The sequence below is a fragment of the Bacillus sp. D48C genome, from assembly GCF_053345735.1.
Genome location: NZ_JBKFAQ010000003.1, coordinates 1 through 49,407 on the forward strand (window position 1 = coordinate 1; position 49,407 = coordinate 49,407).

Annotated in this window: 45 protein-coding genes and 4 tRNA genes; 39 read left to right on the forward strand and 10 right to left on the reverse strand. The window is 35.2% G+C overall.

Annotated features, from left to right (window positions below; genetic code table 11):
• Positions 1–254: 254 nt before the first annotated feature.
• From gyrA to dnaA, 6 genes are all read right to left on the reverse strand, one after another.
• The gene (gyrA, locus tag ACLBXA_RS08915) at positions 255–2,726 is read right to left on the reverse strand and encodes a DNA gyrase subunit A (RefSeq protein ID WP_001282868.1); all 2,472 of its coding nucleotides are present in this window, start codon (positions 2,724–2,726) and stop codon (positions 255–257) included.
• An 88-nt stretch (positions 2,727–2,814) separates the two neighbouring features.
• Complete coding sequence (gyrB, locus tag ACLBXA_RS08920) at positions 2,815–4,737, reverse strand: DNA topoisomerase (ATP-hydrolyzing) subunit B (protein ID WP_000435979.1); 1,923 nt, start codon at positions 4,735–4,737, stop codon at positions 2,815–2,817.
• 39 nt (positions 4,738–4,776) lie between these two features.
• Positions 4,777–5,904, reverse strand: a complete 1,128-nt coding sequence (recF, locus tag ACLBXA_RS08925) for a DNA replication/repair protein RecF (protein WP_000470754.1) — start codon at positions 5,902–5,904, stop codon at positions 4,777–4,779.
• 12 nt (positions 5,905–5,916) lie between these two features.
• Positions 5,917–6,129, reverse strand: coding sequence for a S4 domain-containing protein YaaA (yaaA, locus tag ACLBXA_RS08930; RefSeq protein WP_000680510.1), 213 nt, complete (start codon positions 6,127–6,129; stop codon positions 5,917–5,919).
• A gap of 127 nt (positions 6,130–6,256) precedes the next feature.
• Positions 6,257–7,402, reverse strand: coding sequence for a DNA polymerase III subunit beta (gene dnaN / locus ACLBXA_RS08935; protein ID WP_001212884.1), 1,146 nt, complete (start codon positions 7,400–7,402; stop codon positions 6,257–6,259).
• Between the two features lie 178 nt (positions 7,403–7,580).
• Positions 7,581–8,921, reverse strand: coding sequence for a chromosomal replication initiator protein DnaA (dnaA, locus tag ACLBXA_RS08940; protein ID WP_000428018.1), 1,341 nt, complete (start codon positions 8,919–8,921; stop codon positions 7,581–7,583).
• Positions 8,922–9,485: 564 nt separating this feature from the next.
• Between dnaA and rpmH the strand changes: the two genes are divergently transcribed.
• From rpmH to spo0J, 10 genes are all read left to right on the forward strand, one after another.
• The gene (gene rpmH, locus ACLBXA_RS08945) at positions 9,486–9,620 is read left to right on the forward strand and encodes a 50S ribosomal protein L34 (protein WP_000831901.1); all 135 of its coding nucleotides are present in this window, start codon (positions 9,486–9,488) and stop codon (positions 9,618–9,620) included.
• Positions 9,621–9,696: 76 nt separating this feature from the next.
• On the forward strand, positions 9,697–10,044 hold the full coding sequence (gene rnpA / locus ACLBXA_RS08950; protein ID WP_000726621.1) for a ribonuclease P protein component: 348 nt from the start codon (positions 9,697–9,699) through the stop codon (positions 10,042–10,044).
• A gap of 52 nt (positions 10,045–10,096) precedes the next feature.
• Positions 10,097–10,864, forward strand: a complete 768-nt coding sequence (gene spoIIIJ / locus ACLBXA_RS08955; RefSeq protein ID WP_000727741.1) for a YidC family membrane integrase SpoIIIJ — start codon at positions 10,097–10,099, stop codon at positions 10,862–10,864.
• Entirely contained in the window at positions 10,861–11,478 is a 618-nt protein-coding gene (gene jag / locus ACLBXA_RS08960) for an RNA-binding cell elongation regulator Jag/EloR (protein ID WP_447617175.1), read from the forward strand. The genes spoIIIJ and jag overlap by 4 nt, the downstream gene beginning before the upstream one ends.
• A gap of 226 nt (positions 11,479–11,704) precedes the next feature.
• Positions 11,705–13,081, forward strand: coding sequence for a tRNA uridine-5-carboxymethylaminomethyl(34) synthesis GTPase MnmE (mnmE, locus tag ACLBXA_RS08965; RefSeq protein WP_000393760.1), 1,377 nt, complete (start codon positions 11,705–11,707; stop codon positions 13,079–13,081).
• A gap of 46 nt (positions 13,082–13,127) precedes the next feature.
• Positions 13,128–15,017, forward strand: coding sequence for a tRNA uridine-5-carboxymethylaminomethyl(34) synthesis enzyme MnmG (gene mnmG, locus ACLBXA_RS08970; protein WP_000541045.1), 1,890 nt, complete (start codon positions 13,128–13,130; stop codon positions 15,015–15,017).
• A 21-nt stretch (positions 15,018–15,038) separates the two neighbouring features.
• The gene (gene rsmG / locus ACLBXA_RS08975; protein WP_001019628.1) at positions 15,039–15,758 is read left to right on the forward strand and encodes a 16S rRNA (guanine(527)-N(7))-methyltransferase RsmG; all 720 of its coding nucleotides are present in this window, start codon (positions 15,039–15,041) and stop codon (positions 15,756–15,758) included.
• Between the two features lie 105 nt (positions 15,759–15,863).
• Positions 15,864–16,736 carry a nucleoid occlusion protein gene (noc, locus tag ACLBXA_RS08980; protein WP_000799016.1) on the forward strand — a complete coding sequence of 291 codons (873 nt, stop codon included), beginning with the start codon at positions 15,864–15,866 and terminating at the stop codon, positions 16,734–16,736.
• Between the two features lie 190 nt (positions 16,737–16,926).
• Complete coding sequence (gene soj / locus ACLBXA_RS08985; protein ID WP_000516114.1) at positions 16,927–17,688, forward strand: sporulation initiation inhibitor protein Soj; 762 nt, start codon at positions 16,927–16,929, stop codon at positions 17,686–17,688.
• Positions 17,681–18,532, forward strand: a complete 852-nt coding sequence (spo0J, locus tag ACLBXA_RS08990; RefSeq protein WP_001051833.1) for a stage 0 sporulation protein Spo0J — start codon at positions 17,681–17,683, stop codon at positions 18,530–18,532. Before soj ends, spo0J begins: the two co-directional genes overlap by 8 nt.
• Positions 18,533–18,552: 20 nt before the next feature.
• On the opposite strand, the gene yyaC is transcribed toward spo0J, so the two are convergent.
• On the reverse strand, positions 18,553–19,149 hold the full coding sequence (yyaC, locus tag ACLBXA_RS08995) for a spore protease YyaC (protein WP_001020711.1): 597 nt from the start codon (positions 19,147–19,149) through the stop codon (positions 18,553–18,555).
• A 259-nt stretch (positions 19,150–19,408) separates the two neighbouring features.
• Here yyaC and ACLBXA_RS09000 point away from each other — a divergent pair, with 259 nt between their 5' ends.
• The 26 genes from ACLBXA_RS09000 to ACLBXA_RS09125 all read left to right on the forward strand — a co-directional run bounded on the left by ACLBXA_RS09000 (position 19,409) and on the right by ACLBXA_RS09125 (position 42,588).
• Positions 19,409–20,290, forward strand: coding sequence for a mechanosensitive ion channel family protein (locus ACLBXA_RS09000; protein WP_000365111.1), 882 nt, complete (start codon positions 19,409–19,411; stop codon positions 20,288–20,290).
• A 23-nt stretch (positions 20,291–20,313) separates the two neighbouring features.
• Positions 20,314–20,511 (forward strand): DUF951 domain-containing protein, encoded by a 198-nt coding sequence (locus tag ACLBXA_RS09005; RefSeq protein WP_000435486.1) that lies wholly within the window; start codon positions 20,314–20,316, stop codon positions 20,509–20,511.
• 115 nt (positions 20,512–20,626) lie between these two features.
• On the forward strand, positions 20,627–21,727 hold the full coding sequence (gene ychF / locus ACLBXA_RS09010) for a redox-regulated ATPase YchF (protein ID WP_000524658.1): 1,101 nt from the start codon (positions 20,627–20,629) through the stop codon (positions 21,725–21,727).
• A 191-nt stretch (positions 21,728–21,918) separates the two neighbouring features.
• Complete coding sequence (rpsF, locus tag ACLBXA_RS09015) at positions 21,919–22,209, forward strand: 30S ribosomal protein S6 (RefSeq protein ID WP_001233781.1); 291 nt, start codon at positions 21,919–21,921, stop codon at positions 22,207–22,209.
• A gap of 26 nt (positions 22,210–22,235) precedes the next feature.
• Complete coding sequence (gene ssb, locus ACLBXA_RS09020) at positions 22,236–22,757, forward strand: single-stranded DNA-binding protein (RefSeq protein WP_000981963.1); 522 nt, start codon at positions 22,236–22,238, stop codon at positions 22,755–22,757.
• 45 nt (positions 22,758–22,802) lie between these two features.
• Complete coding sequence (rpsR, locus tag ACLBXA_RS09025; protein WP_000918873.1) at positions 22,803–23,036, forward strand: 30S ribosomal protein S18; 234 nt, start codon at positions 22,803–22,805, stop codon at positions 23,034–23,036.
• A 79-nt stretch (positions 23,037–23,115) separates the two neighbouring features.
• On the forward strand, positions 23,116–24,051 hold the full coding sequence (locus ACLBXA_RS09030; RefSeq protein ID WP_000814842.1) for a YybS family protein: 936 nt from the start codon (positions 23,116–23,118) through the stop codon (positions 24,049–24,051).
• Between the two features lie 78 nt (positions 24,052–24,129).
• Positions 24,130–26,103 carry a DHH family phosphoesterase gene (locus ACLBXA_RS09035; RefSeq protein WP_001113785.1) on the forward strand — a complete coding sequence of 658 codons (1,974 nt, stop codon included), beginning with the start codon at positions 24,130–24,132 and terminating at the stop codon, positions 26,101–26,103.
• A complete protein-coding gene (gene rplI / locus ACLBXA_RS09040; RefSeq protein ID WP_000864237.1) occupies positions 26,100–26,546 on the forward strand; it encodes a 50S ribosomal protein L9 in 447 nt (148 codons plus the stop codon). Before ACLBXA_RS09035 ends, rplI begins: the two co-directional genes overlap by 4 nt.
• Positions 26,547–26,573: 27 nt before the next feature.
• Positions 26,574–27,923: a replicative DNA helicase gene (gene dnaB / locus ACLBXA_RS09045; protein ID WP_001286147.1), complete on the forward strand. Its 1,350-nt coding sequence runs from the start codon at positions 26,574–26,576 to the stop codon at positions 27,921–27,923.
• 215 nt (positions 27,924–28,138) lie between these two features.
• Positions 28,139–29,428, forward strand: a complete 1,290-nt coding sequence (locus ACLBXA_RS09050; RefSeq protein WP_000100230.1) for an adenylosuccinate synthase — start codon at positions 28,139–28,141, stop codon at positions 29,426–29,428.
• 140 nt (positions 29,429–29,568) lie between these two features.
• Positions 29,569–29,644 (forward strand) — tRNA-Lys (locus ACLBXA_RS09055).
• Positions 29,645–29,657: 13 nt separating this feature from the next.
• Positions 29,658–29,729, forward strand: a tRNA-Glu gene (locus tag ACLBXA_RS09060).
• Between the two features lie 21 nt (positions 29,730–29,750).
• A tRNA-Asp gene (locus tag ACLBXA_RS09065) sits at positions 29,751–29,826 on the forward strand.
• Positions 29,827–29,867: 41 nt separating this feature from the next.
• A tRNA-Phe gene (locus ACLBXA_RS09070) sits at positions 29,868–29,940 on the forward strand.
• Positions 29,941–30,221: 281 nt separating this feature from the next.
• Positions 30,222–30,929: a cell wall metabolism DNA-binding response regulator WalR gene (gene walR, locus ACLBXA_RS09075; RefSeq protein WP_000971869.1), complete on the forward strand. Its 708-nt coding sequence runs from the start codon at positions 30,222–30,224 to the stop codon at positions 30,927–30,929.
• 3 nt (positions 30,930–30,932) lie between these two features.
• On the forward strand, positions 30,933–32,774 hold the full coding sequence (gene walK, locus ACLBXA_RS09080; protein ID WP_000755366.1) for a cell wall metabolism sensor histidine kinase WalK: 1,842 nt from the start codon (positions 30,933–30,935) through the stop codon (positions 32,772–32,774).
• Positions 32,771–34,087, forward strand: coding sequence for a YycH family regulatory protein (locus ACLBXA_RS09085; RefSeq protein ID WP_000061567.1), 1,317 nt, complete (start codon positions 32,771–32,773; stop codon positions 34,085–34,087). Before walK ends, ACLBXA_RS09085 begins: the two co-directional genes overlap by 4 nt.
• A complete protein-coding gene (locus ACLBXA_RS09090) occupies positions 34,068–34,910 on the forward strand; it encodes a two-component system regulatory protein YycI (protein WP_098900131.1) in 843 nt (280 codons plus the stop codon). The genes ACLBXA_RS09085 and ACLBXA_RS09090 overlap by 20 nt, the downstream gene beginning before the upstream one ends.
• A complete protein-coding gene (locus ACLBXA_RS09095) occupies positions 34,894–35,688 on the forward strand; it encodes an MBL fold metallo-hydrolase (RefSeq protein ID WP_000522837.1) in 795 nt (264 codons plus the stop codon). The genes ACLBXA_RS09090 and ACLBXA_RS09095 overlap by 17 nt, the downstream gene beginning before the upstream one ends.
• Before the next feature lie 63 nt (positions 35,689–35,751).
• Positions 35,752–36,927, forward strand: coding sequence for a S1C family serine protease (locus ACLBXA_RS09100; protein WP_000008032.1), 1,176 nt, complete (start codon positions 35,752–35,754; stop codon positions 36,925–36,927).
• A 53-nt stretch (positions 36,928–36,980) separates the two neighbouring features.
• The gene (locus ACLBXA_RS09105; RefSeq protein ID WP_001052827.1) at positions 36,981–37,166 is read left to right on the forward strand and encodes a CxxH/CxxC protein; all 186 of its coding nucleotides are present in this window, start codon (positions 36,981–36,983) and stop codon (positions 37,164–37,166) included.
• 59 nt (positions 37,167–37,225) lie between these two features.
• Positions 37,226–37,705, forward strand: a complete 480-nt coding sequence (gene rlmH / locus ACLBXA_RS09110) for a 23S rRNA (pseudouridine(1915)-N(3))-methyltransferase RlmH (RefSeq protein ID WP_001027003.1) — start codon at positions 37,226–37,228, stop codon at positions 37,703–37,705.
• Positions 37,706–37,784: 79 nt separating this feature from the next.
• Entirely contained in the window at positions 37,785–39,803 is a 2,019-nt protein-coding gene (locus ACLBXA_RS09115; RefSeq protein ID WP_000253121.1) for a GAF domain-containing sensor histidine kinase, read from the forward strand.
• Positions 39,804–40,077: 274 nt separating this feature from the next.
• Positions 40,078–41,550: a WD40/YVTN/BNR-like repeat-containing protein gene (locus ACLBXA_RS09120; RefSeq protein WP_000280571.1), complete on the forward strand. Its 1,473-nt coding sequence runs from the start codon at positions 40,078–40,080 to the stop codon at positions 41,548–41,550.
• A 159-nt stretch (positions 41,551–41,709) separates the two neighbouring features.
• Positions 41,710–42,588, forward strand: coding sequence for a radical SAM/SPASM domain-containing protein (locus tag ACLBXA_RS09125; protein ID WP_000713633.1), 879 nt, complete (start codon positions 41,710–41,712; stop codon positions 42,586–42,588).
• A gap of 37 nt (positions 42,589–42,625) precedes the next feature.
• Here ACLBXA_RS09125 and pepF read toward each other — a convergent pair whose 3' ends face one another.
• Both pepF and guaC read right to left on the reverse strand, forming a co-directional pair.
• Positions 42,626–44,443 (reverse strand): oligoendopeptidase F, encoded by a 1,818-nt coding sequence (gene pepF / locus ACLBXA_RS09130; RefSeq protein ID WP_000800233.1) that lies wholly within the window; start codon positions 44,441–44,443, stop codon positions 42,626–42,628.
• Positions 44,444–44,579: 136 nt separating this feature from the next.
• Positions 44,580–45,563: a GMP reductase gene (gene guaC / locus ACLBXA_RS09135; RefSeq protein WP_000432438.1), complete on the reverse strand. Its 984-nt coding sequence runs from the start codon at positions 45,561–45,563 to the stop codon at positions 44,580–44,582.
• A gap of 478 nt (positions 45,564–46,041) precedes the next feature.
• On the opposite strand from guaC, the gene ACLBXA_RS09140 reads away from it, so the two are divergent.
• Entirely contained in the window at positions 46,042–47,487 is a 1,446-nt protein-coding gene (locus ACLBXA_RS09140; protein ID WP_000039346.1) for a DEAD/DEAH box helicase, read from the forward strand.
• A 40-nt stretch (positions 47,488–47,527) separates the two neighbouring features.
• On the opposite strand, the gene ACLBXA_RS09145 is transcribed toward ACLBXA_RS09140, so the two are convergent.
• A complete protein-coding gene (locus tag ACLBXA_RS09145) occupies positions 47,528–48,088 on the reverse strand; it encodes a DUF1836 domain-containing protein (RefSeq protein ID WP_000427875.1) in 561 nt (186 codons plus the stop codon).
• Positions 48,089–48,252: 164 nt separating this feature from the next.
• Here ACLBXA_RS09145 and trhA point away from each other — a divergent pair, with 164 nt between their 5' ends.
• Complete coding sequence (gene trhA / locus ACLBXA_RS09150) at positions 48,253–48,900, forward strand: PAQR family membrane homeostasis protein TrhA (RefSeq protein WP_001099726.1); 648 nt, start codon at positions 48,253–48,255, stop codon at positions 48,898–48,900.
• 186 nt (positions 48,901–49,086) lie between these two features.
• A partial coding sequence (locus tag ACLBXA_RS09155) for an SDR family NAD(P)-dependent oxidoreductase (protein WP_447617176.1) occupies positions 49,087–49,407 on the forward strand: 321 nt, incomplete at its 3' end.

A 49,407-nucleotide genomic window follows, 5' to 3' on the forward strand; every position in this document is an offset into this window, starting at 1 on the left:
TCTCCAATAAAGTTAGTTTGTCTAGCATCTAAAAATAAAAATTGACGTTTCACGTTGTTTGTTTCGTTTAGTTTTCAAAGTTCAATATCGCGTTTCGGCGACTTTTATAATATATCATAGTATATTATTTTCGTCAACAAGTTTTTCAAGATAATTTGTATCTCTCATTTGCTGACTCTGCCTATTATATAGATTTTGCTATCACTATGCAAGTATTATTATAAAAAAATAAGAGGGGGGGAAAATCCACCCTCTTATTCTTCAGAAGAAACCTCTTCATTAGATTCTTCTTCTTCATCTTTCTGTGCTTTTGCTACTGTCGCTACCTCTTGCTCATCCTCTAAACGAATTAGACGAACACCTTGTGTATTACGTCCCATTTGAGAGATTTGATCAACCGGCATACGAATAATAACGCCTGCGGCTGTAATTAGCATGATGTCTTCTTCACCTGTTACAGACTTAACCGCTACTAACTTACCGTTTTTATCTGTAATGTTACAAGTTTTAAGACCTTTACCACCACGGCTTTGTAGTCGATACTCTTCAACTGGAGTACGCTTACCATACCCGTTTTTCGTTACAATTAAGACATTCGTATCTTCTTCAACAATTTCCATACCTACTACTTGGTCCTCTTCGCCTAATGTAATAGCTTTTACACCAGCTGCATTACGGCCCATAGAACGTACATCTTGTTCATTGAAGCGAATTAACATACCGTTGCTTGTCCCTACGATAATATCTTTATCGCCAGATGTTAAACGTACAGAAATCACTTCATCTTCTTCACGAAGCGAAATTGCAATTAAACCGTTCGTACGTATATTTGCAAATGATGAAAGTGGCGTTCTCTTAGAAATACCTTGTTTCGTTGTAAAGAATAAGAACTGGTCGTCACCAAATTCACGAATTGGAATAATGGCATTGATCCACTCACCCTTATCTACCCCTAATAGGTTAATAATTGGTAGCCCTTTTGCAGTACGACTATACTCTGGGATTTCATATCCTTTCGTACGGTATACTTTACCCTTGTTTGTAAAGAATAAAATATGATCATGAGTAGACGTTGTTAATAAGTGTTCAACAAAGTCATCATCATTCGTACCCATTCCTTGTACACCACGTCCCCCACGGTTCTGTGTTTTGTACGTAGAAGCTGGTAACCTCTTAATATAACCGTTATGAGTTAACGTAATTGCAATATTTTGCTCAGGAATTAAATCTTCATCTTCAATAAATTCCATACCGCCAATTGTAATTTCTGTTCGTCTCTTATCATTGAAACGCTCTTTTACTTCTGTTAATTCTTCACGAATAATCTCAAGAACTTTCTCTTCATCTGCTAAAATCGCTTTTAATTCAGCAATTAAATTCATTAAATCTTGATATTCTTGCTCGATTTTTTCACGTTCTAATCCAGTTAATCGTTGCAGACGCATATCTAAAATCGCTTGCGCTTGTTTCTCACTTAAACCGAAACGTTCCATTAAGCCTTGCTTTGCAATATCAGCCGTTTTTGAACTACGAATTAACGTAATAACTTCATCAAGATGATCTAAAGCAATTCGTAATCCTTCTAAAATATGAGCACGTGCCTCTGCTTTTTCTAATTCATACGCAGTACGTCTACGGATTACTACCTTCTGGTGCTCCAAATAATGATATAAGTTTTGTTTTAAATTTAGTACTTGAGGCTCTCCATTTACAAGAGACAACATATTAATACCGAAACTTGTCTGAAGTGCTGTATGTTTATATAGATTGTTTAATAGTACGTTTGCATTGGCGTCACGACGTACTTCCATGACAATACGCATACCATTTCGGTCTGATTCATCACGTAAATCTGTAATACCTTCAATTTTCTTATCGCGAACTAATTCTGCGATTTTTTCAATTAATCGTGCCTTATTAACTTGATAAGGTAGTTCCGTTACGATAATAGATTGTTTACCATTTGATTTCTCTTCAATTTCAACTTTGGCACGAAGCATAATAGAACCGCGCCCTGTTTCATAAGCTCTACGGATGCCACTTCGACCTAAGATTAAACCTGATGTCGGGAAGTCTGGTCCAGGAATATATTCCATTAACTCCGCTATAGTAATATCCGGGTTATGACTTAATGCCAACACACCATCAATTACTTCGCCAAGTTGATGCGGCGGAATATTTGTTGCCATACCAACTGCAATACCTGTCGTACCGTTTACTAATAAATTAGGAAAACGCGCTGGTAATACAATCGGCTCTCTTTCCGAACCATCGTAGTTATCTTGATAATCAATTGTATTTTTTGAAATATCACGTATTAATTCCATAGAAATCTTAGACATTCTTGCCTCTGTATAACGCATTGCCGCTGCTGAATCTCCATCTACAGAACCGAAGTTACCATGCCCATCTACAAGCATATAACGTTGACTGAAATCTTGCGCCATACGTACCATTGTTTCATAAACGGCTGAATCACCATGAGGGTGATACTTCCCGATTACTTCACCGACAATACGTGCTGATTTCTTATACGCTTTATCAGCTGTAATTCCTAAATCATTCATCGCATATAAAACCCTACGATGCACAGGTTTTAATCCATCACGAACATCTGGTAATGCACGAGATACGATAACACTCATTGCGTAATCTAAAAATGAGGTACGCATTTCATGACTAATATTAATTTCTCGAATTCGTGCTTGTTGTTGATTGTCTGACATCAACGAGCACCTCCTCTTACGTTTCCGTTATACATACATTGATTTATATGTAGAAGACAGGAATACTTAGATTCCTGTCATTACTCATTTAAATATCAAGGTTTTTCACGTATTTTGCATTCTCTTGGATAAAGTTACGACGTGGTTCCACTTTATCACCCATTAAAATTTCAAATGTTTCATCTGCTTCTATTGCATCTTGAAGAGAAACTTGAAGTAACGAACGTACTTCTGGATCCATTGTCGTCTCCCATAGCTGAGTTGGATTCATCTCTCCAAGACCTTTATAACGTTGAATTCCTGGTTTCGGCTGGGCTGGTAACTCAGCTAATATTTTTTCAAGTTCTTTATCATTATAAGCATATTGAATTTTTTTACCTTGTTGCACCTTAAACAACGGTGGCTGTGCGATATATATATATCCACACTCAATTATTTGACGCATATAACGATAGAAGAACGTTAATAATAGGGTACGAATATGCGCACCATCAACATCGGCATCGGTCATAATAATAACTTTATGATAGCGTGCTTTTTCGATATCGAAGTCCCCACCAATATTTGTACCAATCGCCGTAATAATTGTACGAACTTCATCATTTGATAAAATCTTATCTAAGCGTGCCTTTTCAACATTAATAATTTTACCCTTCAGCGGTAAAATTGCTTGAAAATGACGATCGCGTCCTTGTTTTGCAGATCCACCCGCAGAGTCACCCTCTACGATATAAATTTCACTAATTGCTGGATCTTTAGAAGAACAATCTGCCAATTTCCCTGGTAAACTTGAAACTTCTAAAGCACTCTTTCGGCGAGTTAGCTCACGAGCTTTTTTAGCTGCTACACGCGCACGTGCTGCCATCGTTCCTTTATCTACAATCTTACGTGCAACATTGGGATTTTCCAGTAAGAATTTTTCAAAAGCCTCAGAGAATACTGACTCCGTAATCGTCCTCGCTTCACTATTTCCAAGTTTCGTCTTCGTTTGCCCTTCAAATTGTGGATTTGGATGTTTAATTGACACAATTGCTGTTAAACCTTCACGAACATCTTCACCAGTCAAATTACTATCCGCATCTTTTAAAATGTTATTTTTACGACCATAATCGTTAATCACACGTGTTAAGGCAGTTTTAAATCCTACCTCATGTGTACCACCTTCATACGTATGAATATTATTTGTAAATGAGTAAATATGATTTGTATATCCTTCGTTATATTGAAGCGCAACTTCAACTTGAATACCATCTTTTGAACCTTCTACATATACAGGCTCTTCATGAATTGGTTGTTTTGAACGATTTAAATGTTCAACATATGATTTAATTCCACCTTCATAGTGGAACTCTTTCTTTTGCTTATGTTCACGTTTATCTTCAATTGTTAATTTAATATTACGATTTAAAAACGCCAACTCACGCATACGAGTCGCTAGCGTATCGAATTCATATTCTGTCGTCTCTTTAAAAATTTCTGGATCCGGTTTAAAGCGAGTTATTGTTCCAGTCTTATCTGTATCACCGATGACTTTTAAATCTGCAACCGGAATACCTCTTTCGTATTTTTGGTAATGGATTTTACCATCACGATGTACAAATACTTCTAATTCTGTTGATAAGGCATTTACAACAGATGCACCAACACCGTGCAAACCACCAGAAACTTTGTAACCGCCACCGCCAAATTTACCACCAGCGTGGAGGACAGTCATAATAACCTCTACTGCAGGACGTCCCATTTTTTCTTGTATACCAACTGGAATACCACGTCCATTATCCGTTACAAGAATACTATTATCTTCTTCGATACTAACGTTAATTTCATCACAATATCCTGCTAACGCTTCATCGATACTATTATCGACAATCTCCCATACAAGGTGGTGAAGTCCCTTTCCACTCGTAGATCCAATATACATACCCGGACGTTTCCGAACTGCCTCTAGTCCTTCAAGTACCTGTATCTGACTTTCATCATATGCATTTTCTTGCATTTGTTTTTGTTCCATTGACACAAAGATCACCTACTTTTCCATTTAAACAGGGGTTTATGCCCTATCTATTTCACAATCTACCGTGCCGTTCGTTACATGAATTGTTTTCGCATCTTTTAATGTTTCGTGTTCAATTCCGTCGACACTCGTCGTTGTAACAAATGTTTGCACCTTTCCTTGAATTGTATTTAACAGATGTGATTGACGATAATCGTCTAATTCTGATAAAACATCATCCAGCAAAAGGATTGGATATTCTTTAACCTCTGAATAAATTAATTCAATTTCAGCTAATTTTAGGGATAGTGCGGTCGTTCGTTGTTGCCCTTGCGAACCAAAGACTTGAACATTTTTACTATTAACGAAGAATTGTAAATCATCACGATGAGGACCAATTAAAGTCGTACCACGGAAAATTTCACGTTGTTTCACAGATTGAAAACTTTCATAGTATACTTCTTTTATTTTCGACAAATCCATTGATTCTGATACATCTACACTTGGTTTATAGACAATTTCTAACTCTTCTAATCCACGGCTTATACCGCGATGAATTGGAGCTGCCCATTCCTGTAGCAAATGCAAAAATTCAAAACGTTTTTGCAGTATTTTCGCACCATGCTCAATTAGTTGAAGTGTAAATACATCCAACATCGTTTCCTCATTCTTACTATTCCCTTGCATTTTTTTCAACAAGTGATTTCGTTGCGTGAGCACCTTTTGATATTGACTTAATTCATACAAATATATAGGAGCTATTTGTCCTAATTCCATATCTAAAAAGCGTCTTCTTACTTGAGGGCTTCCTTTTACAAGATTTAAATCTTCTGGGGCAAACATGACAACGTTCATCACGCCAATATATTGACTTAACTTTTGTTGTTCAAGTTGATTTAATTTTGCCTTTTTACCTTTTTTCGAAATATTTAATTCCAAAGACAAAGAACTGTTTCTTTTTTGTAATTTCCCTTTTATTTGACCAAACTCTTCATCCCAGCGGATAAGTTCGCGATCATTAGAGGTTCTATGAGATTTCGCCATCGCTAAAACATAAATAGCTTCCATCAAGTTTGTTTTCCCTTGTGCATTTTCGCCGATAATTACATTTACCTTATCTTCAAAGGAAAGCTCTAATTTTTCATAATTGCGATAGTTTTTTAATTGTATTTCTGAAATAAACAAAGGGCTCCCCCTTTATGCCTGAACTTGGAAAGTTCCGCTTCCTGGAATTTCAATAACATCATTCGCATATAGTTTGCGACCTCTTCTATTTTCAAGTTCGTTGTTCACGTACACTTCATATTCTTGTAAAAACCATTTTACAGCGCCACCTGTATCAATTACATCAGCTAACTTTAAAAATTGTCCTAGTGTAATATACTCTGTTGAAATTTTAATATGTTTCATAAAATCGCTCACTTTCTGAAAGTGTTCATTCTTTCATTGTACTAAATAAACTAACATTAGGAAAGTAATACCCAAAAATCAAATAAGGGCCACTAGCATCTTTAAACTAGCAACCCTTATTCCTTACCTAGTAAGTACGAACCGGTAAAATTAATTGAATAATTGAATCATCATTTACTGTACGAATTAAGAACGGTCTCATCGCCCCAGTAAAGCTAACTTTAATCTCTGTACTATCTAGAGCTTTCAATGCATCCATCATATATTTTGCACTAAAAGATATTTTTAACTCTTCTCCATCTACTTTTTCACATTGTACTTCTTCGACAACTTTTCCAATTTCTGGTGAATTCGAGGAAATCTCTAGCATTTCTTGCTCTAAAGTTGATAATTTGACAACGTTATTGCGGCCATCTCTCGCTAATAGTGAAGCACGATCAATTGCTTGTAGGAATTCTTTTGTATTTACAAAAATATCCGTTTTACTCTCTGCTGGAATTAAACGTGTCGTATCTGGATAATTTCCTTCTAACAATCTTGAGAAGAATAATAAATGCTTTGTACGGAATAATACTTGATACTCAGTTATTACAATATCTACCATCTCTTCAGACTCATCCAGAATTTTACTTAATTCGTTTAAGCTCTTACCTGGAATAACAACATTAGCTTGAAATTCATCTGCAATATTATGTCCTTCGATTTTCGCTTTTCGAAGTGCCAGTCTATGACTATCTGTTGCAATACAAGTTAACTCGCTGTTATATACCTTCCAGTTTACACCTGTCAAGATTGGTCTTGTTTCAGAAGTAGAAACTGCAAATACAGTTTGTCTAATCATATGCTTAAGTAAATCTGTTGGTATCTTAAATACATGATGTTCTTCAATCTGTGGTAATAACGGATATTCTGCAGAATCTAAACCATTTAAGTTAAACTCTGATTTTCCAGATTTTATTTTTGTCATAAAATGATTTTCCACAGAAATTTCGACAGTATCCTTAGGTAGTTTTTTTACAATCTCACTAAAATATTTTGCTTGTAAAACAATGCTTCCTGATTGAGCTATTTCTACGATTTCTTTTCCATCTTCTTCGACTGGAATAAACGATTCAATAGAAATATCAGCATCGCTTCCTGTTAATGTAACCCCTTCTTCAGTAGCTACAACTTTAATTCCCGTAAGGATGGGGATTGTTGTACGAGAAGAAACTGCCTTCATTACATCTTGTACACCTCTTACAAGATAGTCTTTTTGTATTGTAAAACGCATAAAGAAAAACCTCCGGTAAGTATAAGATTTTATTTAATTAATAAAGATAAAAAATAGTAGTAATAGTAATAGGGCTTGTGGATATGTGGATAACCCCTTTGAAGGATGTAAAAACAGTCTATCTACATGTGGATAGACTGTGCGTAAAACAAGGTAAGTTATTCACACTATTCAGCTACTACTTTAAAATACCATTAATTTCTTCAACTTGCTTTTGTAATTGCGTATCGGTTTTTAGTAGTTTAGAAATTTTTTCATGGGCATGGATAACTGTTGTATGATCACGTCCACCAAATTCTTCACCTATTTTTGGTAAAGAGGAATCCGTAAGTTCGCGTGATAAATACATTGCAATTTGGCGAGGAAACGCAACTGATTTTGTACGTTTTTTCGCTTTAAAATCTTCTAATTTTACTTGATAAACGTCTCCGACAGCTTTTTGAATATCATAAATAGAGATAATTTTCGGCTTAGAATTTGGAATAATATCTTTAAGTGCTTCAGCTGCTAAATCAGCATTAATATCTTTATTAATTAAAGATGAATAAGCTACAACTCGGATAAGTGCACCTTCTAATTCGCGAATATTTGAATCAATTTGATTTGCGATATAAAGCATAACTTCATTTGGTATATCAAGCCCTTCAGCTTTTGCTTTTTTGCGTAAAATTGCAATTCGTGTCTCTAAATCTGGCGGCGTAATATCTGTAATAAGTCCCCATTCAAAGCGAGAACGAAGACGATCTTCTAAAGTTGGAATTTCTTTTGGTGGTCGATCACTAGAAATTACAATTTGTTTACTTTCTTCGTGTAATGCATTAAATGTATGGAAAAACTCTTCTTGAGTTTGTTCTTTTCCAGCAAGAAATTGAATATCATCTATCAATAAAACATCTACATTGCGATATTTATTACGAAAATCAACAGCTTTATTATCACGAATAGAGTTAATAAATTCATTCGTGAATTTTTCTGATGATAAATATACAACTTTTGCATTTGGATTATGTTCAATTACATAATGGCCAATCGCGTGCATTAAATGCGTCTTTCCAAGCCCAACTCCCCCGTAAATAAAGAGTGGATTATACGCTTTAGCTGGCGCCTCGGCTACAGCTAATGAAGCTGCATGGGCAAAACGGTTACCAGAGCCGATAACAAATGTATCAAATGTATATTTTGGATTTAACATGCTCTGTGGTAAATGAGCTGAATCATCTTGTGCTGGATTCCGCTTAACTGGAGGAAGATCAATGTCCTCTTCCGCTTGACTTTGGGGAATAATAAAGCGAATTGCTAATTTTGCCCCTGTTAAATCGTATAGTGTTTCTGAAATTAGTTCTGAGTAATGAGATTCTAGCCAGTCACGAGCAAATTCATTTGGAGCTGTAATCGTTAATACGTCTTTCTTCAAGTTATGAGCCGTTGTTGATTTTAACCATGTCTCATAACTAGGCTTGCTTACCTTTTTTTCTAATTCTTTTAAGGCACTATTCCATAAATCAGAGATATTTTCCAAAGGTGTCCCTCCTTTACTAAGATGGTAAAAGAATAAGGCTGCGCAACAAATGTACAACCTAATAAATATAAAATGTATATTTATACGAAACGTATTTTAAAACCTAAAAACGTCGTTTGTATATGAGATAGGGTTTTCGACAAAAAAACCAAATGTGGACAACTGTTTACCCACATGTGATTAAAACTGTCCACATGTTATACACAAATTGTGGATAAGATAAAGATGTGGAAAACTTATTCAAAGTGAAAACACAACTATAATATCAAAAAAAAGTGGCTATAGCAATGAATTTAAGAAAGTTATCCACAAAATCAATACCTTGTGGAATAAACTTGTCCACAACACGATATACTGTGTAAAAGTGGGAAAAAAGTTTGTGGATATAAAAAACGTGAAAAAACATTTATCCACAAGGAAATATAGATGCTGTGAAAAAGTATGTGAATAGGTTCAAAATGAATATTTGATGAAAATTTCTAGAACCATTGACATTTTCCTAGTTGATTAACTATAATTTATAGGACTGTCTTTAACAGATATTCCTCAGGGAGGTGTCATATAATGAAAAGAACTTACCAACCAAATAAACGTAAGCGCAGCAAAGTACATGGTTTCCGCAGCCGTATGAGCACAGCGAACGGACGTAAAGTGCTAGCAGCTCGTCGTCGTAAAGGAAGAAAAGTATTATCTGCGTAGACCACTGATCGTTCAGTGGTCTTTTTTTCTAATAATAGTGAATTTCCGCTGATGAAATACAGGAGTGTCAATTGATATGAAGAAAAAACATCGTATAAAGAAGAATGATGAATTCCAGGCGGTTTTTCAAAAAGGAAAATCAAATGCGAATCGTCAGTTTGTTGTATACCAATTAGATAAAGAAGAACAGCCAAACTTTCGCATCGGCCTTTCTGTTAGCAAGAAAATAGGAAATGCAGTAGTTCGTAATCGAATTAAGCGCATGGTCCGTCAAGCTATTACAGAGTTAAAAGATGAGATAGATTCTGGAAAAGATTTTGTTATAATAGCAAGGAAGCCTTGTGCAGAGATGACATATGAAGAAGTAAAGAAAAGCTTAATTCATGTCTTTAAACGCTCTGGTATGAAAAGAATAAAAAAGTAGCGTAAGGAAATGAATTACACTATATACATACCGATACAAGGAGGAGTAGGCTTTGAAAAAGAAATTAGGTTTACTAGCCATGGTCGTTGCATTAATGGCGATTGCCACCGGTTGTAGTGAAACGGGTCAGCCGATTACATCGAAAAGTACTGGGATTTGGAATGAATATTTCGTATATCCGCTTTCTCAGTTAATCACGTATTTTGCCGACTTATTTAACAGTAATTACGGTTTAGCAATTGTTATTACAACTCTTATCATTCGTTTTGCATTATTACCATTAATGATTAAACAAACAAAGAGTACAAAAGCAATGCAAGCGTTACAACCAGAAATGGTGAAGTTAAAAGAGAAATATAGTTCTAAAGATCAAGCAACACAGCAAAAACTACAACAAGAAATGATGCAGTTATATCAAAAGAATGGTGTAAATCCATTGGCAGGATGTTTACCGATATTTGTTCAGATGCCTATTTTATTCGCGTTTTATCATGCGATTATGAGAACAACAGCAATTAGTGAACATACATTTTTATGGTTTGATTTAGGACAGGCAGATCCGTTCTATATCTTACCGGTTGTTGCAGCAATTACGACATTTATTCAGCAAAAGCTTGCAATGGCAGGAACAGCTGGTCAAAATCCGCAAATGGCAATGATGCTTTGGCTTATGCCGATTATGATTTTAATCTTTGCAATTAACTTCCCAGCTGCATTATCACTTTACTGGGTTGTTGGTAATATCTTTGGTATTGCTCAAATGTACTTTATCAAAGGGCCAGAGATTAAGGCTAGCAAAGCTGGAGGCTCAAGCAAGTGAGTATAATTACTGCTAAAGGACAAACAGTCGAGCTGGCAGTAGAGGATGCTTTAAGGCAATTAAATACATCAAAAGATCGAGTAGATATAAATATTGTCGATGAGGGTAAAAGAGGATTCTTAGGTTTATTTGGGAATCGTCCTGCAGTAGTAGAAGTTGTATTGAAGAAAGATCCAATTCAGGAATGTGAAGAATATTTAAGAAATGTTATTCACAATATGGGTGTGGAAGTTGAAATTAGTAAAGTTGTAAAAGGACGCGAGATCGAATTTACAATTTCTGGTGATGATGTATGGGTTTTAATTGGAAAAAGAGGTAATACACTAAACTCTTTACAGTATTTAACAAAACTTGTTGCGAATCGTAACACGAAGCAGTATATAGGTATTACACTAGATGCTGAAAATTATCGTAGTAAAAGAAAAAGTACGCTAGAATCACTTTCTTATCGATTAGCGAAACAAGTATCTAATACGAAAAAAAGAGTTATTTTAGAACCGATGCCATCTTTTGAACGAAAAATTATTCATCAGGCATTATCAAATCATCAAGGTATCAAAACAACTTCTGAAGGAAATGAACCACATCGGCATGTTGTAATATCTCCTAAATGACCGGTTGCTCAAATGAGTGCCGGTTTTTTTGAGCGAAAAATAGATGTGGATAACTAAAAAACACTAAACTTATCCACTGTGAATAAGTTTAGTGTTTTTTACATGGGGATATAATAAAATGAGTTATTCTTCTTTTGTAGATAGGTTCGTTATGGTATCCTAATAATTTAGTGAAAGAAATAATCATGTTGAAATAGAGATAAATAAGCAAGTGAGGTGAAAGGACATGGAATTTGATACAATTGCTGCGATTTCCACAGCGCTTGGAGAGGGTGCAATTGCCATTGTTCGAGTAAGTGGGGATGATGCGGTTGAGAAAGTTGACCGTATTTTTAAAGGGAAGGATTTAACAGAGGTTCCTTCTCACACTATTCATTATGGTCATATCGTTGATTTAGATACAAATCAAGTTATTGAAGAAGTTATGGTGTCTATTATGCGCGCACCAAGGACTTTTACACGTGAAAATATAGTGGAAATTAACTGTCATGGCGGACTTGTTTCAGTAAATAAAGTATTGCAACTTATTCTAGCGCAAGGAGTACGATTGGCAGAACCGGGCGAATTTACAAAACGTGCTTTTTTAAATGGACGTATCGATTTATCACAAGCAGAAGCTGTTATGGATTTGATTCGAGCAAAAACAGATCGTGCGATGAATGTAGCAATTAATCAAATGGAAGGGCGATTATCTAAATTAATTGGTCGCCTACGTCAAGAAATATTAGAAACATTAGCTCATGTTGAGGTAAATATAGATTATCCAGAATACGATGATGTAGAAGAGATGACACATAATATTTTAATTGAGAAAGCGACGCATGTTCGTTCGGAAATCGAAAAAATATTAGAAACATCAAAACAAGGGAAAATTTTACGTGAAGGTATTGCTACAGCAATTATCGGTAGACCTAATGTTGGGAAATCATCGTTATTAAATAGTCTTGTTCAGGAGAAAAAAGCAATTGTAACTGATATTGCAGGAACAACTCGTGATGTTATTGAAGAGTACGTTAATGTGCGTGGTGTACCTCTTAAACTTATAGATACAGCCGGTATTCGTGAGACAGAAGATGTTGTTGAACGAATTGGTGTGGAGCGATCAAAAGAAATGATGAGCCAAGCAGATTTAGTATTAGTTGTTGTCAACTATAGCGAGGCTTTAACAAATGAGGATGAAGATCTATTCCATGCGGTACAAGGAAAAGACTTTATTGTTATTGTGAATAAGACTGATTTACCGCAAGCGATTGATATGGAACGTGTTACAGAGTTAGCTGCGGGAAATCGTGTTATTACAACATCCTTAATTGAGGAACAAGGAATAGATGAACTCGAAAAGGCAATAGCTGATTTATTCTTTGAAGGAACAATCGATTCTGCAGATATGACATATGTTTCTAATGCGAGACATATTGGATTATTAACACAAGCGGGACAAACAATCGGTGATGCAATTGAGGCAATAGAAAATGGTGTACCAATTGATATGGTGCAAATTGATTTAACAAGAACGTGGGAAATACTTGGTGAAATTACTGGTGACACAGTCCATGAAAGCCTAATTGACCAGTTGTTCTCTCAATTTTGTTTAGGAAAATAATATAGTGATGTTTTAGAAAGATAGAGATTATTAGGAGGAATAAACAATGGGATACAATGCCGGTTCATACGATGTCATAGTAATCGGTGCAGGTCATGCAGGATGTGAAGCTGGTCTTGCGGCAGCACGAATGGGCTCAAAAACATTAATGTTAACAATTAACTTAGATATGGTAGCTTTCATGCCATGTAACCCTTCTGTTGGTGGACCAGCAAAAGGGATTGTTGTTCGTGAAATTGATGCATTAGGCGGAGAAATGGGACGTAATATTGATAAAACTCATATTCAAATGCGTATGCTAAATACAGGTAAGGGGCCAGCTGTACGTGCACTTCGAGCGCAAGCTGATAAATTCTCTTACCAACATGAATTGAAGAAAACAATTGAAGAAACACCAAACTTAACGTTATTCCAAGGAATGGTAGAGCGTTTAATCGTTGAAGATGGTATGTGTAAAGGGGTAGTTACACAAGCTGGTGCAGAATATACAGCAAAAACCGTTGTAATTACGACTGGAACATTTTTACGTGGCGAGATTATCATGGGCGACTTAAAATATTCAAGCGGTCCAAATAATCAGCAACCGTCTATTACATTATCTGAGCATTTAGAGGAACTTGGGTTTGATCTTGTTAGATTTAAAACAGGGACACCTCCGCGTGTAAACAGTAATACAATTGACTACAGTAAAACAGAAATTCAACCAGGTGATGATAAGCCACGTTCGTTCTCTTTTGAAACAACGAAATTTATTATGGATCAAATTCCATGTTGGTTGACATATACAAGTACAGAAACACACCGTTTAATAGATGAAAATTTACATCGTTCAGCTATGTATTCTGGTATGATTAAAGGAACAGGCCCTAGATACTGTCCTTCTATTGAAGACAAAGTAGTAAGATTTAATGATAAACCACGTCATCAAATTTTCTTAGAGCCAGAAGGGCGTAATACACAAGAAGTATATGTGCAAGGTTTATCCACAAGCCTACCAGAAGATGTACAACGTGACATGCTTAGAACAATTCCAGGCCTAGAAAATGTTGAAATGATGCGCACAGGTTATGCAATTGAATATGATGCAATTGTGCCAACACAACTATGGCCAACACTTGAAACGAAAAAGATTAAAAATTTATATACAGCAGGACAAATTAATGGAACTTCTGGTTACGAAGAGGCGGCAGGACAAGGGCTTATGGCTGGGATTAATGCAGCATGCCGTTCTTTAGGTAAAAAAGAAGTTGTTTTAGGTCGTGAGGATGCTTATATTGGTGTCTTAATTGATGATCTTGTTACGAAAGGTACAAATGAACCATATCGTTTATTAACATCTCGTGCAGAATACCGTCTATTATTACGCCATGATAATGCTGATCTTCGTTTAACTGAAGTTGGTCGTGAAATTGGATTAATTAAAGAAGAGCGCTATGAGCGATTTACAAATAAAAAACTACAAATTGAACAGGAAAAGGAACGTTTAAGCAGCATTATTATTAAACCACGTCCTGAGGTTCAAGAATTAATTCGCAATATTGGCGGAAGTGAATTGAAAGATGGAATACGTGCAAGTGACTTATTACGTCGTCCAGAGATGACATATGAGCATATTCATCTTTTAGTACCAAGTGAAGTAGAATTAAGTGATGAAGTTACAGAACAAGTTGAAATTCAGATTAAGTACGAAGGATACATTGAAAAATCTTTACAGCAAGTAGAGCGTATGAAGAAAATGGAGAGTAAAAAAATACCTGTAGATATTGATTATGATGCGATTTCTAGCCTTGCCTCAGAAGCTAGACAGAAATTGAAAGATGTTCGTCCACTTTCAATGGGGCAGGCTTCACGTATTTCTGGCGTAAATCCAGCGGATATTTCCATTTTACTTGTTTATATAGAACAAGGAAAAATTGCGCGCGTATCGAACCAATAAATAGTAAGGAGATATTGCTAGATGAACATAGAACAATTTCAATCTATGCTAGAAGAGAAGGGGATCACCCTCTCTTCTAGACAGTTAGAGCAGTTCAAAATCTACTTTGAAACATTAGTAGAGTGGAATGAGAAAATGAACTTAACGGCTATTACAGAAAAAGAAGAAGTATACTTAAAACACTTTTTTGATTCTATTACAGCTGCTTTTTATTATGATTTTTCAAAACCGTTCTCAATTTGTGATGTTGGTGCAGGGGCTGGATTCCCAAGTATTCCTTTAAAAATCTGTTTCCCGCACTTAAAAGTAACAATTGTAGATTCATTGCAAAAACGTATTAATTTCTTAAATCACTTAGCACAAAAGTTAGAATTAAGTGATGTTGCATTTTGTCATGATCGTGCTGAAACATTTGGGAAAAAAGAAGGTGTACGTGAATCATACGATATTGTAATGGCACGTGCAGTTGCACGTCTTTCTGTATTAAGTGAGCTATGTTTACCACTTGTAAAAGTTGGAGGAACATTCATTGCAATGAAAGGTGCAGCAGCAAATGAAGAAATCGAAAATGGTAAGTATGCTTTAGAGGTGCTAGGCGGAGAGTTAAAAGAGATGTCTACGTTCCAATTACCGTTTGAAGAGAGTGAACGTAATATTTTATTAATCGAGAAAAAGCGCAAGACACCAAAGAAATATCCACGCAAACCGGGAACGCCCAATAAATTACCTATTGAAAAATAAATCTTATTAGACGTAAGATTAAATTATATAAATGAAAACGTAAATGTTTCATAGGAAACATTTTATGGAGAATAGTCAATAGGCCTAAAAGGTGGTGGAATATGTATGAAAAATACGTTTTCTCGTTTATTTGGCTTTGGAGATAAAGAGAGCGAATTCGAATTACAAGACGAAAGCCATGAAGAAATAGATAAAAAGGTATATGAAGAAATACAAGAAATTCCGATAGTAAATATTACCCCTAACCGTTATCAACCAAGAACAGTTTTTGATGATGCGCGTATTGATGAGCTAGCATTAACGATTCGTACACATGGACTTATTCAACCGATTGTTGTAAGGCAATATGAGGATGATAAGTACGAGATTATCGCTGGAGAAAGACGCTTTCGTGCGGCAACAAAGTTAGGTTGGGAAAAGGTTCCTGCAATTATAAAGAACTTAAATGATACAGAGACAGCTTCTGTAGCTTTAATTGAAAACTTGCAACGCGAGGAACTAACGGCAATCGAGGAAGCTGTGGCATATCAAAAGCTGATTGAGTTACATAATTTAACACAAGAAGCATTGGCACAACGACTTGGAAAAGGACAATCTACAATCGCAAATAAGTTGCGATTGTTAAAGTTGCCTGAAGAAATAAAAAGTGCATTATTAGAAAAAAGCATTACAGAACGTCACGCCCGCGCTCTCATTCCTTTAAAAAATGAGGAATTACAACTGAAGGTTTTACAGGAAATTGTGGAGAAACAACTGAATGTAAAGCAAACAGAAGAACGAATTGCGAAGTTACTAGAGGAAGCAAAACCGAAGCGTAAGGCAAAGCAAAAAGCAGTAAGTCGAGATACGAGGATTGCTATGAATACAATTAGACAATCTTTACAAATGGTTACTGAAAGTGGTTTGAATGTTAATTCTGAGGAAGAAGAATTTGATGAGTACTATCAAATTACAATTAAAATTCCAAAGAAAAAATAATAATGACGTGTTAGAGACCTTATCCTATTGGAGAGGTCTCTTTTACTATATTTTCTTGTTAAATGAAGAAGGAGTTTAGAAATAAATTTTGAAGTTTAATAAAGGACGTAAAAGAAAAAGTTTTATTTCATGTTACAATAAACGTAATTGTTATTAGAATAAGATAGAAAGGTTGAAAGTAGGTGACATCATGGGAAAAATCATTGCTATTGCTAATCAAAAAGGCGGTGTTGGAAAAACCACAACATCTGTTAATTTAGGGGCTGGATTGGCGCAAGTAGGTAAAAAAGTCCTTCTTGTAGATATTGATGCTCAAGGAAATGCAACGACTGGTGTGGGAATTGAAAAATCTGAATTAGATCAATGTATTTACAACGTTCTTGTGGAAGATGCAGATGTTCAAGGGGTTATACAGAAAACCGCAACGGAAAACTTAGATGTTCTACCCGCTACAATTCAATTGGCTGGTGCTGAAATTGAATTGGTACCGACTATTTCCCGGGAAGTACGTTTACAAAGAGCATTACAGCCAGTTCGTGATGAATATGATTATATTATTATCGACTGTCCCCCATCTTTAGGGTTATTAACAATTAATGCATTAACAGCAGCAGATTCTGTTATTATTCCTGTACAGTGTGAATATTACGCACTAGAAGGGTTAAGTCAGCTATTAAATACAGTTCGACTTGTACAAAAACATTTAAATAAAAATTTAGCAATTCAAGGTGTATTGTTAACGATGTTGGATGCCCGTACAAATTTAGGGATCCAAGTTATAGATGAAGTGAAAAAGTATTTTAGGGATAAAGTATATCGCTCGATTATTCCGCGTAATGTACGCTTGAGTGAGGCTCCAAGTCATGGGAAACCTATTATGCAGTATGACGCTAAATCAAGAGGAGCAGAAGTATATATAGATTTAGCAGAGGAAGTGATTGCAGGTGGCTAAGGGATTAGGAAGAGGAATTAATGTGTTTTTTCCTGATTTAGATGTGAAAGAAGAGGAAACAATTCAGGAGATTCTTGTAACTGAATTAAGGCCAAATCCATATCAACCGCGTAAACACTTTAATAAAGAGGCTATTCAGGAATTAGCAATTTCGATTAAGGAACACGGTATTCTACAACCATTAATTGCTAGGAAGAGTATTAAAGGATATGAAATCGTTGCAGGTGAAAGACGATTTCGTGCTGCAAAAGAGGCTGGTTTAGAAAAGGTACCTGCGGTTGTAAGACAATTAACTGAACAGCAAATGATGGAATTTGCTTTGTTAGAAAACTTACAACGAGAAGATTTAAATCCTATGGAAGAGGCAATGGCATACCAGATGTTAATGAATGAGCTAAATGTAACGCAAGAACAATTAGCGAAACGTCTTGGCAAAAGCAGACCTTACATTGCAAATTATACTCGGTTATTAAGCCTCCCTTCGTTCGTCCAAGATATGATTGCAAATGGTCAACTTTCAATGGCTCATGGGAGAACTTTACTTACGATAAAAGATGAAGAACAATTGAAGTCCTTATTGAAACGCATTGAAAAAGAAGGATTAAATGTTCGTCAATTAGAGAAAATCGTCCAAGAGATTAATCAACACGTTTCACGTGAAACAAAAAAAGTGAAAAAAGAGCGAAATATATTTTTCGTAGAACGTGAAACGTTCCTAAGAGAAAAGTTTGGCACAGATGTGAAAATTAAAGAGACGAAAAAAGAAAAAGGTAAAATCGAAATTGAATTTTTTAATAAAGAAGATTTGAATCGTATTTTAGAACTATTATCACAAAAAAAATAAAGAGCAAACCATCTTATTATTTATAGATGGTTTGCTTTTTTTAGTGCGGATAATTTTTGATCCGTCTCTTTTATACTTTGTGCGATTACATCGGCCATTTTCATAACTAAACTTAATCTTGTATTTTGAAGAACGAAAAACTCCATAAACCCATTTAGATTGACGATACCGTGTATATGCAGATCACCAACTGCAGGTAATTTCTTATTCATAGCAGCTCCAGGCTTACTAGGGCCCTTTCCAGTAGTGATTGACCCGATATTTTGAGACTTTCCTAAACATGCATCAACAGCAATTATAAATGCAGCAGGATATTCTTTCTGTATATTTTGAATTTTTTCTTCTAAATTTAGCGCATGTACTGGCTCATCTAGTGTACCGAATACTTGGAGGTTTTTGATGTCTATTTGTTCAAGTTTTGTACCAACTAACGGGCCGAGTGCGTCACCTGTAGAACGATCTGTTCCGATACAAACGAGAATGAGTGGTATATTAGTTTTAATAGGAATGTGGGTAAGTAAGAAATTACTGATTATCTCAGAGGCTTCTAGATCCTGGTGCATAACGTTTTGAGTTTCTTTCTCAAAAAATGGTAAGCGAAAACTTCCAATATTCATGAAGCACCCATCCTTTTAATAAATTTTCAATATATGTTATATGGTGAGAAAAATGGAAATCTATAAGTGCGTAATTTTTGCAAAATGTGAATGAAAACGGAAATAATAGTACTAGTATATATATATTCGTTCCATTTTATACCTGAATGGCGGGGGTAAAATAGGATTAAAATCATAAAATTTTTTCAGCAATTAGAGGACTTCTGATACAATAATAAGGATAACTAAAAAGAAATTTTAGCTAGAGAGGTAGAGGTACATGGATTTATTAACGAAGTGGTTTAATTCTACGAAACAGTATTTATTAGATGCTGATCGTTGGGCTCATATTGGAGTTGCGACATTAAAAATATGTATTATTTTAATAATCGGTGCAGTTGTTGTGCGAATTGCAAGAGCGGTTGTACGAAATGCGTTTCGTATGGGGAGTCGTTCTCCAATTCAAATTTCAGAACGTCGTACAGTTACAGTAGCGAAATTACTTGAAAATATTGTAGCGTACGTTGTTATGTTTATTATGCTGATTGCGATTTTAGGTGTGTTTGATATTAATGCATCAGGTTTATTAGCGGGTGCCGGGGTAATTGGTTTAGCAGTCGGATTTGGTGCTCAAAGTTTAGTGAAGGACGTTATTACAGGTTTATTTATTTTGCTAGAAGATCAGTTTTCAGTTGGCGATTATGTTAAAATCGGTCAATTTGAAGGAGTCGTTTTAGAAATTGGACTTCGTACAACGAAAGTAAAGAGTTGGACAGGTGAAATTCATACTTTACCAAACGGAAGTATTATTCAAGTTACTAACTACTCAGTTAGTAATAGTGTAGCATTTGTTGATGTATCTATTTCATATGAGGCTGATATTGCGAAAGCAGAGCAGGTTATTGAAGATTTATTAGTAGAGTTACCTTCAAAGTACGAAAAAATGGTAACAACACCTCAATTATTAGGTGTGCAAACGTTAGCTGCATCAGAAGTTATATTACGCGTTATTGCTGAAGTAGAGCCGATGCAACATGCAGTTATTGCAAGGGCACTTCGTAAAGAGATTAAAAATCGTCTTGATTTACATGGAATTGAAATTCCATATCCACGTATGGTTTTATATAATCGTGAAGAATTGGTTAGTGGAAAAGCAATTTAGTATGGAGAGGAGGAGTTTGAAGAGTGGAGCAAAAGGAATATAACTTGTACGATGTTGTGGAAATGAAGAAAGCACATCCATGTGGCGAGAATCGTTGGAAAATTATTCGTATGGGAATGGATATCCGCATTAAGTGCGAGGGATGTGACCATTCAGTAATGATTACTCGAAGAGAGTTTGATCGTAAGGTGAAAAAAATACTTGTGAAGCACGAAGAATAGAGAGAGAGTAACAGTTACAGTAGGTAACTGTTACTTTTTTTCGTTTGGCGGAAACTTGTCATTTTTTTCGTTACTATCTATAATGATGAAAGATTGAGACATAGGAGTGAAAAATATGGGATTAACGGCTGGGATTGTTGGATTACCTAACGTAGGGAAGTCCACTTTATTTAATGCAATTACACAAGCAGGAGCAGAATCTGCGAACTATCCATTCTGTACAATTGATCCAAACGTAGGGATTGTAGAAGTACCAGATGAGCGTTTAAATAAATTAACGGAATTAGTAGAACCGAAAAAGACTGTTCCGACTGTATTTGAGTTTACTGATATTGCAGGTATCGTAAAAGGTGCTAGTAAAGGTGAAGGTTTAGGAAATAAATTCTTATCTCACATTCGTCAAGTAGATGCAATTTGCCAAGTTGTTCGTTGTTTTGAAGACGAAAATATTACGCACGTTTCAGGGAAAGTAGATCCAATTGATGATATCGAAACAATCAACTTAGAGCTAATTTTAGCGGACTTAGAGTCTGTTGATAAGCGTATCGAGCGTGTTGCGAAATTAGCAAGACAAAAAGATAAAGAAGCTGTATATGAGCATGAAATTTTAGTTCGTTTAAAAGAGGCTTTTGAAGAGGGGAAACCGGCTCGTACTGTTGAATTTACAGAAGAGCAGATGAAGATTGTTAAAGGCCTTCATTTACTTACAACAAAAGAAATGTTATACGTAGCGAACGTAAGTGAAGACGATATTATCGATCCTTCGGAAAATAAATACGTACAAATGGTAAAAGAATTTGCAGAAAATGAAAATTCTCAAGTAATCGTTGTATGTGCAAAAATCGAATCAGAAATCGCTGAATTAGACGAGGAAGAGAAAAAAGTATTCCTTGAAGAACTAGGTATTGAAGAGTCTGGTTTAGATCAATTAATTCGTGCAGCATATGACCTATTAGGACTTGCTACTTACTTTACAGCTGGCGTTCAAGAAGTACGTGCTTGGACATTTAAACAAGGTATGAAGGCACCACAATGTGCTGGTGTTATTCATACAGACTTTGAGCGTGGATTTATTCGTGCAGAAACAGTTTCTTACGATGACTTAATGACAAACGGTTCTATGACAGCTGCAAAAGAAGCTGGAAAAGTACGTTTAGAAGGAAAAGAGTATATCGTAAAAGATGGAGATGTTATGCACTTCCGTTTTAACGTTTAATTTAATATTTCCTAGGAAAAATAAAGATATGAGCTTGGCGAATATATTATATGTTTGCCAAGTTTTTTATGTATTGGTGAGTTGATTCATATAACTTACTATGATATAATCTAAACTCGTGAGTAATTACTATAAATTAATTGCTCCTTGCCCATTATGGGCCGTTTAGACCAAAAGGAGGTGAAAGTGTAATGAGAAAGTACGAAATTATGTACATCATTCGTCCTGGCGTTGAAGAAGAAGCTCAAAAAGCTTTAGTTGAACGTTTTGCAGGTGTTTTAACAAACAATGGTGCAGAAATCATTAACACGAAAGAGTGGGGTAAGCGTCGTTTAGCTTACGAAATCAACGACTTACGTGAAGGTTTCTACATGATCTTAAACGTGAACTCTAACGCAGAAGCGATTAACGAATTCGACCGTTTAGCTAAGATCAACGAAGATATCCTTCGTCATATCGTTGTTAAAGAAGAAGAAAAATAATTGATATATAAGGGAGAGTGGTTCGATTGATGAATCGTGTTATCCTCGTTGGTCGTTTAACTAAGGACCCTGACTTACGTTACACGCCCAATGGTGTTGCAGTAGCTACTTTTACGTTAGCTGTGAATCGCGCATTTGCGAATCAACAAGGTGAGCGTGAAGCTGACTTTATTAATTGTGTAATATGGCGTAAACAAGCAGAAAACGTAGCAAATTATTTGAAAAAAGGAAGCTTAGCAGGCGTAGATGGACGTCTTCAAACTCGTAATTACGATGGACAAGACGGTAAACGTGTGTATGTAACAGAAGTTCTTGCGGAAAGCGTACAATTTTTAGAGCCGCGTAATGGCGGTGGGGAGCAACGTGGTTCATTCAATCAGCAACCATCAGGAGCTGGTTTCGGTAACCAAAGCTCTAACCCATTTGGTCAATCTAGTAATTCAGGTAACCAAGGTAATCAAGGGAACTCTGGATTTACGAAGAATGACGATCCATTTTCAAATGTAGGTCAACCGATCGACATTTCCGACGACGATTTACCGTTCTAATACAGTAAATTTGTTAGTTTTAACAAAGAATGGAGGGAAATAGACATGGCAGGACGCAAAGGTGGACGTGCGAAACGTCGTAAGGTGTGTTTCTTCACAGCTAACGGCATCACTCGCATTGACTATAAAGATGTTGATTTATTAAAACGTTTCGTTTCTGAGCGTGGTAAAATTTTACCTCGTCGTGTAACAGGGACAAGCGCAAAATACCAACGCAAACTTACAGTTGCAATTAAACGTGCTCGTCAAATGGCACTTTTACCATATGTTGGTGAATAATAGCGTATGAAATGCACAGTAGAGTCGGACTCTACTGTGCATTTTGCTATGCTTTTCTTTTTGAAAGAGAGGTTAAAATGTGAAACAAACAAAGTTTATTACAGAAGGTGCAGCGTTATTAGCTATATATGCAATTTTATTGCTTATATCTATGTATGTTCCGATTTTGGGTACTGTTGTAACTTTTGCTTTGCCGTTACCATTTATACTATTAACGATAAGACATAAACTATCTAATGTGCTCATGATTTTTGTAGCATCACTTTTTGTTACTATTATTGTGAGTCAACCTATGAATTTAGTGAAGACAATTATGTTTGGATTGATAGGGATTGTTTTAGGATATATGTATAAAACAAGAAAAAAGTCAGTAGAAATCTTAATAGCGGGGACGCTTGCATACTTAATTGGTTTTGTACTTATTTATGTTGCGAGTATAAAGTTTTTCAACATAGATATAATGAAGCAAATGCAAAGTATGTTTAGTGAAAGTATGGTGCAAAGTGAAAAGATAGTAAGTGCTACAGGTATGCCGATTAGTAAGGAACAAAAAGAGTTACTTACACAAATGAATGATATATTACAATCGTTATTTCCAAGTATACTTGTTCTAGTTTCAGTATGTTTTTCTTGGATTACAGTGATAATATCAGGTAGTGTTTTGAAAAAGTTAAAACATGACATTATACCTTGGCCTAAATTTAAAGATATACAATTACCAAAGAGTATTGTTTGGTATTACGTTATATTTATTTTGTTAGCAACTTTTATAAAAGTAGAACCAACATCATATTTACATATGGTATTTTCTAACCTAAATGTCATATTTACACTATTGCTTGTACTGCAAGGTCTGACATTTATCGCCTTTTTAGCGTATAGAAAAGGTTTTACTAAAGGGATTCCTATTATTAGTTTTATTGCATGCATGTTTATTCCGATGCTGTTTCCTCTTGTGACAATCTTAGGTATAATTGACTTAGGGATTTCATTGCGTTCTAAAATAGGGGGATAAAACAATATTCCTTATACTATTTTAATCTGTTTAACTAACTGGAAGGTGAGTTAGTTTTACTTTATAGGAGTTGTATACATGCCTGAATTTGATAAGAAACAGTGGTTTTTATATCCTGTTTATGTATTGGCATTTTTTGTGTTTGTGCTCATTTCAATTCTCTGTTATTTTCATTTAATTATGGGAATAGCTGCTTTTGTCATTTTTTGTATCGTATTTTTTATCGTTATACGATTTGAACTTAATTTTCAAAGGAATTTCGAAAAGCATACGACAGATATGATTACAAGAGTAAAGAAAGTAAGTAATGAAGCATTTAACCAAATGCCGATTGGTATTTTGTTATACAATAAGGATTATGGGATTGATTGGGCAAATCCTTATTTATCTTCATGTCTGGGACAGCATGCATTAGCTGGATGGCACCTTTACGATGTATCAGAAACATTACTTCTTTTCATTAAAGGAGAAACTTCTGATGATATAGTCTCTTTAAATAATCGAAAGTTTCGCGTTTTTGTAAGGAAAGAAGAAAAGTTAATTTATTTCTTTGATGTAACGGAACAAACAGAAATCGAAAAGATGTATGAGGATCAACGTACTGTTTTAGCTGTAATTTATTTGGATAATTATGATGAAGTTACACAAGGATTAGATGATCAATTACGTACGAATATAACAAGTCTTGTAACATCGCGACTAAATGAATGGGCACTTAAGTATGGTGCGTATTTAAAACGTGCATCTTCAGAAAGATTCTTCGTTGTGCTAAATGAAAGTATTCTGACGCAAATGGAGAAAGGGAAATTTAGTATTTTAGATCAGGTGCGTGAAGAAACATCTAAAAGGAATATACCACTTACATTAAGTGTAGGTGTCGGATCAGGTGATTTACCTTTGTCAGAGCTTGGGGCAATGGCTCAATCTGGTTTAGACCTTGCGCTTGGACGCGGGGGAGATCAAGTAGCCATTAAACAAGCGACAGGTAAAGTTAAGTTCTATGGAGGCAAGACAAATCCGGTTGAAAAGCGTACCCGTGTACGTGCTAGGGTCATTTCGCATGCGTTAAAGGATTTAGTATTAGAAAGTAGTAATGTCATTATCATGGGGCATAGGGCTCCTGATATGGACGCAATTGGTGCTGCGATTGGTATTTTAAAAGTGGCTCAATTAAACGAGCGTAAAGGATATATTGTATTAGATGAAAATGATTCTGATAAGGGAATTAAACGCTTGATGGACAAAGTGAAACAAAATGAGGAATTATGGTCTCACTTTATTACTCCAGAGCAAGCGATGGAATTTGCGAATGATGAGTCATTACTTGTTGTTGTTGATACACATAAACCTTCTATGGTGATGGAACAAAAATTGTTACATAAAATTGAAAATGTAGTAGTTATCGATCATCATCGCCGTGGAGAAGATTTTATTGAAGATCCATTGCTAGTTTATATGGAACCATATGCTTCTTCAACGGCAGAACTGGTTACAGAATTGCTTGAGTATCAACCGAAAAATTTAAAGATGACAATGTTAGAAGCAACGGCATTGTTAGCGGGGATTATTGTCGACACGAAAAGTTTCACATTCCGGACGGGGGCTCGTACGTTTGATGCTGCTTCCTATTTACGCTCACATGGTGCAGATACTGTACTTGTACAAGAACTTTTAAAGGAAGATATGGATCAGTATTTACGGGTTGCAAAAGCTATAAAAAATGCGTACATTTATAAAAATGGAATTGCGATTGCTAAAGTTGATAGTGATGATTACTACGATCAAGTGCTTATTGCGCAATCAGCTGACACGTTATTAACAATGACAGGAATTATTGCATCATTTGTTGTTGCGAAACGTGGCGAGAATCTCATTGGAATTAGCAGCAGGTCTTTAGGTGAAGTGAATGTGCAGCTAATTATGGAAAACTTAGGTGGTGGCGGGCATTTGACGAATGCAGCCACACAAATGAAAAATGTTACAGTAGATGAAGCCGAGGAGAAGCTTCGATTTGTTATTGATGACTATTTACAGGGAGGCACACAATCATGAAAGTAATTTTTCTAAAAGACGTAAAAGGTAAAGGTAAAAAAGGAGAAGTAAAAAACGTACCAGATGGCTATGCAAATAACTTCTTACTAAAACAGGGATTGGCTGCTGAAGCAACAAATAGCAGTATGAAAACTTTAGAAGCTCAAAAGCGTAAAGAAGAAAAAGATGCAGCAGCAGAAGTTGAGAATGCAAAAGAGCTGAAAGAAACATTAGAGAAATTAACTGTAGAAGTAAAAGCGAAATCTGGAGAAGGTGGCCGTTTATTCGGTTCTATTACGAGCAAACAAATCGTAGATGCGATGCAAAAATCACATAAAATTAAACTTGATAAACGTAAATTTGAAATGGATGATGCAATCCGTGCATTAGGCTACACAAATGTAACAGTGAAATTGCATCCGCAAGTAACAGCGACAGTAAAAGTTCATGTTAGTGAACAATAAAAATAAATTAAGCAAGGAGGATTGCGTATGAGTGATGTACTTGCTGATCGTACCCCTCCGCATAATATAGAAGCCGAGCAGGCGGTTTTAGGGGCCATATTAATTGATCAAGATGCGTTAACATCAGCATCAGAGTTATTGGTACCTGACTCATTCTATCGAACGAAACATCAAAAGATTTTTGAGGTAATGCTTGGGTTATCTGACAAAGGAGAACCGATCGATTTAGTAATAATGACATCAGCGATGGCTGATCAAGGATTACTAGAAGAAGTTGGTGGAGTGTCTTATCTAGCAGAGTTAGCAGAAGTTGTTCCAACAGCTGCTAACGTTGAATATTATGCACGTATCATCGCTGAAAAGGCACTTTTACGTCGTTTAATTCGAACAGCGACTCATATTGTGTCGGATGGATACGAGAGAGAAGATGACGTAGACGGCCTTTTAAATGAGGCCGAGAAAAAAATATTAGAAGTATCCCATCAAACGAATGCAAAAGCATTTCAAAATATTAAAGATGTTCTTGTAGATGCTTATGATAAAATTGAACTTTTGCATAATCAAAAAGGTGAAGTTACTGGGATACCAACTGGATTTACTGAATTAGATAAGATGACGGCAGGTTTCCAGCGAAATGATTTAATCATCGTAGCAGCACGTCCGTCAGTAGGGAAAACTGCATTTTCATTAAATATTGCACAAAACGTAGCGACGAAAACGGATGAAAATGTAGCGATTTTTAGTTTGGAGATGGGCTCCGATCAGCTTGTTATGCGTATGCTTTGTGCAGAAGGAAATATCGATGCGCAAAGACTTCGTACCGGGTCATTAACTTCTGATGATTGGGCGAAATTAACAATGGCGATGGGTAGTCTTTCAAATGCCGGTATATATATTGATGATACACCAGGAATTAAGGTAAATGAGATTCGAGCGAAATGTCGTAGACTAAAGCAAGAACAAGGTCTTGGTATGGTTTTAATTGACTACTTACAGCTTATTCAAGGAAGTGGGAAATCAGGTGAGAACCGTCAGCAGGAGGTATCTGAGATTTCTCGTACTTTAAAAGGGATTGCGCGTGAATTGCAAGTGCCTGTTATTGCCTTATCACAGTTATCTCGTGGTGTAGAATCTCGTCAGGATAAACGCCCGATGATGTCTGATATTCGTGAATCTGGTAGTATTGAGCAGGATGCTGATATTGTAGCTTTCCTATATCGTGAAGATTACTATGACCGTGAAACGGAAAATAAAAATACGATTGAAATTATCATTGCAAAACAACGTAATGGTCCGGTAGGTTCAGTAGAGCTTGCGTTTGTTAAAGAATTTAATAAATTCGTTAATTTAGAACGACGCTTTGAGGATGGGGCATAAAGGCAGTATAAAAAAGAAACACATTTCTTATAATAAGATGTGTTTCTTTTTTTATGGGATAAAGATAAGGCTTTCATAAGGTGAAAATATAATTCTTACGAACGAAAATGATTTTTAATAAAAAAATGTTCGCTTTTTGGTTGACTTCTTTTTCGGTTTTGGTACAATTATATTGTTTGAATAGATCGTTTGAAAATTGCGGAGGTGCTTTAATAATGTCTTCAGTAGTAGTTGTAGGAACACAATGGGGCGACGAAGGAAAAGGTAAAATCACTGATTTTCTTTCTGAGCATGCGGAAGTAGTTGCAAGATATCAAGGTGGAAATAACGCGGGACATACAATTGTTTTCGGCGGAGTTAAATATAAGTTACACTTAATTCCATCTGGTATTTTCTATAAAGAGAAAATTTGTGTAATCGGAAATGGCTTAGTAGTAGATCCGAAAGCATTACTTGAAGAGTTAAAATACTTACACGACCGTGGTGTAAGTACTGATAATTTACGTGTAAGTAACCGTGCACACGTTATTTTACCTTATCACTTAAAACAAGATGAGTTAGAAGAGGCTAGTAAAGGTGATAACAAAATCGGTACAACGAAAAAAGGTATCGGTCCTGCATATATGGATAAAGCTGCTCGTATTGGTATCCGTATGGCTGATCTTTTAGACCGTGAAGCATTTAAAGAGAAGCTTGAGCGCAATTTAGTAGAGAAAAATCGTTTGTTTGAAAAAATGTACGATACAGAAGGTTTCAGCGTAGAGGAAATCTTTGAAGAGTACTTCGAATATGGACAACAAATCGCACAATATGTATGCGACACATCTGTTGTATTAAATGATGCACTAGATAACAATCACCGTGTATTATTTGAAGGTGCACAAGGTGTTATGCTTGATATTGACCACGGTACGTACCCGTTCGTTACATCTTCTAACCCGATTGCGGGTGGTGTAACAGTTGGAACTGGAGTTGGCCCTGCGAAAGTTACTCGCGTTGTAGGTGTATGTAAAGCATATACAAGCCGTGTTGGTGACGGTCCATTCCCTACTGAACTTAATGATGAAATTGGTCATCAAATTCGTGAAGTTGGTCGTGAGTACGGAACAACAACTGGTCGTCCGCGCCGCGTAGGTTGGTTCGATAGCGTTGTTGTAAGACATGCGCGTCGTGTTAGTGGTTTAACGGATCTATCATTAAATTCTATCGACGTTCTAACAGATATTCCAACTCTTAAAATTTGTGTTGCTTACAAATACAATGGCGAAGTTATCGATGAAGTTCCAGCAAACTTAAACATTTTAGCGAAATGTGAGCCTGTATATGAAGAGCTTCCAGGTTGGACAGAAGATATTACTGGTGTAAAATCATTAGACGAGCTTCCTGAAAATGCAAGAAAATACGTAGAACGTGTTTCTGAGTTAACAGGAATTCAATTATCTATGTTCTCAGTTGGACCAGATCGTAACCAAACGAATATTGTTCGTAATGTATACGAAGCTTAATTGATATTTTTAGAAAAAACTCATGTCCGCATGAGTTTTTTCTTATCTTTTATAAAAAAATGAAAAAAAGTATTGCGAAGAATACAGAATACATGTTATGATACATCTTGTCGTCACGAAAATATGACGTTGGTGAGTATGAGCCATTAGCTCAGTTGGTAGAGCATCTGACTTTTAATCAGAGGGTCGAAGGTTCGAATCCTTCATGGCTCACCATTTTATTTTTCGTGGCCCGTTGGTCAAGTGGTTAAGACACCGCCCTTTCACGGCGGTAACACGGGTTCGAATCCCGTACGGGTCATGTTTTTTTATGCTTATTTTTGGTCCCGTGGTGTAGTGGTTAACATGCCTGCCTGTCACGCAGGAGATCGCCGGTTCGACCCCGGTCGGGACCGCCACTTTTGTTTATACCACCATTAGTGGTTTTATATATAGTTTTGGCTCGGTAGCTCAGTCGGTAGAGCAGAGGACTGAAAATCCTCGTGTCGGCGGTTCGATTCCGTCCCGAGCCACTCTCAGGATATTAAGTGGGCCCACTTAATATCCTTTTTATTTATGTAATTTTACAAAACTGAGTAGTTATTTTAAAATAGAACGAGGAGCCTCTAGCAGTTGAAGCTAGAGGTTTTTCTATAGATCGTATAGGATGCCGTGTAAAAGTGGATCATACATGAGTCTATGAGAATAGAGGAGAAAATACTTAAACAAAGGATGCGGTCATATAGGACATACTATGTAAACATCGATATGTTTAGGGATTATTGACCATATTTTTATAAGGAGGAAATAGACGATGATGGGAAAGAAAATTTTAGTAGTTGATGATGAAAAGCCGATTGCAGATATTTTGAAGTTTAATCTAGAAAAAGAAGGTTTTGAAATAGTAATGGCGCATGATGGTGATGAAGCAATTGAAAAAGCTAATGAAGAACAACCAGATATGGTTTTATTAGATATTATGCTACCGGGTAAAGATGGATTAGAGGTTTGCCGTGAAATACGTAAAAGTTCAGAAATGCCGATTATTATGCTTACAGCAAAGGACTCTGAGATTGATAAAGTATTAGGGCTTGAGCTTGGGGCAGATGATTATGTAACGAAGCCATTTAGTACGAGGGAATTACTTGCTCGTGTGAAGGCGAATTTACGCCGTCATCAACAAGGTGGTTCTGCAGAAAAAGAAGAAAATACAGAAATGGTTATTGGACCAATTGTTATTAATCCAAATGCATATAGTGTAACGAAGCGCGAGGAAAATATCGAGCTTACACATCGTGAATTTGAGTTGCTACATTATTTAGCGAAACATTTAGGACAAGTTATGACACGCGAACATTTATTACAAACAGTTTGGGGTTATGACTATTTTGGAGATGTGCGCACAGTAGACGTAACAGTACGTCGTTTGCGTGAAAAAATTGAAGATAATCCAAGCCATCCTACTTTAATTGTAACTAGACGTGGAGTAGGGTATTACTTGCGTGACCCAGAGCAGGAATAGTATATGAAGAAAGTTGGTTTTTTTCAATCTATTCATTTAAAATTTGTGCTTATATATATGCTATTAATATTAATAGCGATGCAAGTTATTGGGGTTTATTTCGTAAGGGAATTAGAGAAGAGCCTAGTACAAGGTTTTAGGGATTCTTTAACGCAGCAAACAAACTTATTATCATATAACTTGAAACAAGAGTTTAAAAAAAGTTATACAAAAGCAGAAACAGAGTCAACAGATGAAACCATTAAAACTTCTATTCGAAAATTTGCCTCTGATCAAAAGAAAGTTATACAAGAGGTAAGTGTATTTGATTCGCATAGAAAGTTATTGGCTATTTCAGATGAATCAAAGCAGAATAAGGTGAATAGAACATCAACTGATATAGCTGTTCAGCGAGTGTTAGTACAAAAAAAGCCAGAAGTGAAAATTGAGAAGGATGGTAGTACAGGCCATCGTGTTCAAGTTATGCTTACTCCGATTCTAGATGATAATGGCAAGGATGCGCTTGGTGTTATATACATCGTTGCATCTATGGAAGATGTATATAAACAAATGAAGGATATAAATCAAATTTTTGCTACGGGAACAGTAATTGCCTTATTAGTAACGGCCGTACTTGGGATTTTATTGGCTCAAACAATTACAAGACCAATTTCAGATATGCGGAGACAAGCAATCGAAATGGCAAAAGGAAATTATTCGAGAAAAGTAAAAGTGCATAGCCATGATGAAATTGGACAACTGGCATTATCCTTCAATAATTTATCAAAAAAATTACAACAAGCTCGTTCTTCTACAGAAAGTGAAAGGCGTAAATTATCATCCGTTTTATCACATATGACAGATGGAGTAATTGCTACTGACCGAAAAGGGGATATTATTTTACTAAATGACCCTGCGGAAAAGATGTTAAATGTTTCTCGTGAAACAGCGCTCGATCAATCTGTTTTAGAGGTATTAGGGATACAGGAAGAATTTACGCTCGATCATTTATATGAAGAGCCAGATTCTGTGTTATTAGATTTTAGTACGAGAAACGAACCATATATTTTACGTGCTAGTTTCTCTGTTATTCAAAAAGAAACAGGGAAGGCCAATGGCTTAATTGCTGTACTATATGATGTAACAGAGCAGGAGCGTATAGAAGGGGAACGCCGTGAGTTTGTGGCGAATGTCTCTCATGAATTAAGGACGCCATTAACGACGATGCGCAGTTATTTAGAGGCACTTACAGATGGAGCGTGGCAGGATCCGAATATTGCACCACAATTTTTAACGGTTACACAAGAAGAAACAGAAAGAATGATTAGACTTGTAAATGCGTTGTTACAGCTATCTAAACTTGATAGTACAGAGCACCGTTTAATGAAAGAATGGGTCGACTTTACTGATTTCTTTAATAATGTTATTGATCGCTTTGAAATGTCTAAAGAGCAAAATGTAAGTTTCAAACGATCTTTCTCTAAAAAATCTAGGTTTATTGATATGGATACTGACAAAATTACTCAAGTGCTGTATAACATTATTTCTAACGCATTAAAGTATTCACCAGAAGGTGGAACAGTAACATATCGCTTACGTGATCGCGGTGATTTATTAGAAATTAGCGTAAGTGACCAAGGAATGGGTATTCCAAAAGAAAACGTTGATAAAATCTTTGAACGTTTTTATCGCGTAGATAAAGCTCGTTCAAGACAAATGGGTGGTACGGGACTTGGATTAGCAATTGCAAAAGAAATGATTGAGGCACATGGTGGCTCTATTTGGGCGAAGAGTGAAGAAGGAAAAGGGACAACTATTTATTTCACGTTACCAATGGCAGCAGATGAAGAGGACGATTGGGAATGAGTATGGAAAACTTTAAAACAATAGTTTTAATTAACCTAGTCGTAATTAGCCTATTTCTTACTTTTAACCTATGGACGTATGTGCCAGATTCTACATCCATGCAAAACGCGAAATTTGTACAGGGCAATGAAGGAACGAATCAAACTAAAATTGCCGATGTTGTCCGTCCTACTTCTATCATCGTGCATAAAGATAAAAATCATTATGGGAGCAGAAGAGAGGCAGATATAGAATCAATCTATAAGCCTCTGGAAGTAGGGGAACTACATGAGTTTAGAGAGATATCAATCACTAAGGGTGATTTCCTGTCCTATGTGCATGGTGAAGGGAAAATTGAACTTGTTTTCCCTACCGATATCCCATTTGATGCAGTTAAATCCATGTTTAACATGAAAGAGAAAGGTACAGATAAGCCTAAACATTTTAATCGTATTCTTCTTGATCCTTCTAGAAGTAAGGATCAAGAAATTAAAATTAACTTTGTTTCTGATGGTGATAACTTTAAAATATATGAGGCAAAATTAAGTGGCGTGTATTTAAAAGATATTGTAAATGCCCAAAATCAATTTATAGTATCAGCAAAGCCTTATTTTGATTATCAAATCAATGATATGAAAAAGTTATTTTTACCAGATGGAACGACAGAGTTAAACAATATAACATATATCTCATCTAATTTAGCAGTGGATACGTTTAAGAATGCTCTGTTTAGTGATCCTCGTTATTTAAGTCCAATTACTGAGATATCGAAAGAAACATTTACAGATGGTATTAGATCTATGGAAATTGAAGACGATCGTCACATGCTAAAGTATAAAAACTCTTCTGTCTTAACTGAGAAAACGATAGATAATTTAATGCTGTTACAAAAAAGCTTTGAATTCGTAAGTGGTCACAGTGGAAGTTTGGATTCATATCGTTTGGACTATATGAATAAAGGAGAGACAGTGTTTCGCTTACATGAAGATGGATATTCCGTATTCAATACAGATGGATTAGCTGAATTGAGACAAAAATGGGGATCAGAAGAAGTAATGGAATATGAAAGACCGTTGCTGTCTTTAAATACTAAAGGCATAGAACAGAAGGTTACTCTTCCGTCAGGGCATGTTGTAATAGCATCTCTAGAAAATAATCCAGAGATAAAGAAACAAGTAATTAAGGATATTGGTATTGGATACAAGTTATCACTAGATGGACAAGTAGTTCGACTACAACCAATTTGGTATGTAAAGCTTGTTGAAGGTGAAACAGGTAAACAGAAAATCTATGAGTGGAGTGAGGGAGGACTAAATGGATTGGGATCGGATTAAAACCATATTTATTGTGACCTTTTTTGTTTTGGACCTCTTTCTCATTTTTCAATTCATTCAAAAGCAAGATAGTAATCAATTGGAGCTTATTGCAGAAACAAAGATAGATCAAGAATTAAAGGCAAACAAAATTACTATAGGGAATATCCCTAAGGAACCGAAAAAAGAGTCGTTTATTAGAGCGGAAAATAAAGCCTTTAAAGAAGATGATATACAGTCTTTGAAAAATCAAGCGGCGCATATACAAAATATGTACAAGATAGAAAGTAAGCTAAAAGAGCCTTTTTTAAATACGAAATCATTATCAAAAGATAAGTATAATGAATTTTTGAAGAACTATGTATTGGATGGACAAAAGTATGAATTTGGAGCGGTGAAAGACTCTAAAATTTATTTCTTCCAAAAATATAAAGATAAGCCTATTTTCTATAATAATCAGGCGATGATTGTTGTGGAATTAAATGAAAAAAATGAACTTGTTTCATATACGCAGACAATGCTAACTGATTTAAAAGAAATGGGCGAAGGTGAAAAAACGAAAGAGCAAGAAATTATTACGGCTCAAACAGCTTTAGAAAATTTGTATTTAAAAAATAAAATTCATGGAAATACGCATGTTAAAGAAGCACAAATTGGCTATGCCACTCTTACCGCATCTACTTCTAATAACCAAGTACTTGCTCCAACGTGGAATTTAAAAACGGAGCAGAAACAGGACTTCTTTGTGAATGCAATTGAAGGACAAGTTATGGAATTAGGGGAAAAGGAAAATCAAGTGGTTGATGAACATACTGGAGTGAGAAAGAATGGGGTTGCATTTTAGCGTACTTGCAAGTGGAAGTACAGGAAATATGCTATACGTAGGAACCGATGAAAAAAAATTACTAGTCGATGCAGGTTTAAGTGGTAAAGCGACAGAGGCTTTATTTAAACAAGCAGAACTGAATATAAATGATGTATCAGGTATTCTTGTAACACATGAGCATAGTGATCATATTAAAGGGTTAGGTGTATTGGCGCGTAAATATGATTTACCCGTTTATGCGAATGAGAAAACATGGAATGCAATGGAACATTTAATAGGAAATATCCCAACTGAGCAAAAATTCATTTTCTCAGTTGGGGATGTGAAAACATTTGGTGATATTGAAGTCGAATCATTTGGAGTTTCTCATGATGCGGCAGAACCGATGTTTTATGCTTTCCATAACAATAATAGGAAATTAGCACTTATTACAGATACGGGATACGTAAGCGACCGTATGAAGGGCGTTATTAAGGGAGCTAATGCTTTCGTATTTGAAAGTAATCATGATGTGGAAATGCTTCGTATGGGACGTTACCCATGGAGCATTAAACGACGTATTTTAAGCGACGTTGGGCATGTTTGTAATGAAGATGCTGCATTAGCAATGGCAGATGTAATTACAGATGAGACAAAGCATATTTATTTAGCCCATTTAAGCTTAGATAATAACATGAAAGAACTAGCTCGTATGTCAGTATCACAAGTACTAGAGGAAAAAGGATTTGGAGTGGGTGAATCCTTTGAAATTCACGATACAGATCCAAAAATGCCTACAAAAATTCAATACGTATAATTCTTCATTTTAGTAAACAATAAAGGTGAATATAGTTGTTTTCAGGAAGATGGGTGAACAAATATGTCCTTTATTGATGAAGAAAATTATCGTATGAAACGTGCAGGGAAAAAGAAGCATAAAGGTATAGTTCTTTCTAGTATAGCGGGAACAATTGTAGGAGCTTCTTTATTTGCGTTTGGAGCTCCTTTATTTTCAAATTCTGCTGATACGCTTCCGCAAGCTGAAGCAAGCGGAAGTAATATGGCCGAAGCTCAAGGAATTAAACAGATTAGCTTTGTAGATGCTGTTGACCGTGCATCTGAAGCTGTTGTGGGCGTTATTAACATTCAACGAGATAACTTTTCAGAGGCAGATTCAGAGGCTGGTACAGGATCAGGAGTAATTTATAAAAAGACAAATGGTCAAGCTTATATTGTAACGAATAATCATGTTGTAGCTGGAGCGAATCGTATTGAAGTAAGTTTAAGTGACGGTAAGAAGGTTCCTGGAAAAGTATTAGGAACCGATGTAGTCACAGATTTAGCTGTATTAGAAATAGATGCAAAGCATGTGAAAAAAATAATTGAAATCGGCGATTCTAATACTGTTCGCAGAGGAGAGCCAGTCATTGCGATTGGAAATCCACTCGGACTGCAATTCTCTGGAACTGTTACACAAGGTATTATTTCAGCTAATGAACGTATTGTCCCTGTAGATTTAGATCAAGATGGACACTATGATTGGCAAGTAGAAGTGTTACAAACGGATGCGGCGATTAATCCGGGGAATAGTGGCGGTGCGCTTGTAAATGCAGCAGGACAATTAATTGGTATTAATTCAATGAAAATTGCTGCAAAAGAAGTAGAAGGAATCGGACTTGCTATTCCGGTGACTAGGGCTGTTCCGATTATGAATGAACTTGAGAAGTATGGAAAAGTAAGAAGGCCGTATGTTGGGATTGAACTTAGGTCATTAAATGAAATTCCAAACTATTATTGGTCAAAAACATTACATTTACCAGGTACTGTAACAGAAGGAGTTTGTATTTTGGATGTGAAAAGTCCTTCGCCAGGCGCAGATGCTGGTTTAAGAGAACATGATGTTATTGTGGCAGTAGATGGAAAACCGATTCGCGATATTATTGGATTCCGCACGGCCTTATATGATAAGGAAATTAATGATAAAATGACTCTTACGTTTTATCGTGGTACAAAAAGAGTAACAACAACAGTGAAATTAGGCATTCAAAAGTATTAAAAACAGGAGGGCCTACCTCCTGTTTTCTATTGTAGAAAAGTGAGGTGAAGAAAATGAATTTACCTTGTTGTTTAGAACATGTTGAATTAGCGTTAGATATTATTGTGGATGAGTGTGAAGTTGCGCCGGTTATCAACAATGTGGATAACTCAGAAAAAGAGAAAAAAACATGTGAATTTTGTCAAAATGAGGCGACATATGTTGTATCGAACACAGATTCTCACACAATATGTGGGTAGTGTTTGTGGATATGTGGATAAGTTTTGTGGATAACATGTTTGTAAGGTGGATGATACGTGTGAATATCTCGATTATTTCAATTGGGAAATTAAAAGAAAAATATTTGAAACAAGGTATAGCAGAATACTTAAAACGATTATCAGCATACGCAAAAGTAGAAGTAATTGAATTGCCCGATGAAAAGGCGCCAGAAAATTTAAGTGAAGCAGAAATGTTAATTGTAAAGGAAAAAGAAGGTATACGTATACTGGATAAAATTTCTGATGACACGCATGTGATTGCATTAGCTATAGAAGGAAAGCAAAAGTCATCAGAAGAATTTGCGGTAAGTCTAGATCGCCTTGCTACATACGGAAAGAGTAAAGTCGCATTTGTAATTGGTGGATCACTCGGACTAAGTTCAGAAGTGATGAAGCGTTCAAACGAATCACTTTCTTTTTCAAAGATGACATTACCACACCAATTAATGCGATTAGTATTGCTTGAACAAGTGTATAGAGCGTTTCGGATTAATCGTGGGGAACCGTATCATAAGTAAGATATTCTATGTAAAATAAAGGTAAGACACTGATATTATCATATTTATTTTATTATGCCTATAACTGGAGGCTATGTGAATGGTAAGTGATCAGACGAGATATTCTAGGCTCGCGAATATAACAAAAATAATAAATACGAAATTAGAACTACGTGAAGTATTGCAGCGTGTGACAATGGCGATATCAGAGGAGATTGTTAGGTGCGATGCTGTTGGAATTTATTTACCACAGGAAGATGGAACATTTAGAGGGTTTGCAGGAAAACCAGAGACCATAAATGGCGTAACGCTCGATACTCAGGTAATTGATCCTGAAATAGACTTACTGGCAAAAGAAGTTATTGAAACGAAAAAAACCATCTATATTCCTGATACCTCAAAGGATCATCGACCAGATCCGAGACCAGTTGATGCGTTTAAAATTAAGTCCTTATTAGCTCTGCCTATCTCATTTAGGCAAGAGTTATTTGGTCTGGTTTTTTTATTTGATTATGGGATTCCGATGAACTTAACAGATTCAGAAATTCAAAGTGTTGAAGCTTATGTAAATATGGCCGCGGTCGCAATTCAAAACGCAAATAATTTAACACAAAAGGAAAACCTTATTGCTGAGAAGCAGCTGTTACTAAATGTTACCCGTGATTTATCAATGTGTTCTTCGATACAGGAGAGTTTTGATAAATGCTTTTTTTACTTAGAACAGATTTTAGAGAGTAAAAATATGACTGCCCATCTTCTAGATCCGCTAGATAAAACAACGATTAAAACAATGAAATTAAGTAAGGGCTGTGATTGGACAGAAGCGGATCGGACAGAGAAAAGCTATGAAGCCAAGATCCAAGAGGTTATTCAAACAAAAAATATAGATAGTAAGGATCTATTGATGATTCCATTGGTTTCAGTGGGAGAAGTATTAGGGGTAATCGTCGTTGGCAAAGAAGGAAAAGCTCACAATTACGATAATTCTCAAATTCAACTAGCAAAATCTATCGTTGATGCCACAGCCCCTACGTTTTCAAATTTGTTATATATGGATCAACTAGAAAGCATAGTGAAAGAGCGAACGGGAGAGCTAGCTGCTGCTAATGAAAAAGTTACAAGTGTGATTGAATGTATTACGGATGGATTCTTTACTTTAAATAATAAATGGGAATTTACGTACGTAAATAAGCACCAATATTTTCCGCAAAGAAAAACAGCAAAAGATGTATTAGGAAAGAATATATGGGATGTTTTCCCGAGTGACATCGACACAGTTATGTATAAGGAATTTCATCGTGCGATGTCAGAGCGAACTACAGTTCATTTCGAATTTCTTTCTACTGCAGATGAATATTGGCACGAAGTTATTGCATACCCGTATGATGATGGTATTTGCTGTATTTTTAAAAACATAACGGAAAAAAAGAAATATGAACAGGAATTGAAAAGATTATCTAACATTGATTTAATAGGGCAAATGGCAGCAGGTATCAGCCATGAAATTAGAAATCCAATGACAACGGTACTAGGATTTTTGCAGTTATTAAAAGAAGAGAATACCTATGAGAAACATAATAAGTACTTTCATTTAATGATTGAAGAACTTAACCGTGCCAATTCTATTATTACTGAATTTCTCTCAATGGGTAATACAAGGAAATTAGATTTGCAGATGTTAGATTTAAATTCAATTATCCGCGATATTATCCCTTTAATAAAGATTGATACGTATAATCAAAATAAATATATTCAAGTCGATACAAATGACATTCCGGAATTACTTTTAAATCGTAATGAGATACGGCAATTATTAATGAATCTATATCGTAATGGCTTAGAAGCGATGAATACAGGGAAAGTTCTAACCATTAGCACCTACAAGGAAGGTCAAAATTGTGTGGTGCTTGCAGTGCACGATCAAGGAAAAGGTATCAGGCCTGAAGTCTTAGAGAAACTGGGTACGCCATTTTACACGACCAAAGATAATGGAACTGGATTGGGGTTAGGTGTATGTTATGCCATTGCTGCCCGCCATAATGCAAAAATAGAAATTCAAACAGGATCGGAAGGCACTACCTTTTTTGTTAAATTCAATTATAAAGATAATAAAAAGTAAACTTATTTAGATTAGTTACGGTGAACTGTATCATAAATATTGATCCGAAATTAATCATGCCTTGTGTACCAACATGAAGTATTATTGGCTGTATATTGAATAAAAAATATAATCAAGAAAAAAGCACTTATCTTTACAAGATAGAGTGCTTTTTTATACGCATTTTATTATTTTAGATTTAACCGATATGTAATGAAGATGTACAGTAAATATGGGGGTATGCAAGTGCCTGGTGAAATCAAGTATACTCAATATAGGAAAAAAGAAGTATTAGATGTACTTAGGGGGGATTAACATATTTAAGGAAGATATGAAAAAAATATTGGCATCATTACTAAAAAATCCATTAGTAATAATCGTATACTGGATTTTTTGTTATGAGTTAGCTTTATTATGTATGTATGGGAGAATGAATAATAATATTTATATTTGGTTATTATCTATAGCATTTCTAATACTTATCATTATATTTACTACAATTAAAATTGTGAAAAATAGGGAACGCGAATCATCCAAATTATTAAATGTAAAGGGATGGAAATACATTTCTGTTCTAATACTTATCCTTATAACGTCTTTTTATGGGATAAAAATTTATAAAAGTGCAACGAATTATGGCGGTAAACTAGCATGGTTTATAGAAAGCGTAAAAAACGAAAGATCAGTTAAACTTGAGCGTGATAATATATATAAGTATGGTGTAGAGGGCATTTTTGAAGATATAAATAAGAAATATACTTTGCCAAAGAAGTTATATATGTCGGATGATTTTACTTTGGAATTTAAATCAGATGGAACAATTACATCATTTGATACTTTTCTTTATGGGAAAAATGCTGCTGGAAAAGAGGAAAGCTACTTAATATCTTATAATAAAAATAAATCAAAAGATATTTTTGTAGGATTAAATGGGTATGTTAACGCTGATTATAATGAAGATAAATTAGTAAAACCTTTAATTAAAACAGTTCAAGCCATTCCAGTTAAACAAACTGTAAGTAAGTGGAATGAAGATAAGTATGGGCTGGTCTATTATGGGAAAAGGAACTGGGGTTACAACAGAGAAGGAATTATTAATATTAATAAAGATGGGAAATTAGAGAAGCTTGAAGAAGCAAAGTCCGAAATAATTGGATATACGGTATCTATATTTATCCCTGGAAAAGAGAAAGAGGTAGTACCTGCTAGATATAATTTACTAGGTGACCCAAATTGGAGTAAGGAAAGTAGTTCTAAAAAGAAAAAGAAGAATTTAACTAATAATAATGAGCAATTTTACTTTTCAAAAGAAGTTGGTTATAAACTAGATGTCACAGATAAAGCATTAGGGAGCACCTTTTATTCACTAAGCAAGACAATTGATGGAGGGGAAACATGGGGAGTTATAAATGAAGACCCGTTCAATGAAGCGGTAGGTAGTGCATCAGGAATCATCTTTTTTAATGAAAAGCTCGGATTTTTAAGGGCAGCCAGACCCTCTGGAAATGAAGGGAGGTTATACCGTACAGATGATGGGGGTATAACTTTTAAAAAGTTGAGCTATACAAATTATGAAGTGAAACTAGAAAGTGGACAGGCAATAAATCCGTTTGATTTTCCTAATATGCCTTATGAGAAGGATGGAGTTTTTAACATGCTAGTAGGGCAAGGAGCAGATGGAGACTACAATGGTAATAGTAGTATACTTTATCAATCAAAAGATCAAGGTGAAACATGGGAGTATGTAAAAGAGGTTAAAGATAATTAATAGTGGGAAAGACCATTGGACAAAAATTACCGATGGTCTTTTAAACATTATTAGATGGTATGTACATTTCCTAAAATAAGTATGTTTCTATTTCTATAAAAATATGCTGTAATATGAAGAGGAAAAAGTATAAGTAGTTAGAGAAGTGAGGAATTAAAGGTGAAGAAGTTTAAGAAGTTTTACTTGGAGATTACGAGTGTGTGTAATCTTGCGTGTAGCTTTTGTCCGCCGACGGAAAGGCAGAAGCAATTCATTTCTGTAGAGGATTTTGCTAAAAGATTAGACCAAATTAAACCTCACACAGACTACATTTATTTGCACGTGAAGGGTGAGCCGTTGCTCCATCCGAAAATAGATCAGCTATTAGACTTAAGTCATGAAAAAGGGTTTAAAGTTAATATTACAACGAACGGAACGTTAATTAATAAGAGAAGGCATAGGCTGTTAAATAAGCCCGCGTTAAGACAAATGAATTTTTCACTGCATAGTTTTGATGGACACCCAGGTTCGCAAGATAAAGAGGGCTATGTAAGGAGTATACTTTCCTTCATTAGGGAAGCGACAAGTCAATCAGATTTAATTGTATCGTTAAGGTTATGGAATTTAACTCAGGATAATAAAACAAATGCTGAAATCCAGAAAAATAGAGAGTTATTATCCATAATTGAAAATGAATTTGATCTATCTTATCAGATTGAAGAGAAGCTTACACCAGGAAAAGGTATAAAAATTGCAGAACGTGTCTTTATTAATCAAGACTATGAATTCCAGTGGCCAGCATTACATGAAGAAGAGGATGATGGGAAAGGATTTTGTCATGGACTTCGTAATCAGGCAGGAATTTTAGCGAATGGGACGGTTATTCCTTGTTGTTTAGATGGTGAAGGGATTATTAACCTTGGAAATATTAATAATGATTCATTTTCTAACATTATAGAAGGTGAAAGAGCAACAAACATTGTCGATGGATTTTCAAAAAGAGTTGCGGTTGAAGAGCTTTGTAGGAAATGTGGATATCGTAAAAGGTTTGGGAAGTAAATATGAAATAAGCCCTCATAAAGCGAGGGCTTATTTTTTATTCTTGATAAGAATGCTCTAATTCATCAATTAATGAACCAACGTAAGAAACAGCTTTACGGATTGCATCTGATTTTGACATATCTACTCCGGCATGTTTCATTAGTTCAAGTGGTTTCATTGTACCACCAGCGCGAAGCACATCTAACCAGCGATCAATAGCAGGTTGTCCTTCCTCTTTAATCATTTGAGCTATTGCAGTAGCTGTAGTGAGGCCTGCGGAATATGTGTAAGAATATAGACCCATATAATAATGAGGCTGACGCATCCAAGTTAAGCCCGCACCTTCATCGATTTCTACAGAATCTCCCCAGAATGTCGAAAGGACATTTGTTTTAATTTCAGTTAAAGTTGTAGCTGTAAGGGCCTGTCCTTCTTCTGCTAGAGCATATACCCTACGTTGATATTCACCCTCAAGTAAATGAGTAACAAAGTTGTGATAATATGTGCCGAGTAGTTGTAGAATGACCCATCTGCGCATTCTCTTATCGTCAGTAGTCGCTAGTAAATGCTGAGCTAATAGTAATTCATTCATAGTTGATGGTGCTTCAACAAAGTACATAGATGGGCGTACGTTCATGATACGTTGGTTTTTATTTGCTAAATAGAAATGACCAGCATGTCCAAATTCATGTGCTAATGTGAAGCATCCACGCATCGTATTTTGCCATGTAATTAAAATATAGGGATGAGAGCCGTATGGACTTGAGCAAAATGCCCCGGTTGATTTGCCTACGTTATCTGCAAGATCTACCCATCTTTCTTTGAATCCTTTTTGGATTATTGAACTATATTCATCGCCTAATACTTTTAAAGAATCTTGAATGAGCGTGCCTGCTTCTTCATAAGTAATAGCTGGATTAAATTCGGGATCTAAAGGTGCATGTAAGTCGCAGAAAAGCATTTGATCGAGTCCTAATACTTTCTTTTTTAAATCTGCAAAACGGCGCATATGAGGTGCTAATTCTTTATAAATAATATCAAGTTGGTTGTTATACATTTCAAGTGGAACTCTTTGTGGTTCTAATAGCATATGGGTAACGGATTCATATTTACGTAAACGAGAAAGTGTTACTTGTTTTTTAACTTCAGTAGCATATGTTGTGGCAATTGTATTTTTATATTGTTTTAGTGTGGAAACAAATGATGAATATGCTTTTCGACGTATATATGTGCTTGGAGAAAATTCATATTTGCTTTCAAATAATGAGAATGAAACAGGGAGTTCGTTTCCTTGTTCGTCTTGTATAGAAGTGAAATCCATATCGGCCAATTTAGTCATGCCGTAAATTTTGTATGGAGAACTATGAACTTCGCCAAGTGCAGCAAGTGCTTCTTCTGTTTCAGGAGAGAGAGTGTGCTGCCTTTTTTTGAGTATCTCTAGTAACGACTTACGGAAAGGTTCAAGTTTTGTTTCGTCAGTTAAATATTTTTCAATTGTTCCTTCTTCAAGTGAGAGAATTTCATTATGGATAAAGGATAGTGCAGTATGTACTTTCGTCCATAAAGCAGAAATTTTGGAAGAGTTCGCTTGAATAACTGGATTTGTACGATCAGTAGATTCTTTTAAATTTGCATATGAATACAGTTTTGTTAACTTCATTAAAAGCTCTTCTTCTAAAAGTAGGCAATTTAATAAAGTTGTGGAGTTGGTATGTAAACGTCCTTTAAATGTATCAAGTTTCTGTATATCATTTTCTAATACGTTTAATGCGGTATGCCATTCGGCATCAGAATTATACAAATCGGATAAATCCCATGTTAGTTCAGCAGGCACCTCTGCGCGATTAAGGCGATTTTCCATTACATTTTTCAAGTCTATCTCCTCCTCATTAAGACTATTTAAAAACATGATACTAGAAAATTCAGTAAAATAAAAATATTTTATGTTTTTATATATTAAAAAGAAGGACAAGCACTTTTATGCTTGTCCTTCTTTTTAAATTTAAGAATTAATATACTTTATCGCCGTTGAAAATCGAGTTTTTCACGACAACATAATCTACAGTACGAATAGCATCTAATTTTGTTCCGCCAGCGTAAGAGATAGAAGATTGAAGATCTTGTTCCATTTCGATTAACGTATCTTCTAAAGAACCTTTATGCTCAACGAACATTTTCTTACCTTCAACGTTTTTCTTCTCACCCTTTTGGAATTCAGAAGCAGAACCGAAGTATTCTTTATAAAGTTTGCCATCTCTTTCGATTGTTTCCCCTGGAGACTCTTCGTGACCAGCGAATAGAGAACCGATCATGACCATAGTTGCCCCAAATCGAATAGATTTAGCTACGTCGCCGTGTGTACGAATACCACCATCAGCGATAATTGGCTTACTTGCAGCTTTTGCACACCAGCGAAGTGCAGCTAGCTGCCAACCACCAGTTCCGAAGCCTGTTTTAATTTTAGTAATACAAACTTTACCAGGTCCAATACCAACTTTTGTTGCATCAGCACCAGCATTTTCTAATTCTCTTACCGCTTCTGGAGTTCCAACGTTTCCAGCGATAACGAAGCTCTCTGGTAAATGTTTTTTTATATGTTGAATCATGTTGATCACAGCATTAGAATGACCGTGTGCGATATCAATCGTGATATATTCAGGTGTAATTTGCTCAGCAGCTAATTGTTGTACGAATTCATATTCGTCCTCTTTTACACCAACGCTGATAGAAGCGATTAATCCACGTGATTGCATATCTCTAATGAATGAGATTCGTTTCTCTGGTTGGAAACGATGCATGATATAGAAGTAATTGTTTTCAGCTAAATAAGTTGCGATTCTTTCATCAATAATCGTTTGCATATTTGCAGGCACGACAGGTAATTTAAATTTATGTTTTCCTAAAGTGACAGTTGTATCACATTCAGAGCGGCTATTTACAATACATTTTGCAGGAATTAATTGAATATCTTCATAGTCGAATACGTTTTCCATCATTTACACCCCTAAAATACGAATATTTTATTTTTATTAATCAAAAATGTTCGTCCATAGGATAATTTACATTATTTTTATTAAGAAGTCAAAGGATTTCTTAACATTTTTTGAAAAACTAGATGTTACATCTGAAAAATAACGTTAAAAACGAATTTAAAATGTATTTTTATTTATATTGTTCGTTTATGGTAAAGATTGAAAAATTGAGATAATTATATAAGGTTGTATGTATTCTTTTTATTTTTTTGGAGTGGGATGGAGGATACCATGAAAGAGTCAATGCTAACAATACGAGAAAAAGATGTTATCAATTAGTTGAACAATATATGAAATGATAAGGTTTATTTCTATATAAAAAGAGGAATCTGGTATGAACCACCTTTTTATGTAAGGTTTCAAGTATAATAAGTAGGGTAATAGTAACGTATACAAAAGATAAAAAAGAAAATAATACATAATAAAATGAGGTTAATATATGAGTAAAAAAAGTTTTTCTGATTATAAATTAAGTAAGGAAATTGTAAGGGCACTTACTGGGTTAGGATATGATCATCCAACAGAAGTACAAGGTGAGGTTATTCCAGTCGCATTACAAAAGAAGGATCTTGTTGTGAAGTCTCAGACTGGAAGTGGAAAAACAGCTTCATTTGGTATTCCACTTTGTGAAATGGTGGAGTGGGAAGAGAATAAACCACAAGCATTAGTTTTAACACCAACGAGAGAGCTTGCGGTGCAGGTAAAAGAAGATATTACAAATATAGGTCGATTCAAAAGGATTAAGGCTGCGGCAGTTTATGGGAAATCTCCATTTGCACGTCAAAAATTAGAATTAAAGCAAAAGACACACATTGTAGTTGGGACTCCTGGTCGTGTATTGGATCATATTGAGAAGGGTACCCTTTCTTTAGAGTGTTTGAAGTATTTAGTTATTGATGAAGCAGATGAGATGCTAAATATGGGCTTTATCGATCAAGTAGAGGCAATTATTGATGAATTACCTACAAAAAGAATGACAATGTTATTTTCAGCAACACTTCCAGAAGATGTTGAAAAATTGTCTCGTACATATATGAATTCACCAACTCATATTGAAATTAAAGCAGCTGGGATTACAACGGATAAAATTGAACATACTCTTTTTGAGGCGATAGAAGACGAGAAGTTTTCACTACTTAAAGATGTAACAATGATTGAGAATCCTGATAGTTGTATTATTTTCTGCCGTACACAAGAAAATGTAGATCATGTATATAGACAGCTAAAACGAGCTAATTATCCTTGTGACAAAATACATGGTGGTATGGTACAAGAAGATCGTTTTGAAGTCATGGATGATTTTAGAAAAGGAAAATTCCGTTATTTAGTAGCAACAGACGTAGCTGCGAGAGGAATTGATATTGATAATATTACACATGTTATTAATTATGATATTCCACTTGAAAAAGAAAGCTATGTACATCGTACTGGAAGAACGGGACGAGCTGGAAATAGTGGAAAAGCTATTACATTTATAACACCATATGAAAATAGATTTTTAGAAGAGATTGAGGATTATATTGGTTTTGAAATTCCAAAGGCAATTGGACCTTCAAAAGAAGAAGTTATGAAAGAGAAAGCTGCATTTGAAGAAAAGATACATGCTAAACCAATTATTAAGAAAGATAAAAATGCGGACATAAACAAAGGCATTATGAAGCTGTACTTTAATGGCGGGAAGAAAAAGAAAATTAGAGCGGTAGATTTCGTCGGTACAATTGCTAAAATTAAAGGTGTTACAGCAGAAGATATAGGCATTATTACGATACAAGATAACGTTTCTTACGTTGAAATATTAAATGGAAAAGGACCACTTGTCTTGAAAGTCATGAAGACTACAACGATTAAAGGGAAACAATTAAAAGTTCATGAGGCAATTAAGTAAATAAAAAACTATCCACTTTAATAGGTGGATAGTTTTTTATTTATGATTTTTTCAAATCATCAACTAGTTGCTCTGCTAAACGTCTATACATATTACTCATAGTCACGAAGGATGTTAATAGTAGAAATTTTTCTAGCTTTGTACCTTCTAAGGAAGAAATCTTATTTACTTCTGTAACACGTTTATTTACGTCTTGTTTAAAGTTTTCGACATTGCTTGCAGTAAGAGCAAGATAATTTTTATATAACGCATTTAATTCAAATGAATCATCGTTTAATAAGGAGTCATTTATATTTTCTAATGAACTTTTTATGTCGTTAATGGAGAGAGCTCCCTTTAATTGGTAAATCAGGCTAATTAAAATCATATGCTCTTTTGAATACTTTTTATTTTTGATAGGGATGAATAGTTTCCCTTTTGCGTAATTATTAATCATCGTTTTTGTTAATACTTTTTCATCATCAGTTCTCGTTGTATCTGCATAAGTATTCTCAAATAGTTGGACAACTTGGTCTACATATAAGTCAACATTTGGAATATCCTCAAGTTTAATATTTTTTTCTAAATGTAATGTCTCAAGTAATTCATTTATATTTTCCACGTAGAATCCCTCACTTTTATAACTTAGTGGAACTTAATGTTTAATATATCTTTAAATATGGTATTACGAAACGAATGAATTGTAAATGTTGACCTTAAAAAGAAATGTGTATATAATTACATGTAGTTATCAAAACTATATGTAATTATATGAGGGGTGTTATTATGAATACTTATGTAAGGGAACCAGTTAACGCATTTACTCACTTAGGTGGAGCGATCTTATCATTTATTGCCTTATTAGCTATGCTTGTGAAAGTTTCTATTAAGATGCCATCATTTGCTGCAATTACAGCTGTTATTTTGTTTGGTATTGGAATGATGGTCCTTTATGCGGCGTCAGCTGTGTATCATAGTGTTGTGGCCAATGAACGTGTTATTTACTTCTTTAGGAAGCTAGATCATTCTATGATTTTTATATTAATTGCAGGTACATATGCACCCTTTTGCTTAATTACATTAAATTCAGCAAGTGGTTTGCTATTATTTTGTTTAGTCTATGCAACTGCGATTTGTGGTATTGTGTTTAAAATGTTTTGGTTTAATTGTCCAAGATGGTTATCGACAGCAATTTATATTACGATGGGTTGGTTAATTGTTTTGTTCTTTGCACCGTTAGCTGAGAATTTAAGTACAGGAGGTATTGTTTTCTTAGTACTTGGGGGCATTTTTTATACAATTGGTGGATTTATTTATGGCACAAAGCCAAAATGGCTAGAGTTTAAATATATGGGACATCATGAAATTTTTCATGTTTTTGTATTATTAGGTAGTCTTGCGCATTTTCTAAGTGTATATTGTTACGTAATTTAATAAAAAAAACGCCACATAATTTTTATTATGTGGCGTTTTTTTTATTACCTGATTAGAATCGTATATGTTATAAAATTATTATGGGATAAAATGTAAGTTTCTGTGTTCGCATGTTAAACATAGGATAAGAAATATGTGATATACTTTGAGAAGTTTATAATGAATGAAATATGGAGGACTATAATTATGGCAATACTTGTAACAGGTGGAGCAGGATATATTGGTAGTCATACATGTGTAGAATTACTAAATAGCGGTTACGAAGTTATAGTAGTGGATAATCTTTCGAATAGCTCGGTAGAATCCATAAATCGAGTGAAAGAAATAACAGGAAAACAATTTAAGTTTTATAAAGAAGATGTTTTAAATCGCGAAGCGCTTGACGCAATTTTTGAAGAAAATGTAATTGAAGCAGTTATTCACTTTGCAGGATTTAAAGCTGTAGGGGAGTCAGTAGCGATTCCATTAACATATTATCATAACAACATTACAAGCACGTTAGTGCTA

Coding starts and splice junctions, on each gene's coding strand:
- gyrA (WP_001282868.1), bottom strand. CDS start 2,726: ATGTCAGACAATCAACAACAAGCACGAATTCGAGAAATTAATATTAGT.
- gyrB (WP_000435979.1), bottom strand. CDS start 4,737: ATGGAACAAAAACAAATGCAAGAAAATGCATATGATGAAAGTCAGATA.
- yaaA (WP_000680510.1), bottom strand. CDS start 6,129: ATGAAACATATTAAAATTTCAACAGAGTATATTACACTAGGACAATTT.
- dnaN (WP_001212884.1), bottom strand. CDS start 7,402: ATGCGTTTTACAATACAAAAAGACTATCTTGTAAGAGGTGTACAAGAT.
- rpmH (WP_000831901.1), top strand. CDS start 9,486: ATGAAAAGAACTTACCAACCAAATAAACGTAAGCGCAGCAAAGTACAT.
- rnpA (WP_000726621.1), top strand. CDS start 9,697: ATGAAGAAAAAACATCGTATAAAGAAGAATGATGAATTCCAGGCGGTT.
- mnmE (WP_000393760.1), top strand. CDS start 11,705: ATGGAATTTGATACAATTGCTGCGATTTCCACAGCGCTTGGAGAGGGT.
- mnmG (WP_000541045.1), top strand. CDS start 13,128: ATGGGATACAATGCCGGTTCATACGATGTCATAGTAATCGGTGCAGGT.
- rsmG (WP_001019628.1), top strand. CDS start 15,039: ATGAACATAGAACAATTTCAATCTATGCTAGAAGAGAAGGGGATCACC.
- noc (WP_000799016.1), top strand. CDS start 15,864: ATGAAAAATACGTTTTCTCGTTTATTTGGCTTTGGAGATAAAGAGAGC.
- soj (WP_000516114.1), top strand. CDS start 16,927: ATGGGAAAAATCATTGCTATTGCTAATCAAAAAGGCGGTGTTGGAAAA.
- yyaC (WP_001020711.1), bottom strand. CDS start 19,149: ATGAATATTGGAAGTTTTCGCTTACCATTTTTTGAGAAAGAAACTCAA.
- ACLBXA_RS09000 (WP_000365111.1), top strand. CDS start 19,409: ATGGATTTATTAACGAAGTGGTTTAATTCTACGAAACAGTATTTATTA.
- ychF (WP_000524658.1), top strand. CDS start 20,627: ATGGGATTAACGGCTGGGATTGTTGGATTACCTAACGTAGGGAAGTCC.
- rpsF (WP_001233781.1), top strand. CDS start 21,919: ATGAGAAAGTACGAAATTATGTACATCATTCGTCCTGGCGTTGAAGAA.
- rpsR (WP_000918873.1), top strand. CDS start 22,803: ATGGCAGGACGCAAAGGTGGACGTGCGAAACGTCGTAAGGTGTGTTTC.
- ACLBXA_RS09035 (WP_001113785.1), top strand. CDS start 24,130: ATGCCTGAATTTGATAAGAAACAGTGGTTTTTATATCCTGTTTATGTA.
- rplI (WP_000864237.1), top strand. CDS start 26,100: ATGAAAGTAATTTTTCTAAAAGACGTAAAAGGTAAAGGTAAAAAAGGA.
- dnaB (WP_001286147.1), top strand. CDS start 26,574: ATGAGTGATGTACTTGCTGATCGTACCCCTCCGCATAATATAGAAGCC.
- ACLBXA_RS09050 (WP_000100230.1), top strand. CDS start 28,139: ATGTCTTCAGTAGTAGTTGTAGGAACACAATGGGGCGACGAAGGAAAA.
- walR (WP_000971869.1), top strand. CDS start 30,222: ATGATGGGAAAGAAAATTTTAGTAGTTGATGATGAAAAGCCGATTGCA.
- walK (WP_000755366.1), top strand. CDS start 30,933: ATGAAGAAAGTTGGTTTTTTTCAATCTATTCATTTAAAATTTGTGCTT.
- ACLBXA_RS09085 (WP_000061567.1), top strand. CDS start 32,771: ATGAGTATGGAAAACTTTAAAACAATAGTTTTAATTAACCTAGTCGTA.
- ACLBXA_RS09090 (WP_098900131.1), top strand. CDS start 34,068: ATGGATTGGGATCGGATTAAAACCATATTTATTGTGACCTTTTTTGTT.
- ACLBXA_RS09095 (WP_000522837.1), top strand. CDS start 34,894: ATGGGGTTGCATTTTAGCGTACTTGCAAGTGGAAGTACAGGAAATATG.
- ACLBXA_RS09100 (WP_000008032.1), top strand. CDS start 35,752: ATGTCCTTTATTGATGAAGAAAATTATCGTATGAAACGTGCAGGGAAA.
- ACLBXA_RS09105 (WP_001052827.1), top strand. CDS start 36,981: ATGAATTTACCTTGTTGTTTAGAACATGTTGAATTAGCGTTAGATATT.
- ACLBXA_RS09115 (WP_000253121.1), top strand. CDS start 37,785: ATGGTAAGTGATCAGACGAGATATTCTAGGCTCGCGAATATAACAAAA.
- ACLBXA_RS09120 (WP_000280571.1), top strand. CDS start 40,078: ATGTACTTAGGGGGGATTAACATATTTAAGGAAGATATGAAAAAAATA.
- guaC (WP_000432438.1), bottom strand. CDS start 45,563: ATGGAAAACGTATTCGACTATGAAGATATTCAATTAATTCCTGCAAAA.
- ACLBXA_RS09140 (WP_000039346.1), top strand. CDS start 46,042: ATGAGTAAAAAAAGTTTTTCTGATTATAAATTAAGTAAGGAAATTGTA.
- trhA (WP_001099726.1), top strand. CDS start 48,253: ATGAATACTTATGTAAGGGAACCAGTTAACGCATTTACTCACTTAGGT.